This is a genomic window from Streptomyces sp. NPDC046909 (genome assembly GCF_040644695.1).
In the GTDB taxonomy this organism is placed as follows: Bacteria; Actinomycetota; Actinomycetes; order Streptomycetales; family Streptomycetaceae; genus Streptomyces.
Map to the genome: position 1 here is coordinate 56,254 of NZ_JBEYXC010000003.1, position 55,529 is coordinate 111,782.

Sequence of the window (55,529 nt, forward strand, 5' to 3'; positions counted from 1 at the left end):
GTGCCGCCCCTGTCGTCGCTGTCGCGGCCCCCGCGGCGGGCCGGCCGCTGCGTGCCGCTGTGGTGGCGGGGCCACGGACTCGCCGTCACCGACGCGGTGTTCGCGGCCCGGCGGGGCCTCCTGCGACGCAGCCTCGCCCTGGTCCCGCACGCCAAGGTCCAGAGCGTACGGCTCGCCCAGGGGCCCTGGCAGCGCCTGTGGCGGCTCGCGGACGTCCATGTGGACACGGGGGCCGACAAGACCGTCACGGCCCGTCTGCGGGACGCTGAGGAGGCCGCGGAGCTGTTGCGGGGCCAGGCGGAGAGGTCACGGACGGGGCGCAGGGACGCGCGGCCGGACCGGTGGATGGCCTGAGCCGGTGCGCGCGGGGTACGCGCCCCGCCCCGCCACAGAAGCCGTAGAAGCCGTAGAAGCCGTAGAAGCCGTGAAACACGAAACCGCGCGGCCCCCTCGGGAGTCCGCGCGGTTCTCGTCGCCGTATCGGTCAGGAAACCGCGCTCCGCAGCCCCTGCACATCGATCTGCTCGGTCTCGTCGTGCGCCGTCAGGTCGATGACCTGGCCGATGCCCCGGGCATGCTCGTCCACGGGCTTGAACTCCGACTCGGACTCGGCCTTGTGGAGGGCGAGCGCCTCCTGGCCGACCACGTCGGCCAGGTCCTCGTTCTGCACGGCCTCCAGCGCGGCGGACGCCTTCTGCGTGCCGAAGAAGTCGAAGCCGCCCTCGACGGCCGGGCGCCGCACGGGCGCGGCCGGTACGACGGCCACCGCGGTCGGCGCGACGAAGTGCCCGGAGGGCTGCTGCACGGGCTGGGCCGACTTGGCCGTCTTGGCCGACGTGGAGGTCTTGGCCGGCGTGGTGGTGACGGCGGCCGCGCGCGAATGCCCGTCGACCGCCACGGGCTGCCCCTGTGCCTCGTCCTCCTTCGCGGCCTCCGCCCCGGAGTCCCCGGGAGCGGACGTCACGACCTCCGCGGCGACCGGACCGGCCTGCGCGGGGATGTCCTTCGCGGGACGGTCGCCCTTCGGACCACCGTCACCGTCCGGGGAGCCGTCCCCCTTGGGCGAACCGTCGTCCTTCGAGGCCTCGCCCTTGGCCGACTCGCCCTTGGCCGGCTCGTCCTTGACCGACTCGCTCTTGGCCGCCTCGTCGTCGGGAGCCTCGTCCTTGGGAGCCGCCTGGCCGTTCCCATCGAACTTCGAGAGCGCCACCTTCGCCCGCAGGAACAGCTGGGAACCCTCGGGCGAGAAGATCGCGGGCGTCTCCGGCTTCTCGTCGTCCGCCTCGACGCCCTCCACCGACTCGACCGCCTCGGCCGATGCGACCGCCCCGGCCTCCTCGGCACCGTCCACCGCGTCGTCCTCGGCCGGTGCAGCCACAGCATCGGCCTCGTCGACTTCGGCGGCGGACGACGGCACCGGCGGCAGCGCCCGCGCCGGGGCCGTGGCCTCTATCTCCAGCAGCCGGCGGCCCTCCAGGGCGCTCGCCCGCTCGGTCTCCGCGGTCGCGTACCGCCGCAGCAGGGCCGCGTGTTCGTTGCGCAGCCCCGCCAGCTCCGTACGCTTCGCCCGCAGCCGCTGCTCCAGCTTGGCGCGCAGCTCGCGCGACTCCTCGAGGTCGGTCTCCAGTTCGGCGACGCGTTCCTCGTGGCGCCACTCGTCGCTCGCACGCGCGCGTACGAGGTCGGCGACCTGCTTGCCGGCCTGTGCGTCCCAACGGCGCATGACAGCCGCGCCGACGACCGCCGCGGCCGCGGCGCTCGCGGCGATGACGCGCAGCACGGCCGTCTGCGAGAACACCCAGGGGCCGAAGGCGCAGACGAGGGAGACACCTGCGATCGCCGAGGGGGGCAGCAGCCTGTGCAAGGGCGGGGAATGGCGGTGACGTCCACGTGGCATGGCCAGAAACTTACCGCGCGTAGCCCATTCGTGGTGCCCCGGCCCGTAAAAACACAGCCATCCCGCAGCCTTCACATGACATCAGGAATCAGACCCGCCACCGAATTCGACAAGAGCCACCCGATCCGCAAGATCATTTCTGGCCGGAGGGCCGCCTCGGAACCACCCCGGAACTACCCCGGAAGCCCTCTCAACGGTCGCTCAGCCGCCCGCTGATCCACTGGAGCGTCGCCGGAATCTCCCGCCGCCAGGTGTTGAAGTTGTGACCTCCGCTTTCGAGGATGATCGACGAGATGCGGGTCGTTTCCGTCGCCTTCACCCGGTCTATGAACTTCAGCGTGTTCTTGTAGTTCGACTCACCGACCTTGCTGCTGCTGACGAGCAGTGAAGTGTCGGGCGCGGGCATGTGCTTGAGGTACCAGAACAGGTCGGCTCGATCACGCAGCCCCTTGTCGCCCTGGAAGAGATCGCCGGTGGTGGGGTCGATGGGCGCGTTGTAGTACGGCGAGAGGCCCGCGGCCGCCGCGTACACCTCGGGATGGTGCATCGCGAGCTTCAGCGCGCAATAGCCGCCCGTGGAGTCGCCGATGATGCCCCAGCTGCCCGGCTTCCTGCCCACCCTGTAGTGCGCGAGTACGGCGTCGGGCAGGTCCTTGGCGAAGAACGACTCCGTCTGGGGTCCGTTCGGAATGTCGACGCACTCCGTGTCCCGCGGCGGCGCCACGGTCGGCCGCATCATCACCAGGATCATCGGCTGCATACGGCCGTCCTTGGCGAGGTCCAACGCCGTGCTCGGGTAGTGGAGTTTGTCGACCAGCGCCTGCGCGGTGCCCGGATATCCGGTGAGGACGACGGCCGCGGGAAACGTGCGCGTGCGGTACTGCGGCTGGAAGTACTCCGGCGGCAGATAGACGAACGCGGACGTGGCGATGTGTGTCGTACGGCCGACTATGTCGACCTTCTGGATCTGCCCGCCGTGCTGCGGACGCGCGGCGCTGCCCGCCTCCTTCACCCGCCGGATGTCCGTCACCTGGAGCGGGCCGCCCGAGCCGCCGTTGGCCGTGTGGTCGACGACCACCCCCTGCTCGTCCTCCTGCCCGAACAGGTCGGCCCAGCTGGCGTAGAACCCGAAGGCCTGGTTGGCGGCGAGTCCGATGGCCGCGAACAGCGCCAGCTGGGTCGCGAGCAGCAGCCCCACCCGTCCGCTGACGGCCCGCCAGGTGCGCCGTGACAGCCGTGGCCACAGCCACACCGTGCCGACGAACAGCAGCACCCCCGCCGCGACCGCCAGCACCAGCACGTTGTTGCTCGTGAGACCCATGGTTTGTTTCCTGCCTGCACTTTCTCCCCGTGCCGGACCGCCTCCCGCGGATCTTCGCGAGCGCTTGTCCGGCCCTTTCCCCGGCCTTTGAACCGGCTTTGAGGAAGTGAGTGAACCTCTCCCCCTGAGACACCGTCCTAGAGGGCGCAATGTCGCCGGACGCCCGATTCGGGCCCGGATCCAAGGTCTCTCGCAGAACTACGGGATGCGATGTCTGTCAGGACAGATGAGGAAATGTCGGGCGGGGTTCCGAACCGATCACACCGGCCCCGGCCCGCGCTGCTGCGTGGCCCGCGCCCCGAGGCCGTACCCGTCCTCGTCGCCAGAGCCTGTGCGGTCGTGGGCGTTCTGGACATCGCCGCGGGCGTCTTCCCGCGCTTCCGGCACAGCCGTATGCACACCATCGCCGAGGTGCTGCCCGGCGCGCTCGGCCCGTTCGCGGCGGCGCTCTCGCTGAGCGCGGGCGTCCTGCTGCTCCTGCTCGCGCACGGCCTCAGGCGCCGCAAGCGGCGGGCCTGGCGGGCCGCCGTGGTGCTGCTGCCGGTCGGCGCCGTCGCGCAGTTCACGTACCGGCACTCCCCCGTGGGCGTGCTCATCTCGCTCGCGCTGCTCGCGCCGCTGCTGATCCACCGCGACCAGTTCACCGCGCTGCCCGACCCGCGCAGCCGCTGGCGCGCGCTCGCCAACTTCGTCCTCATGGGCGCCGGTTCCCTCGCACTCGGCCTGGTCATCGTCAGCGTCCACCCGAAGACGCTGGTCGGCGACCCGAGCCTGGCCGACCGCATCACGCACGTCCTGTACGGCCTCTTCGGCTTCGAGGGCCCGGTCGACTACCAGGGCAACACCTCCTGGACGGTCGCCTTCTCCCTCGGCGCCCTGGGCCTGCTCACCGCGATCACCACGATCTACCTGGCCTTCCGCCCCGAACACCCCGCCGCGCGCCTCACCGAGGACGACGAGGCGCGCCTCAGGGCCCTCCTGGAGAAGCACGGCGGCCGCGACTCCCTCGGCCACTTCGCGCTCCGCCGCGACAAGGCCGTCGTCTTCTCCCCCAGCGGCAAGGCGGCCGTGACCTACCGCGTCGTCTCCGGCGTGATGCTCGCCAGCGGCGACCCCATCGGCGACGTCGAGGCCTGGCCCGGCGCCATCGAACGCTTCATGGACGAGGCCAGGTCCCACTCCTGGACACCCGCCGTCATGGGCTGCTCGGAGACCGGCGGCGAGGTCTGGACCCGCGAGACCGGCCTGGACGCCCTCGAACTGGGCGACGAGGCGGTGGTGGACGTCGCGGATTTCTCCCTCGCCGGGCGCGCGATGCGCAACGTGCGCCAGATGGTCAAGCGCATCGAGCGCGCCGGTTACGAGACCCGCGTACGGCGCGTCCGTGACCTCGGCGACGCCGAGCTGGAGCGCATCCGCCGGGCCGCCGACGACTGGCGCGGCACCGACACCGAACGCGGCTTCTCCATGGCGCTCGGCCGCATCGGCGACCTCGCCGACGGCGACTGCCTGATCGCCACCGCCCACAAGGCCGACGAGGTGCCCGGCGAGTACGGCGACCTGAAGGCGATCCTGCACTTCGTGCCCTGGGGCGCCGACGGCGTCTCCCTGGACCTGATGCGCCGCGACCGCTCCGCCGACCCCGGCATGAACGAACTCCTCATCGTCGCCGCCCTCCAGGCCGCCCCGAAGTTCGACATCACGCGCGTGTCGCTCAACTTCGCCATGTTCCGCGCCGCCCTCGCGCGCGGCGAGAAGATCGGCGCGGGCCCGGTGCTGCGCGCCTGGCGCGGACTGCTGGTCTTCCTCTCCCGCTGGTTCCAGATCGAGTCCCTGTACAAGTTCAACGCGAAGTTCCAGCCCCGCTGGGAACCCCGCTTCGTCGTCTACCGGGCCTCCGCCGACCTGCCCCGCATCGGCTTCGCCGCCATGCAGGCCGAGGGCTTCGTCAACCTCGCCCTCCCCCTGCCGCGCTTCCTGCGCCGCCGTGGACACGCCCCACGCGCGTGTGCCCACGCCGTCGCCGAAAGAGACGTCCGCGCGGCGTGACACGGGAACGGCGTGACACACGACCGGCGTGACGCGGGACCGGGCCGCCCCGAGACAGGCCCGGGCGGAAGCCCCACCCCCCAGCCCGGGGGTTTCCGCCCGGGCCGCGCCCGCCTCCCGCCCGCTCTCCGGGCCGGGCGGCCTGACGGCTCCCCCCGGGGCCTACGCTGAACGTATGAGCAAGCAGAGCGGACGCGGGCGCGTCGCCGGCCTTCCGGAATGGGACCGCTGCGCGGTCATGGGAGTCGTGAACGTCACCCCCGACTCCTTCTCCGACGGCGGCCGCTGGTTCGACACGACGGCCGCCGTCAAGCACGGCCTCGCCCTCGTCGAGGAGGGCGCCGACCTGGTCGACGTCGGCGGTGAGTCCACCCGCCCCGGCGCCACCCGCGTGGATGAGGCCGAGGAGCTCAGGCGGGTCATCCCCGTCGTCCGCGGCCTCGCCTCCGAGGGCGTCGCCGTCTCCGTCGACACCATGCGCGCCCGGGTCGCCGAGGCCTCCCTCGCCGCCGGCGCCGCCCTCGTCAACGACGTCAGCGGCGGCCTCGCCGACCCCGCGATGATCCCCGTCGTCGCCGCCTCCGGCGCCCCCTTCGTCGTCATGCACTGGCGCGGCTTCCTGGAGGGCGGCAACGTCAAGGGCGTCTACGCCGACGTCGTCGCCGAAGTCGTCGACGAACTGCACGCACGCGTGGACGCCGTCCTCGCCGGCGGCATCGCCCCCGACCGCGTCGTCGTCGACCCCGGCCTCGGCTTCTCCAAGGACGCCGAGCACGACCTCGTCCTCCTCGCCCACCTCGACCGCCTGCTCGCCCTCGGCCACCCCCTCCTCGTCGCCGCCTCCCGCAAGCGCTTCCTCGGCCGTGTGCTCGCGGGCCCGGAGGGCGCCCCGCCGCCCGCCCGCGAGCGCGACGCCGCGACGGCCGCCGTCTCCGCGCTCGCGGCGCACGCCGGCGCGTGGGCGGTGCGCGTGCACGAGGTGCGCGCGACGGCGGACGCGGTACGGGTCGCACGCGCCGTGGAAGGGGCGCGCACGGCGGACAACGGCGCAGAGGGAGCCCGGTGAGCGCCCCCCACACCGATGTCGAGCAGGTGGAAGCCGCCAACACCGCCTACTACGAGGCGATGGAGCGCGGCGACTTCGACGAACTCTCCTCGCTCTGGCTCACCCCCGCCGACCTGGGCGTCGACGAGGAGTTCCACGACCCGGCCGACACCGGCGTGATCTCCTGCGTGCACCCCGGCTGGCCCGCGCTCACCGGACGCGGCGAGGTCCTCAGGTCGTACGCGCTGATCATGGCGAACACCGACTACATCCAGTTCTTCCTCACCGACGTGCACGTCTCCGTCACCGGCGACACTGCCCTCGTCAGCTGCACCGAGAACATCCTCAGCGGCGGCCCCGCCCCCGAGGGCGGCGAGGAGCTCGGCCCGCTCGTCGGCCAGCTGGTGGTCGCCACCAACGTGTTCCACCGCACCCCGTCCGGCTGGAAACTCTGGTCCCACCACGCCTCCCCCGTTCTGGCCGAAAACGACGAGGACGAACCGGACGACACACCCTCCTGAGTGGGTAGGCGCCCCACCGGGACCAAGAAGTGGTTGGAATCACTGACCCCGGGGTAGGGGCGGCTACCGACCCGTGAGCCACCGGGTTCCCCACGGGAAACACCCGATGAAACCTCCTGGCCCCGGCCCGGACCCACGCCCCGTGGCCCGGCGCTGTCAGTGCCCGCGGGTAGATTCGATCGAGGCCGGTGTGCCGCCCGCACACGGTACAAGCCAGCCGTTACCGACGATTGCAGGAGTGATTCGCGTGGATCGTGTCGCGTTGCGCGGCCTCAAGGCCCGCGGGCACCACGGTGTGTTCCCCAAGGAGCGCGAGGAGGGTCAGACCTTCATCGTGGACCTCGTCCTGGGACTGGACACCCGGCCGGCCGCCGCCGACGACGACCTGTCGAAGACCGCGCACTACGGAATCGTGGCGGAGGAGGTCGTGGCCGTCGTCGAAGGCGAGCCCGTCAACCTCATCGAGACCCTCGCCGAGCGGATCGCCCAGGCCTGTCTGAAGCACGAAGGAGTCCAGGAGGTCGAGGTCTGCGTCCACAAACCGGACGCACCGATCACCGTCCCGTTCGACGACGTGACCGTCACGATCACCCGGAGCCGAGTATGACCGCGTCCTTCGCCACGGGTCCGAGCGACCCGACCGTACAGCCGGTGCCCGCCTCCGTCGTGCAGCAGGTCGACGCCGCGGACACCACCCTCCACAACCCGAAACGCGCCGTGATCGCCCTCGGCTCCAACCTCGGCAACCGCCTGGAGACCCTCCAGGGCGCCATCGACGCCCTGGAGGACACCCCGGGCGTCCGCGTGAAGGCCGTCTCCCCCGTGTACGAGACGGAGCCGTGGGGCGTCGAGCCCGGCAGCCAGCCCTCGTACTTCAACGCGGTCGTCGTCCTGAAGACGACCCTCCCCCCGTCCTCCCTCCTGGAGCGGGCGCACGCGGTCGAGGAGGCCTTCCACCGGGTCCGGGACGAGCGCTGGGGCGCGCGCACGCTCGACGTCGACATCGTGGCGTACGCCGACGTCGTCTCCGACGACCCGACGCTCACCCTTCCCCACCCGCGCGCCCACCAGCGCGCCTTCGTCCTCGCGCCCTGGCACGACGTGGAACCGCAGGCGCAGCTCCCCGGCCACGGCCCGGTGTCCGGCCTGCTGGCCGCCGTCACCCGAAACGGCGTCGAACCCCGCCCGGACCTGGAACTCCGGCTGCCCGAGTAGTCGTTAAGGTCAAGGCAACCACTGTCCGTGGGATCCGGGGGAGCTGAAGGGGCACCGTGAGAGAGCTGCGCATCAGGCTGCTGGCCGGCGTATTCGTCGTCGCCGGAGTCCTGTCCTGGGCGGGCGCCCGCCTGTGGGCCTCGATCGGGACCCTTCCCAGCGTCCCGCTGGCCGCACCCATCGTCCTGGCCCTGATCGCCGTGGTCCTGCTCTCCACGGCGCTCTCGATCCGCTCCCGCCTCAAGGCCCAGCGCGAGCGCCGCCCCGAGGCCAAGGGCGTCGACCCCCTCATGGCGGCCCGCGCGGTCGTCTTCGGCCAGGCCAGCGCCCTGGTCGCCGCCCTCGTCTCCGGCATGTACGGCGGCACCGGCGTCTTCCTCCTGGAGTCCCTCGACAACCCCGCCCGCCGCGACCAGGCCATCTACGCCGGCTTCTCCGTCCTCGGCGGCATCGCGGTCATAGCGGCCGCCATCTTCCTGGAGCGCGTCTGCAAACTCCCGGAGGACGACGACCGCAACACGGGGGCGGCTTCGGCGGCGTAAGGCCGAAGAGCGCGGGTCCAGCAGGCGTCAGCGGGCCATGATGAGGCTCATCGCCTCGTTGCGGGTCGCGGGGTCTCGAAGCTGCCCACGGACCGCCGACGTGATCGTCTTCGCCCCCGGCTTGCGCACCCCTCGCATCGACATGCACATGTGCTCGCACTCGACGACGACGATCACGCCCCGCGGCTCCAGGATCTCCATCAGGGAGTCCGCGATCTGCGTGGTGAGTCGTTCCTGCACCTGCGGCCGACGAGCGTAGACATCCACGAGCCGGGCCAGCTTCGACAGGCCCGTGATCTTGCCGTCGGCGGACGGGATGTACCCGACATGGGCGACTCCGACGAAGGGCACCAGATGATGTTCACAGCTGCTCAGGACTTCGATGTCCTTCACGAGCACCATCTCGTCGTGCCCCAGGTCGAACGTCGTCGTGAGGACGTCCTCAGGCTTCTGCCACAATCCGGCGAATATCTCCCGATACGCCCGAGCCACCCGCCCCGGCGTCTCCCTCAGCCCCTCCCGGTCAGGGTCCTCCCCCACCGCGATCAACAGCTCGCGTACCGCGTTCTCGGCGCGCTTCTCGTCGAACTCGCCGATCGAGCCCTCGCCGTCCAGCGTCACGGGGTCGGTCATGTGGGTGCCTCGTTCCTGGGTGTCCCTGCAACAACGGCTGAAAAACGCCGCGTCCCCCAGGCTAAAACCTGGGGGACGCGGCATCCATTCCGGGCCCGGTGAGGTCACCGGGCCCGGTGTGTCAGCTCTCCGGACGGTCCTCGGGGGCCGGCTCGGCCACCGGGGCCGTGTCCGTCGCCGTGGACTTGGCCGTCGTGATCGCCGGCGTCGCACCGTTGGCACCGTTCGTCAGTGCGAGCTCCTTGGGGGAGAGCACCGGCGGACGGGTGGAGGGGGTACGGCGGGAGGAGCCCGTCCAGGCGGGCCGCGGAGGCCGCTTGACGATCGTCGCGAAGATCTCGGCGATCTGCTCCTTGCCCAGCGTCTCCTTCTCCAGCAGCTGGAGGACGAGGTTGTCGAGGACGTCGCGGTTCTCGACCAGGATCTCCCAGGCCTCGTTGTGCGCGTTCTCGATGAGCTTCTTGACTTCCTCGTCCACCAGGGCGGCGACCTCTTCCGAGTAGTCGCGCTGGTGAGCCATCTCACGTCCGAGGAACGGCTCGGTGTTGTCGCCACCGAACTTGATGGCACCGAGGCGCTCGGTCATGCCGTACTGCGTGACCATCGCGCGGGCCGTCGCCGTGGCCTTCTCGATGTCGTTCGCGGCGCCCGTGGTCGGGTCGTGGAAGACCAGTTCCTCCGCCGCCCGGCCGCCCAGCATGTACGCCAGCTGGTCGAGCATCTCGTTGCGAGTGGTGGAGTACTTGTCCTCGTCCGGGAGCACCATCGTGTAGCCGAGCGCGCGGCCGCGGCTGAGGATCGTGATCTTGTGGACGGGGTCGGAGTTCGGGGAAGCCGCCGCGACCAGGGCGTGGCCGCCCTCGTGGTACGCGGTGATCTTCTTCTCCTTGTCCGACATGATCCGGGTCCGCTTCTGCGGGCCCGCCACGACGCGGTCGATGGCCTCGTCGAGCATGTGGTTGTCGATGAGCTTCTTGTCCGAGCGGGCGGTGAGCAGCGCGGCCTCGTTGAGGACGTTGCTCAGGTCCGCGCCGGTGAAGCCCGGCGTACGGCGGGCGACCGCCGACAGGTCGACGTCCGGGGCGACCGGCTTGCCCTTCTGGTGGACCTTGAGGATCTCCAGACGGCCCTGCATGTCCGGGCGGTCGACCGCGATCTGGCGGTCGAAGCGGCCGGGCCGCAGGAGGGCCGGGTCGAGGATGTCGGGCCGGTTCGTGGCGGCGATCAGGATGACGCCGCCCTTCACGTCGAAGCCGTCCATCTCGACGAGCAGCTGGTTCAGGGTCTGCTCGCGCTCGTCGTGACCGCCGCCGAGGCCGGCGCCGCGGTGGCGGCCGACCGCGTCGATCTCGTCGACGAAGACGATCGCCGGGGCGTTCGCCTTGGCCTGCTCGAACAGGTCACGGACTCGGGAGGCACCGACACCGACGAACATCTCGACGAAGTCGGAACCGGAGATCGAGTAGAACGGCACGCCCGCCTCGCCCGCGACAGCGCGCGCGAGCAGGGTCTTGCCCGTACCGGGAGGGCCGTACAGCAGTACGCCCTTGGGGATCTTGGCGCCGACGGCCTGGAACTTCGCCGGCTCCTGGAGGAACTCCTTGATCTCGTGGAGCTCCTCGACGGCCTCGTCCGACCCGGCGACGTCGGCGAACGTCGTCTTGGGGGTGTCCTTGGTGATGAGCTTCGCCTTGGACTTCCCGAAGTTCATGACCCGGGAGCCGCCGCCCTGCATCTGATTCATCAGGAACAGGAAGACGACGACGATGAGGACGAAGGGGAGGAGAGAGAGCAGGATCCCGACGAAAGCGTTCTGCTTCGTCGGCGAGACGGTGTAACCGTCGGGGATCTGCTTGTCCTGGAACTTCTGCTGGAGCGTGCCCGCGATGGTCACGCCCTGGTCGCCGATGTAGCTCGCCTGGATCTTCGAGCTGCCGTCGACCTTTTCGCCGTCCTTCAGCTCGACCTTGATGTTCTGCTCGTCGCCGGTGGTGAGCTTGGCCTGCTGGACCTTGTTGTCATTGATCGCCTGGACGACCTGGCCGGTGTCCACCGTCTTGTAGCCGCCGGACGAGCCGACGACCTGCATCAACACGACCACGGCAAGGACGGCCAGCACGATCCACATGACCGGCCCACGGAAGTATCGCTTCACGTCCATCCATACGGAGCGATGTCGCCCCGTCCCTCCTGCCATAGTGAGTTTGATAAGACAGTTCTTCTGACGGTACCCCAGCATTGTCGCCCGAAGCCGCACGGGACGGCTGACGAACCCGTCTGCATGCTCCAACGGCGCGGTGCCCGCCGGGGTTCCCGATCTTCTTACCGTGCTGGGCCCTTCGGGTCAGCACCGAGCCGTCCTGGGGGTTCAGCCGCCGTAGACGTGGGGCGCGAGCGTACCGACGAACGGGAGGTTGCGGTACTTCTCGGCGTAGTCGAGGCCGTAGCCGACGACGAACTCGTTCGGGATGTCGAAGCCGACCCACTCGACGTCGATGGCGACCTTGGCGGCGTCCGGCTTGCGCAGCAGGGTGCACACCTTGAGGGACTCCGGCTCGCGCGAGCCGAGGTTCGACAGCAGCCAGGACAGGGTCAGTCCGGAGTCGATGATGTCCTCGACGATCAGGACGTGCTTGCCCTTGATGTCGGTGTCGAGGTCCTTGAGGATCCGGACGACACCGGAGGACTGGGTGCCCGCGCCGTACGACGACACGGCCATCCAGTCCATGGTGACGGGGGTGGACAGCGCCCGCGCGAGGTCGGCCATGACCATCACCGCGCCCTTGAGGACGCCGACGATGAGCAGGTCCTTGCCCGCGTACTCCGCGTCGATCTTCGCGGCCAGCTCGACGAGCTTGGCGTCGATCTCTTCCTTGGTGATGAGCACCTCTTTGAGGTCGGTGCCCATGTCTTTCGCGTCCACCCGCATCACTTTCGGTCGTCCCACCGGCTGTCCGCCCCCTCAGGGGCGTAAGGATTCAGCCTCGCCGAATCTCAGCCTTGCCGAATCACCAGTCTGCCACCCTGCCGCTGGGCGAAGACCTTGCCGGGGAGATTGATGGCTCCCTGGCCGCGCCACCCGGTGATCAGCCGGTCGATCTCCTCGATGTGGCGGGCGAACAGCGAACCCGCGGGCGCCCCGGCCTCGATGGCGGCGCGGCGCAGGATGCGGCGGCGCACGGCGGGCGGCAGGGCGTAGAGCTTGGCGCACTCCAGGAGGCCGGCGGCGTCCCGTACGGCGGTCTCGGCCTGGCTGGCCCAGGCGTCGAGGGCGTCGGCGTCGTCGCGGGAGAGCTGGGCCGTCCGGGCGAGTGCCTCCACGACGCCCTTGCCGAGGGCCTTCTCCAGGGCGGGCAGGCCTTCGTGGCGCAGCCGGGAGCGGGTGTAGGCCGGGTCGGCGTTGTGCGGGTCGTCCCACACCGGGAGCGCCTGGACCATGCAGGCCTTGCGGGCGGTCTGCCGGTCGAGCTGGAGGAAGGGGCGGCGGTAACGGCGGGCGGCCCCCGGACCCCCGGAAACAGCGGCCATCCCGGACAGGGAGCGGATGCCGGAGCCGCGGGCGAGGCCGAGCAGGACGGTCTCGGCCTGGTCGTCCCGGGTGTGGCCGAGGAGGACGGCGGTGGCGCCGTGGCGCAGGGAGGCGGCGTCGAGGGCGGCGTAGCGGGCGTCGCGGGCGGCCGCTTCGGGGCCGCCTTCGCGGCCGACGGTGACGGCGACGGACTCGACGGGGTCGAGGCCCATCTCGCGCAGGCGCAGGGCGACTTCGTCGGCGCGCAGATCGGAGCCGGGCTGGAGACCGTGGTCGACGGTGACGCCGCCCGCGCGGATGCCGAGCTTGGGGGCCTCGAAGGCGAGGGCGGAGGCGAGCGCCATGGAGTCGGCGCCGCCGGAGCACGCCACGAGCACGAGCGGCGACGGCGGGCGCTCGTGCGGGGTCTGCGGATGCGGGGGCTGCTCGGAGGAGGTCTGGTGTTCGTTGAGGATGTCGTGGAGGACGCGGCGGACCGCCAGGCGTATCGCCGCGACCGCAGGATGGGGACCCATGTCCGGTTCCCTTCATGAAGTTTTCGGGGGGTGAGCCCGAAGTCCGGTCACTCAGAGTGTGTAGATGGTGACAGAACCGGGCCGTTCCCCGAGCATTGCACGCCTACCCAGGGCTCACGGTCCCTCGGACGGGTGATTGAAGGGGCGTTCGCCTGCCGTCGGCTGGATTTCTTTGACTATTCCGCCTTGCGGTGCACCCGCGCGACCCAGTCCGCCGGTTTGGCGATCTCGGTCTTCGTCGGGAGCGTGTTGGGGGAGGTCCAGACACGGTTGAAGCCGTCCATGCCGACCTCGTTGACGACGGCCCGCACAAAGCGCTCGCCGTCGCGGTACTGCCGGAGTTTGGCGTCCAGCCCCAGCAGCTTGCGCAGGGCGCTGTCCAGCCGGGAGGCGCCCTTGGCGCGCCGCTGCTGGAACTTCTCGCGGATCTCCTGGACGGTCGGTACGACCTCCGGACCGACCCCGTCCATCACGAAGTCGGCGTGGCCCTCCAGGAGGGACATCACGGCGGTGAGGCGCCCGAGGATCTCCCGCTGGGCGGGCGTCTGCACGATCTCGACGAGCGAGCGCCCCCCGTCGTCCTCCTCGCCCTCCGGGCGCCCCCCGGCAAGCGATTGCGCCGCCTCCCGGATGCGTTCCAGGACGGTCATGGGGTCGACCTCGGTCTCCCCCAAGAACGACTGGATTTCGCCCTCCAGGTGGTCCCGCAGCCAGGGCACCGCGGTGAACTGCGTGCGGTGCGTCTCCTCGTGCAGGGTCACCCACAGCCGGAAGTCGTGGGGCTGTACGTCGAGTTCGCGCTCGACGTGCACGATGTTCGGCGCGACCAGCAGCAGCCGGCCGCCGCCGTTCGCCCCCGCCGGGAGCTCACGGGTGGCCGGGGCGAAGGTCTCGTACTGGCCGAGGACGCGGGAGGCCAGGAAGGACAGCAGCATCCCCAGCTCGACACCGGTCACCTTGCCGCCGACCGCGCCGAGGACCGCGCCGCCGGGGGTGTTGCCGCGCCGCTCCTGCATCTTGTCCAGCAGCGGCTTGAGGATCTCCCGGAAGCCGGCGACGTTCGCCTTGACCCAGCCCGGCCGGTCGACCACCAGGAGGGGGGTGTTGTGGGTGTCCTCGGTACCCATCCGGGTGAACCCGCGGACGTGTTCCTCCGAGGCCTTGGCGTGCCGGCGCAGCTCGCTGACGACGGCCCGGGCCTCGTCGCGGCTCACCTCGGGGCCCGGCCTCATGAGCCGGGTCGCGGTCGCCACCGCGAGATTCCAGTCGACCATCTCGGCACCACCGATGCTCGTCATGCGTCAACCGTACGTGAGCGTTCCCTCTTCGGGCAGGCCGCGGAGGTACGACGATGGCGGCGCCCCCGTCACCGGCAGCCGCACGCCGCCAGTGCCGTCGCCGTCATGTCCAGGGCCGCCTGGGCCGCGTCCTTGCTCGTCGTGTTGGAGGCCAGGAAGGCGAAGGCCAGCAGTCGGCCGTCCTGGTCGACGACGGTACCCGCGAGGGTGTTCACGCCGGTCAGGGTGCCCGTCTTGGCGCGTACGACGCCGGCCGCGCCGTTCGTGTAACGGGTGGTCAGGGTTCCGGTGAAGCCGGCGATCGGGAGGCCGGTGAGGACGGGACGGAGTTCCGGGTGGTCCTGGTCGCCCGCCTTCACCAGCAGGGCCGTCAGGAGGTTCGCCGTCAGTCTGTCGGCGCGGTTCAGGCCGCTGCCGTCCTTGAAGGAGACGCCGGAGACGGGGAGTTGGAGCTTCTTGAGCTGGGCGCGGATCGCCTCGCCGCCGCCGTCGAAGTCGGCGCGCACCTTCGTCGCCACCGCGGTCTGGCGGGCCAGGGCCTCGGCGATGTCGTTGTCGCTGTTGGTCAGCATGCGCTCGACCAGGGCGGACAGCGGCGGGGACGACACCTCGGCGAGGGTCTTCGCGCGCGAGGTCGCCTTGGACGGGCCCGGGGACGTCGTCTTGATCCCCTCGGCCTGGAGGAACTCCGCGAACTTGCGCGCCGCGTCCAGGGCCGGGTCCGGCGCCCGGTCCGCCGTGCCGCTGACGGAGTCGTCCACGCGGCCCTCGTCGGCCATCAGGGCGCTGACCGGGGCGAGGTTGTCGTTCCCGGCACCGATCGGGTGCGCCTCGGAACCCGCGTACAGGGTCTTGTCGTAGGACAGGGTGACCTTCCGGACGCCGTCCTTCTTGAGGGCCTTCGCGGTGTCGGCGGCCAGGTCGCGGAGGCTGGCCGAGCCTCCCCCACTCTCGGCTTCGCTCGAGCGGGAGGTGCCCCCATCGTCCTTGCGGGCCGTCAGGGTGGGGTCGCCGCCGCCGACGAGGACGAGTTCGTTCGTGTCGGGTTCCAGGGACGTGCGCGTGGTGAGGCGGTGGTCGGCGCCCATCGCGGACAGGGCGGCGACCGCGGTGGCGATCTTCGTCGTCGAGGCGGGGGTCAGGGCGGTGTCGGCGCCGGTGCCGTAGAGCCGCTTGCCGGTGGCCACGTCGACGACGACGGCCGCGTGGCTGGTGCCGAGCGCCGCCCCCCTCAGGAGCGGGTCCAGGACCTCGGCGAAGGCCGGTCCGTTCGGCGCCGACTTCACGGTGGAACCGGCGCCGCCGAGGCCGACGAGGACGGACGCGGCGCTGGGCGCGGGCTCGGGCGCCGCTTCCGTCGTACTCGAATCGCGATCGTGATCTGCGCCACCCGTGTGCCCCTGGGCGGCGGCCCGGTCCCGCTCGGCCGTACGCTGGCCGGAGGAGTCCCATGGACCGGCGGCGGTCACCACGACGGCGGTCAGTGCGAGTCCGGCGGTGGCGGCCCCGGCCGTGTACTGCCAGGTCTTCACCTTCGTGACCTGCACCGACAGGGTTCGGCCGAGTCGCGTGGCCCGTGGTTTCGCGGCGGTCGCGGCCCGTGCCAGCCGGGGTCGTACGGCGTCCGCGACCCGCTTCACATGCGGTCTCGCGGCCTGCCAAGGCCTCAGTTCAGGCACGACCACCAGCCCCTTTCGCGATCACACACCTGCGTGAGGGACACTTAACCACCAGAACTATGTGCTGATCATGGAGGAGCCACCGGTGGAGTTCGACGTCACGATCGAGATCCCGAAGGGTTCGCGGAACAAGTACGAGGTGGACCACGAGACCGGTCGGATCCGCCTGGACCGTCGACTCTTCACCTCGACCGCCTACCCGACCGACTACGGATTCGTCGAGAACACCCTCGGCGAGGACGGCGACCCGCTGGACGCGCTGGTCATTCTTGACGAGCCGACCTTCCCGGGCTGCCTCATCAAGTGCCGTGCGATCGGCATGTTCCGGATGACGGACGAGGCCGGCGGCGACGACAAGCTGCTGTGCGTCCCGGCGACGGACCCGCGGGTCGAGCACCTGCGTGACATCCACCACGTCTCCGAGTTCGACCGCCTGGAGATCCAGCACTTCTTCGAGGTCTACAAGGACCTGGAGCCCGGCAAGTCCGTCGAGGGCGCCAACTGGGTCGGCCGCGTGGACGCCGAGGTCGAGATCGAGCGCTCGTACAAGCGTTTCAAGGAGTCGGGCGGCCACTGAGCTGTCTGACGACTTCTGTTTCCAGCGGGCCGCACGCACACGCGCGTGCGGCCCGTTGCGTGTGTGCGCGCATACTGGTGCGAACCGGAGGTGCGTACACGGGAGCTGTGAGTGACGGAAGCGGAGGACCGTAAGCCGCAATCGGACGAGGCCAGGAGCGTCTACGACCCCGAGATCACGTCCGAGTTCGCGATTCCGCAGGGGCTCGCCGTGCCCAGAGGGGGCGGCGTCGAGCCGGAGGCGACGTCCGAGTTCGCGGTGCCGGACGGTCTTGAGGTGCCGCAGGCGCCGGCCGCCGAGTCGGAGGGCTCGGCGTTCAGCACGCCACGTACCTACAGCTCCAAGCACGCCCCGCCCGCCTTCACCCCGGCGACCGGCATACCGGTCGTCAGCCTCACCAAGGACGTGCCCTGGCAGGACCGGATGCGCACGATGCTGCGCATGCCGGTGGCCGAGCGGCCCGCTCCCGAGGCGCCGGCGAAGGCCGAGGAGGAGGGCCCGGCCGTCCCGCGCGTGCTCGACCTGACGCTGCGTATCGGCGAACTGCTGCTCGCGGGCGGTGAGGGCGCGGAGGACGTCGAGGCGGCGATGTTCGCGGTCTGCCGGTCCTACGGCCTCGACCGCTGCGAGCCGAACGTCACCTTCACGCTGCTGTCGATCTCGTACCAGCCCTCGCTCGTCGACGATCCGGTGACGGCGTCGCGGACGGTACGGCGGCGCGGCACCGACTACACACGGCTCGCGGCCGTGTTCCAGCTGGTGGACGACCTCAGCGACCCGGAGACGGCGATCTCCCTGGAAGAGGCGTACCGGCGGCTCGCGGAGATCCGCCGCAACCGGCACCCGTATCCCACCTGGGTGCTCACCTCGGCGAGCGGGCTGCTCGCGGGGGCGGCCTCCGTGCTCGTCGGCGGTGACGCGCTCGTGTTCGTCGCGGCCGCGCTGGGCGCGATGCTCGGGGACCGGCTGGCGTGGCTGTGCGCGGGGCGGGGGCTGCCGGAGTTCTACCAGTTCACGGTCGCCGCGATGCCGCCCGCCGCGATAGGGGTCGCGCTGACGGTCGCCCACGTCGACGTGAAGGCGTCCGCGGTCATCACCGGTGGGCTGTTCGCGCTGCTGCCCGGGCGGGCGCTGGTGGCGGGCGTCCAGGACGGACTGACCGGCTTCTACATCACCGCGTCGGCCCGGCTCCTGGAGGTCATGTACTTCTTCGTCGGCATCGTGACGGGCGTCCTGCTGGTCCTGTACCTCGGCGTCCAGGTGGGCGCCGAGCTCAACCCCGAGGTCGCGGTGGTCATCCCCGAACGGCCGCTGTGGCAGATCGCGGCGTCGATGATGCTGTCGCTGACCTTCGCCGTGCTGCTCCAGCAGGAGCGCTCGACGGTGCTGGCGGTGACTCTCAACGGTGGCGTCGCGTGGTCCGTGTACGGCGCGATGCACTACGTCGGCGGGATCTCACCGGTCGCCTCTACGGCGGTGGCGGCGGGCCTCGTCGGACTGTTCGGGCAGATGCTGTCGCGGTACCGGTTCGCGTCGGCGCTGCCCTACACGACGGCGGCGATCGGTCCCCTGCTGCCGGGTTCCTCCACGTACTTCGGGCTGCTGGCGATCGCCCAGAACGATGTGGACAAGGGGCTGGTGTCCCTGGCCACGGCCGCCTCTCTGGCCATGGCCATCGCCATCGGGGTGAACCTCGGGTCGGAGATCTCCCGGCTGTTCCTGCGGGTTCCGGGAGCCGCGTCCGCAGCGGGGCGCAGGGCGGCGAAGCGGACGCGAGGCTTCTAGTAGCCCTGGCCCTGGTTGTTGTACGGGTATTGCTGCTGCTGGTTCTGCTGGCCGTAGGCCTGGGGCTGGGCCTGGGGGGCGTAGTACTGGTCGTATCCGTACTGCTGCCGGCCCTGGCCGTTCTGGTGGTTGCCGTACTGCTGCTCGTCCTCCGACGGGATGCGGCGGAGCTGGGTCGTCGCGTCGTCCATCGGCGGGGGCTGGTAGGCCTGGGGCTGGGGGGCCGCCGGGGTCTCGGGCTGCTCCTTCTTCTTCTTGGAGCGCTCGCGGAGGTACTCGATGATGATCGGGACGACCGAGACGAAGACGATGAGGACGAGGATCGCCTCGACGTTCTCGTGGATGACGTCGATCTGGCCGAGCCAGTAGCCGGCGAGGGTGACGCCGGTGCCCCAGGCGACGCCGCCGATGACGTTGTACGTCAGGAACGTGCGGTACTTCATACGGCCGGCGCCCGCCACGATGGGGGCGAAGGTGCGGACGATCGGCACGAAGCGGGCCAGGACGATCGCCTTGGGGCCGTACTTCTCCATGAACTCATGGGCCTTGTCCAGGTTCTCCTGCTTGAAGAGCCTGGAATTGGGGCGGTTGAAGAGCTTCGGGCCGAAGAACTTGCCGATCATGTAGCCGACCTGGTCGCCGAGGACGGCGGCCAGCACGATCAGGAAGCAGACCAGCCACAGCGGCTGGCTGATGAACTCCCCCTGGGCCACGAAGAGACCCGCCGTGAACAGCAGGGAGTCGCCGGGCAGGAACGCGAACAGACCCGACTCCGCGAAGACGATCAGCAGGATGCCGGGGAGGCTGAACGTCTCGATCAGATAGTTCGGGCTGAGCCACTCGGGGGCGAGCGCGAGCGTGGTCACGGGTCTGTGGCTCCTGAAGTGGGGGACGGGCGAGGGCTGGCTGCCCCAAAGTATCAACGCAGCCGCCGGGGCCCAGGTTCCATGAGCCTGCCAGGATGCGCTGTGCGCTCCCGGGGAGAATCCTGTGAGCCATGGGTATCGAAGATTTCGGCGGCGGCCAGGGGCCCCAGCCGGACGTCCTGGTGGTGACCACGAACGACGTACCCGGCTTCCGGGTGGAGCAGGTGCTGGGCGAGGTGTTCGGACTGACGGTCCGCTCCCGGCATCTCGGGAGCCAGATCGGCGCGGGCCTCAAGTCGATGATCGGCGGTGAGCTCAAGGGGCTCACCAAGACCCTCGTGCAGACCCGCAACCAGGCCATGGAGCGGCTCGTGGAGCAGGCACGCGCGCGTGGGGCGAACGCCGTGCTGATGTTCCGCTTCGACGTCACCGAGGCGGCGGACGTCGGCACCGAGGTGTGCGCCTACGGGACGGCCGTGGTCCTGGCCCGGGAGTAGCCCCGGGCCAGGGAGGCTACGCGGCGTGGCGGGCCGCGTTCGCCGTGATCGCGTCCTTCAGGTGCTCGGCCAGACCGGGATGCATGGAGTCGTAGAACGCTTTGAAGCGTTCGTCGGCGACGTACATCCCGGCGAGGTTCTGGTGCATGTCGTACGAGCACGCGTAGAACCACCTGTCGATGTGCAGGCGGTGTTCCTCGGCCAGGTCCATCGCCGCCTCGCCGGTCGGCGGGTCGCCGGCGGCCACCACCGCGGCGTACCGCTCGCTCCAGTCGTCGACCTCCGCCTGCATCCGTTTCCAGTCGTCCTTGGTGTAGCGGGCGGCGCGGCGCTGGGACTCGGCGTACGCCTCCGTGCCACCCCAGCGCTGTTCGGCCTCCTCGGCGTACTGTTCGGGGTCCTTGTCGCCGAAGACCTCGAAGCGTTCCTCGGGGGTGAGGTTGATGCCCATCGTGCGTGCCTCCATGGCGTGTTCCACGGCCGCCGCCATCTTCTGGAGCTTCTCGATCCGGGCGGTCAGCAGTTCGTGCTGGCGGCGCAAATGGGTGCGCGGGTCCGTCCGGGGATCGTCGAGCAGGGCGGCGACCTCGTCGAGCGGGAAGCCGAGCTCTCGGTAGAACAGGATCTGCTGGAGCCGGTCGAGGTCGGTGTCGCTGTAACGCCGGTGGCCCGCGCGGCTGCGCTCGCTCGGGGCGAGCAGGCCGATGTCGTCGTAGTGGTGCAGCGTGCGCACCGTCACTCCGGCGAAACCGGCGACCTGTCCCACGGAGTAGCTCACTTCGTCCGCTCCCTTCTCGGTACGTCGTCCACGGTGGGTCCTCACGCGACGTGAGGTGCAAGTCCGTGACCCGGGGGCGCGGGGACCCTCCGGATGTCGCGTCCGTTTTGTCCGCTTATCGTGAGCCCGTGGCCCAGGACACCGTGCAGCAGCCGACGGCAGCCCCGGCTCGCGCGCTGCTGCCCTTGATCCTCCCGGCTCTCGTGGTGGGCGTGGGCGCGAGTCTGCTGTTTCTCGGGGTGAGCGAGGCGGCCGAGGCGCTTCAGGACGTGCTGTGGCAGAACCTGCCGGACGCCCTGGGGGTGGGCCGGTACTCCGCCCTGTGGATGATCGTCATGCTCACCGCGACAGGCGTGGCCGTCGGTCTCGTGGTGTGGAAGGCACCCGGGCATGCCGGGCCCGACCCCGCCACCACCGGCCTGGACGCGCCCGTCCTGCCGCCCGCCGTGCTGCCGGGGCTGCTGCTGGCGACCGCGCTGATGCTCGCGGGCGGGCCCAGCCTCGGCCCCGAGAACCCGATCATCGCCGTGAACGTCGGGCTCGCCTTCTGGCTCGGCCGCCGGCTGCTCCCCCGGATGCCGGGCGGGCTGTGGGCGGCGCTGGCGGAGGCGGCGACGATCGGCGCGCTGTTCGGGACGCCCGTGGCGGCGGCCCTGGTGATCTCCGAGGCGCTGGCCGGGCGGCAGCTCAAGGGGGCGCTGTGGGACAACGTCTTCGGACCGCTCGTCGCGGCCGCCACGGGCGCGCTGACGACCACCCTGGTGGCCCATCCCTCCTTCGACCTGCACCTGCCCGCGTTCGGGCGGCCCGGCTGGGGCGATCTGCTGGCGGCCCTGGCCGTCGCGTCCGTCGCCGCGCTGCTCGGCATGTGTGCCGTGCGCGCCTTCCCGTACGTCCACGGCGGCTTCGCCCGGCTGCGGCACCCGATGCTCGCGCTGCCCGCCGGCGGGCTCGTCCTCGGTCTCCTCGGGGTCCTGGGCGGTCATCTCACGCTCTTCAAGGGGCTGGAGGAGGTCGGGGAGATCGCGGCCGACCCCGAGGGCTGGTCGGCCGGGGAGTTCGCCACGATGACGGTGGTGAAGCTGGCCGCGCTGCTCGTCGCCGCGTCCTGCGGGTTCCGGGGCGGGCGGATCTTCCCGGCCGTGTTCGTCGGCGCCGCCCTCGGGCTGTGCGCCCACGCCCTGGTGCCGGGTGTCCATCCCGCGGTCGGTATCTCCGCGGGTGTGCTGGGCATGCTCCTCGCCATCACCCGGCAGGGCTGGGTGAGCCTGTTCACGGCCGCCGTACTGGTCGGCTCCCCGGCGATCCTCTCCTTGCTGTGCATCGCCTCGCTGCCCGCCTGGCTGCTGGTGACCGGCCGCCCCCAGATGCAACTGCGCGAGGACGGAACCCCGGTCCGCTGATCCCTCTTCAGGAACTTTCAGGAACTTCAGGAACGTCCAGGAACCTTCCGGAACTTTGGAGAAAGCCCATGCCGCTCCACAAAGGCCCCGAGAAGCCCGACGAGCGCCCGCTGTCCGTCAACCCCTTCTACGGCGAGGCGAATCCGGTCGCCGGCATGACCGAGGCCCCGCCCAAGCACCGGCTCCCGGACACCCCGCTGCCGCCCTCGACGGCGTACCAGCTCGTCCACGACGAGCTGATGCTGGACGGCAACTCGCGGCTCAACCTCGCCACCTTCGTCACCACCTGGATGGAGCCGCAGGCCGGGATCCTGATGGGTGAGTGCCGGGACAAGAACATGATCGACAAGGACGAGTACCCGCGCACCGCCGAACTGGAGCGGCGCTGTGTGGCGATGCTCGCCGATCTGTGGAACGCGCCCGATCCGGCAGCCGCCGTGGGCTGTTCGACGACCGGATCGAGTGAGGCGTGCATGCTCGCCGGGATGGCGCTCAAACGGCGCTGGAGCAAGCGGAGTCAGACCCCCGGCGCCCGCCCCAATCTCGTCATGGGCGTCAACGTCCAGGTCTGCTGGGACAAGTTCTGCAACTTCTGGGAGGTGGAACCCCGGCTGATCCCCATGGAGGGCGACCGCTTCCACCTCGACCCGCAGGCCGCCGCCGCGCTGTGCGACGAGAACACCATCGGGGTCGTCGGCATCCTCGGCTCCACCTTCGACGGCTCCTACGAACCCATCGCCGAGCTCTGCGCCGCCCTCGACGAACTCCAGGAACGCACCGGCCTCGACATCCCGGTCCACGTCGACGGCGCCTCCGGCGGCATGGTCGCGCCCTTCCTCGACCCGGACCTCGCCTGGGACTTCCGGCTGCCGAGGGTCGCCTCCATCAACACCTCCGGCCACAAGTACGGGCTCGTCTACCCCGGCGTCGGCTGGGCGCTGTGGCGCGACCACGAGGCCCTGCCCGAGGAACTCGTCTTCCGCGTCAACTACTTGGGCGGCGACATGCCCACCTTCGCCCTCAACTTCTCCCGTCCCGGCGCTCAGGTCGTCGCGCAGTACTACACGTTCCTCAGGCTGGGCCGCGAGGGCTATCGGGCCGTCCAGCAGTCCACCCGGGACGTCGCCGGACACCTCGCCCAACGCGTCGAGGCCCTCGGCGACTTCCGGCTCCTGACCCGGGGCGACCAGCTGCCGGTGTTCGCCTTCACGACCGGCCACGACGTGACGGCGTACGACGTCTTCGACGTGTCCCGGCGGCTGCGGGAGAGCGGCTGGCTGGTACCGGCGTACACCTTCCCGCCCAACCGGGAGGACCTCTCGGTACTGCGGGTGGTGTGCCGCAACGGCTTCTCGGCCGACCTCGCCGAGCTGTTCGTGGAGGACCTGCGGCGGCTGCTGCCGGAGCTGCGCCGCCAGCCGCATCCGCTGACGCGGGACAAGGAGGCGGCGACGGGGTTCCACCACTAGGCCATCACTGGGCCGTGTTCGAGAACTAGGCCGTGTCCCCGGGGTGCCGTTCCCCCGTCGCGTACGGGTTCTCCTCACCCGTCGCCAGCACCCCGACGAACGGCTCCCCCTCCCCCGCGAACGTGTACGCCCCGCCCTCGATGCGGGCGATCAGACCCTGGGTCCATTCCGCCTCGGCGTCGGCTGTGTGGATCCAGAGGTTCATGATCTCGCCGATGTGGCCGAGCGGTTCGGGGCCTTCCTCGGGCAGGTAGTTCTCGGTGACGGCGGAGCGCCACTCCTCGATGCGCCGGGTGCGCTCCTTGAGGAGGGCGACCGCCTCGGCGCGCGGCAGGTCGACCATGCAGCCGATGGCCGCCGACTTGACGTCCATCTTCTGGTCGTAGGAGGTCAGCGCCTCGCGCACCAGGCCGAGGTACTCCTCGGTGCCGGCCTCGGTGATCTCGTACTCCGTGCGCGGCGGACCGCCCGCGGTGGACGGGGCGGTCTCGTGCGCGTGCAGCAGTCCCTGCTTCGCCATCTGCTTCAGGGCGTGGTAGATCGAGCCGGGTTTGGCGTTGGACCACTCGTGCGCGCCCCAGTACTCCAGGTCGTTGCGCACCTGGTAGCCATGGGCCCGCCCGTGCTGGCGCACCGCGGCGAGCACGAGGAGGCGGATCGCTGACATGGGGCCAGCGTAGGACCCTTGACGTCAGCCCCAGCGGGTCGGGGGAAGCAGGGGTGCGTTCCCGCGTCGTCCGGTGCGTGCGATCGGCGTGCCGGACGCAGGCCCTCGTAGCGGAGCTACGTGGGTCTTCGGCTGGTGCGGCGAGCGTTCGTGCCGGGCGGCGTGGGGATGTGCCCCTGCTTCCCCCGACCCGCTTAGCTCGTGCCCTGCTCCTTCGCTACCAGTTCGAAGGCGGTGGCGCCGTCCAGGGACTCGCGGATGATGTCGGCGTGGCCGGCGTGCCGGGCCGTCTCGCGGATCAGGTGCAGGGCCAGCCAGCGCATGGACACCGCCTCGTCCGGCGGGAACCAGGGGTCGTTCGGGAGCGGGAAGGTGTCATCGAGGCTGGGGACCGAGCGGATGAACGCCTCCGTCTCGGCGGCGACCTCCTCCCAGTAGGCGAGCTGCTGCGCGACGCTCTCGCCCTCGGCCAGCGCGAAACACTCGTGCCAGTTCGACTCGTCCCGCTTCACCGCCGGCGCCTCGCCCTTGGCCCGGGCGACCCAGCCCTGCTCGGTCTCGGCGACATGCTTGACCAGGCCCGCCAGGGACAGCTCACTCGCGCTGGGCCTGCCGGACGCCTGCTCGTCGGTCAGCCCCAGCACAGAGCGCCGGATACCGCCGCGCTGCTCCGCCAGGAAGGACAGAAGCGCGCCGCGCTCGTCGCCGTACGCCTCGGCTCGCACGTGAGTGACCATGACCGGCCGCCTTTCGTCGGGATCGGGGCCCTCAGGGCCTCCTGACACAGACGAAGTTACGGGGGCTTGCGGTCAGGTTCTGTCCGCAAGGGGCCTCTTGGTAAGGATCCGTCGAGAGCTTCTTCGCTCCCGCCGCCGGGGCCGTTCGGGCCGGGGAGGATCGCCACGGGAACGGCCGTGATCAGCGGAGGGCGCGGTGGGCAAGGGGTCCAGGAAGAGACGGAACCGGCAGAAGAAGAAGGCGCGCAGCCTTCCGCCGCCGGAACAGGACGTGTCCCGGACCACGAAGTCGCCCCTGAAGGAAGCGGCCTTCGCGGTCTTCTCCGTCGCGGTCCTCGGGGTGATGCCGTTCTTCTTCGGCGGATACATGCTCGCGGGCGCCCTCGGGCTCGTGGGACACCCTGGCGACTTCACCGCCACGAGGTGCGCGATGGTCAGCTCCGGCAAGAGTCGGCAAGTCGAGTGCGACGGCAACCTCGCCGTCGCGTACCAGCCCACGCGGCCCGCCCACCTCGGCACCGAGCTGCCGCTGGGCAGGACGACGCCCGTCCGCGTGCTCGGCGCGGGCCCGCTGGAGACGCTCGGTCCGGCCGCGGTCTCCGGCTGGTCGACCGTCACCGTGGGCGGCCTCACCGTCCTCATCGCCGGCGGGCTCCTGGCGTTCCGCAAGCGGCTGAGGCAGCCGGTCCACCACACCGTGATCCGCGTGCTCGGCGTACCGGCCGGCCTGACGCTGGCCGGGCTCGTCGTGTACGTCGTCGTCGAGCTCGCCGGCTGACCCGGAGCGGCCGAGAACGAGCCGGGAACGACGAAGTCGGCGGCCCGCCCCTCGCAGGGCCCGGCCGCCGACCAGGTACTCGTCTCAGTGAGCGCCCGTCAGAACGGGAACCCGCTCCGGCCGTGCTGCACCGAGATCCACTTCAGCGTGGTGAAGGCGTCCAGCATGGTCTCGCCGTTGAGGCGGCCGACGCCGGAGCTCTTCTCGCCGCCGAAGGGGACGATGGGCTCGTCGTGGACGGTGCCGTCGTTGACGTGGAACATGCCGGTGTCGATGCGCTTGGCGAAGTTGACGCCGCGCTCGATGTTCGCGGTGTGGACGGCGCCGCTGAGGCCGTACGGGGTGTCGTTGACGACGCGGACCGCCTCCTCCTCGCCGTCGACCGGGATGAGGAAGGCGACCGGGCCGAAGACCTCCTGGTGGAGGAGCGGGGAGTCGGCCGCGATGTCGGTCAGGACGGACGGGGAGACCAGGTTGTCGTTCGTCTCACCACGCACCAGGGCCGTCGCGCCCTCGCTGACCGCCTGCTCGACGACCGCCGAAAGGGCGTCCGCCTGGGAGGAGTTGATGACCGGGCCGATGACCGTCTGGGGGTCGCGCGGGTCGCCCACCTTGAGGCTCTTGACCTTCGCGACGAACTTCTCGGTGAACTCCTCGGCTATCGAGCTGTCCACCAGCACACGGTTCGCCGCCATGCAGACCTGGCCCTGATGGACGTACCGGCTGAAGACCGCGGCGTCGACGGCGTAGTCGATGTCGGCGTCGTCGAGGACCACGATGGCGCTGTTGCCGCCGAGTTCGAGCACCGAGCGCTTGAAGTGCGAGGCGGTGACGGTGGCGACGTGGCGGCCGACCTTGTCGGAGCCGGTGAAGGAGATGACCTTCGGGATGGGGTGCTCGATGAAGGCGTCGCCTATCTCCGCGATGTCGGTGACGACGACGTTGAGGAGGCCCTTGGGCAGGCCCGCGTCCTCGAAGATCTTCGCGACCAGGGTGCCGCCGGTGATCGGGGTGTTCTGGTGGGGCTTGAGGACCACGCCGTTGCCGAGCGCCAGGGCCGGGGCCACCGACTTCAGCGAGAGGAGGAACGGGAAGTTGAAGGGGCTGATCACGCCCACCACGCCTACCGGCACCCGGTAGACGCGGTTCTCCTTGCCGTCGATCGGCGACGGGATGATCCGGCCCTCGGGGCGCAGCGACAGGTGGATCGCCTCGCGCAGGAACTCCTTGGCGAGGTGCAGTTCGAAGCCGGCCTTGACGAGGGTGCCGCCGAGCTCGGCGATGATCACCTCGGTGATCTCCTGCTGGCGCTCCTCGATGAGCCGCAGCGCCTTCTCGAAGACCGCGCGACGGGCGTACGGGTTGGTGTCGGCCCACTCCTTCTGGGCGCGGGCGGCCGACTGGTACGCCTCGTCGACCTCGTCGACCGTGGCTATGGTGATCGACGCCAGCTTCTCGCCGTCGTACGGGTTGAAGTCGATGATGTCCCAGGAGCCGGTGCCCGGGCGCCACTCACCGTCGATGTACTGCTGGGCCAGATCAGTGAAGTACGACGACATGTGATCCCCAAATCAATCGCTAGCAGACGCACGCGACGCGCGATCGACGTCACGGTCTGATCACGCGTCATCGTACTTGTGTCGTACGCGAGTTGGGGACGCAGAGCGATGTTCTGGGGAAAACCCTAGGAGAGTTGGAGGAGACCTCGTAGAAGGTCCCGGCTCTCGTCCGGTCCTGGGCTGTCCTGTTGGAGTTCCTTGAGCGCCTTCTCGTACTGGGCCACGTCCTCGCGCTTGTCCAGGTACAGGGCGCTGGTGAGCTGTTCCAGGTACACCACGTCGGAGAGGTCGGCGTCCGGGAAGCTGAGGAGGGTGAAGGCGCCGGACTCGCCGGAGTGGCCGCCGAAGCCGAACGGCATGACCTGGAGCCGCACATTGGGGCGCTGGGAGATCTCGATCAGATGCTGGAGCTGGTCGCGCATGACCTCGCGGTCGCCGTACGGCCGGCGCAGGGCCGCCTCGTCGAGGACGATGTGGAGTTCGGGTCCGCCCTCGTCGGTGAGGTGCTTCTGGCGTTCGAGACGCAGGGCCACGCGCCGGTCGATGTCGGCCTCGCTCGCGCCCTTCATGCCGCGTTTGACGACCGCGCGGGCGTACGCCTCGGTCTGGAGCAGGCCGTGCACGAACTGCACCTCGTAGACACGGATGAGGGTGGCCGCGCCCTCCAGGCCCACATAGGTGGGGAACCAGCTCGGCAGGACGTCGGAGTAACTGTGCCACCAGCCCGCCACGTTGGCCTCGCGGGCGAGGGAGAGGAGCGAGGCCCGCTCCTGCTCGTCCGTGATGCCGTACAGCGTCAGGAGGTCCTCGACGTCCCTGGTCTTGAAGCTCACCCGGCCCAACTCCATCCGGCTGATCTTCGACTCGGAGGCGCGGATGGAGTAGCCCGCGGCCTCGCGAGTGATTCCGCGCGCTTCGCGCAGTCGCCTGAGTTGCGAGCCGAGCAGCATCCGCCGCACCACCGATCCGGGCTCTCCCGCGCTCACGTTCGCCAGCCTCCCCAGCCGTCTTCAGGAGCCGAAGTCTGCCACTAAAACACTTCGAGCTGTACTCGTCCGATTACAGAGATGGAAAGAAGCCAAAGATTCCACACAGGACGAGGAGAGGAGAAGGCAAGAGAGGTAAGGAAGTTGGCGGAAAAAATGCCCAACAAGCGGTACGGGAGCGTCCAATTCGGTCACGTGCACGTGCATCTGCACCTTGCATCTGCACTCCTCATCCGAAACCATGGTCCCGCGCAACCGCTGCATCGCAACGACCGCGAACCTCCGGGAGTGCCTCGCATGGGGACGAATGGATCGACCATGCTCGAGCCGTTACGGCAGGGCCTTCCGCCACTGGATCCCTCGGCCGTGTCCAACGCCGCCTCTTGTGCCCTGCCCGCCCGCTACGAAGCGGTGCGCGAGGCACGGCAGTTCACCCGCAGGACACTGGACCAGTGGGACATCGGCGACCGCTTCGACGACGTCTGTCTCGTCGTCTCCGAACTGGTCACCAACGCGCTGCGGCACGGACTGCCCTCGGGCAACGGCCGGACCCCCGAACAGATTCCGCCAGTGCGGCTGCATCTGATGCGCTGGACCGAGCGGCTGGTGTGCGCGGTGCGCGATCCCAGCCACGACAGTCCGGTGGCGCGCGATTCGGACGACTTCTCGGCCGAATCCGGCCGGGGTCTGTTCCTGGTCGACTCGTTCGCCGACAGCTGGGGCTGGCATCCGCTCGCCGGCACGCTCAACGGCAAGGTCGTCTGGGCGTTGTTCCGGCTCCAGTTGCAGCAGTCCGCCGAGTGAGGCACCGCGGCGCTTTTTCGCGCCGCGGTTCTACGCGCGTCACCGGCCGTGACATGCCGATCGCCCTGCGTCCACCCTGGAGTCGGAGGGTCCTCAGCCCATCACGAGGTGGTCGAACTCACCGTCCTTGACGCCGAGGAGCATCGCCTCTATCTCGGCGCGGGTGTAGACGAGCGCCGGGCCGTCGGGGAAGCGCGAGTTGCGCATGGCCACGCCGCCGTCGGGGAGCCGGGCGAACTCGACGCAGGAGCCCTGCGAGTTGCTGTGCCGGCTCTTCTGCCAGGCCACCCCGTTCAGCTCCGTGGCAGCCATGCCGTTGTACACGTCGTGGTCCACAGGTCGCTCCCCGGTGGTGCGGTGGCCTTGGGGGCCATTGATGCAGTGGTCAACTGATCCGGATCATAGCTGTGTTCACGTGCAGATGCATGAGCAGATGCACGTGCACGCGGGGTGTTCCCGTGGTTACAGATGTGACGTACGGGGAGCTACATACGTTCCAGCGCGTGCCCCAGCGCCCGCATCACCTGTGTCCGCCAACCGCCGCCCATGATCGTCCGGGCCATCATCTGCGCGGGGTCGTCGGGGTCGAATCCCTCGTGTACTAGGAAGAGACGCGTTCCACGCCCTTCGTGTTCCAATCGCCAGGTGATCGTCCAGTCCGCCGAGTTGGCGGGATCCGCGTCGGTCCACCGGACGCTCAGCATCCGTTCCGGCTCGAAGGCGAGAACCCGCACGTCGACGGTGCCGGAGAAGTTCGAGTTGGGCCGCGGGACGGAGGTCAGCGTGTACCGGTGACCGACCTCAAGACGGAACGCCTCGGTACCTTGCATCTGCCACTGCACGAGCAGCTCGGGCTCGGTGAGGGCGCGCCAGACCTTGGCGGGCGGGTGCGGGAAGAACTGGTCGACGCGGACGACGGTGAGGTCGTCGTCGGCCGGGAAGTCGGGGTCGCTCATGTCGGCCCATCGTCGGGCATACGGTCCAGCAGCTCCCCCAGCCCCTTCAGCCGGTCGCGCCAGAACCGCTCGTACGGGTGGAGCCAGTCCTGCACCTCGGCGAGCGGCGCCGCCTCCAGTCGGTAGATGCGCTGCCGCCCGGAGCGCTGCTCGGAGACGAGGCCGGCGTCGCGCAGCACCTTGAGGTGCTCGGAGAGGCTCGGGCGGGCCATGTCGAAGTGGGCGGCGAGGGCCTGCACGGGCTGGGGGCCGCCGTCGCGCAGGAGCCGCAGCACCTCGCGGCGGGTGGCGTTGGCCAGCGCGCCGAACACCCGGTCCGCCTCGGCCTCTTCACGGGCTCCGGCCGCGGTCGTCATACCGGCCCTCCTAGTGGTGCGCCTCCGTCAGCAGCATCAGACCGTTGCCGTCGGGGTCCGTGAAGGAGGCCATGCGGCCCCAGGGGAGCTCGTCCGGCCCCTGCACCGAAAGACCGGCCTCGGCGAGGCGCGCGCAGTCGGCGTCGACATCGGTCGTCACCAACATGATCCCCCGAGCCGAACCGGGCTCGAAGCCACCCATCCCCGGGCCGGAGAGAGTGAAGACGGTCTGCGCGCCCTCGGGGGCGACCTGGAGCCAGCGCCCCTGGGGCATGTCCCGGTCGGCGATGACCGTCATGCCGAGGACATCGGCGTAGAAGCGCAGGGCGCGGTCCTGGTCGGCGACGGGGAGGGTGACGAAGGAGGCGTGTGTGAGGGTCATGCGCACCACCATAGGTAGGAGTTTCCCTACGCGTCAAACGTAGGGAAACTCCTACCTATAGCCACTCACCTGGCGCTGGAGTACGGCAGCAGCGCCATCTCCCGCGCGTTCTTGATGGCCCGCGCCAGCTGCCGCTGCTGCTGGGCCGTGACCCGGGTGACCCGGCGGCTGCGGATCTTCCCGCGGTCGGAGATGAACTTCCGCAGCAGGTCGGTGTCCTTGTAGTCGACGTAGGTGATCCCGGCCTGGTCCAGCGGGTTGGGACGGTTCTTGGCGGGCTTGCGCTCGGGCTTGCGGGGCATGCGGGTCAGACCTCCAGGAGGGTGTCGAAGGCGGGCGGCAGCCGCTTCCAGGCGTCGCGGCCCGCGGCGTACTCGGTGTCGGTGAGCAGACAGGACTCCAGCAGGCGTGCCAGGCCGTCGCGGTCGAGCGCGGGGGACGTGAACACCAGGTGCTGGCAGCAGTCGCCGTGCTCGGGGTGCCAGTCCATGGCCGCGGCGGCCCGGCGCACCGGCGGGACCATCTCCCAGGCCGCGTCCGGGAGCGAGGCGAGCCACGGGCCCGCGCTCTCCACGCACAGCGCGCCGCCGGCCGCGTCCCAGTGCAGCAGCACGTCCGGCTTGTCGGCCAGCCAGAACCGGCCCCGACTGCGGGCCGCCGCACAGGTGATGTCCTCCAGCGCCTCGTACAGCCGCTCCGGATGGAAGGGGCGGCGACGGTGCCATACGAGGGTGGAGACGCCGTGGGCATCGGCCTCGGCGGGGAGGAGCGCGCAGGCGGGGTGCTGGGCGGCGGCCGCGGCTTCCACGTCGAAGCCGGCGAGGGCGGCCTGGGCGAGGGGGGAGAGAGGCGGGAGGGATGAGTCCGAGACTGGCGATCGGGGCGAGCCCAGGGGATTCGAGTGCGCCGATGCACCGGAACCCGAACCACCACCGCCCACCAGGTCACCGATGGGCACCTGCCGGGCCGTCGGATGCAGTTGCGCCAGCAGCTCCCGGTCCTCCTCGTCGGCCGCCTCCGAGTCGGCGACGGCGAGGACGGGGGCGTACTCCAGCTGGCGGGCGAAGGTGTCGGCGACCGTGCGCTGGTCGGTGGCGGCCGCGGCGAGGCCGCGTTCGGCGAGGTCGTCGCCGTTGCCGAGGTAGGGCAGGACCAGGACCGGGTCGACGGCGGTGATGACGCCGGTGACGGTGAGGCCGCCGGCGGTCACCACCTCGGCCATGGCCTTGGGTTCGACGGAGTCCCAGAGCTCGACGACCGCGAGGCGGGTGAGGCCGTCGTCGGCCAGGCGGCGCAGCTCCGGCACCAGGTCCTCGCGCAGCGCGCAGCACGCGCAGTCGTTGACCAGGGGCGCCTCCCCCGCCGTAAGGATTCCGGAGGCGTCGCGCACGGTCCGTACGACCGTGCCCGCCGCGGCCGTCGCCAGGTCGTGGTGGAGGACGACGCTGCCGGGGACGTCGGCGAGCAGCCGCGTGACGGCCGCCTTGCGGGCGTCGGCGTGCAGCCCGCCGACGATCACGACGGAGAGGCCCGGGGGCGGTGTCACAGGACCCGGGGGCGGTGTCACGGGGTCAGCCCTGCTTTCCGTACCGGCGCTCGAAGCGCTCCACGCGGCCGGCGGTGTCCAGCACGCGCGCGGTGCCGGTGTAGAAGGGGTGGCTGACGTTCGAGATCTCGACGTCGACGACCGGGTAGGTGTGGCCGTCCTCCCACTCGATCGTCTTCTCGCTCGTCATGGTCGAGCGGGTCAGGAAGGCGTAGTCGGCCGCGCGGTCCCGGAAGACGACCGGGCCGTAGGACGGGTGGATTCCGTTGCGCATGGCGGGGGTCAGCGCTCCTCTCGGAAGTCGACGTGACGGCCGGCGACCGGGTCGTACTTGCGGAGCGTCATACGGTCCGGGTCGTTGCGGCGGTTCTTGCGGGTGACGTAGGTGAAGCCGGTCCCGGCGGTGGACCGGAGTTTGATGACCGGGCGGAGTTCGTTGCGAGCCATGGCGTGTATCTTACTGAAAATGAATTCCATTTACACAACTGCTTCGAGAGAGGTGCGTCACCCATGTCCGCCCACTGCATGCTGACCGGCGCCCGGCCCGGTTTCGGCAACCGCATCTCGCACTCCCACCGGCGCACGTCACGCCGCTTCGACCCGAACATCCAGAGCAAGCGGTACTGGCTCCCGAGCGAGGGCCGGTACGTGCGGCTGCGGCTGAGCACGAAGGGGATCAAGACCGTCGACTCGATCGGCGTCGAGGCGGCCGTGGCGCGGATCCGCGCGCGGGGAGGGAAGGTCTGATGGCGAAGAAGAGCAAGATCGCCAAGAACGAGAAGCGGCAGGAGGTCGTCGCCCGGTACGCCGAGCGGCGGGCCGAGCTGAAGGAGATCATCCGGCGGCCGTCGTCGACGGACGCGGAACGCCGGGAGGCCCAGCGGGAGTTGGGCAGGCAGCCGCGCGACGCGAGCGCCACGCGCGTGCGCAACCGCGACCAGGTCGACGGGCGGCCGCGCGGGTACTTCCGTGCCTTCGGCCTGTCGCGGGTGAGTCTGCGTGAGCAGGCGCACGCCGGGTACCTGCCGGGGGTCCGTAAGTCGTCCTGGTAGCTTGCGGTCGTTCCGTCGACCGCGACAGCTAGGGAGCCTCCAGTGACCACGGCGATCTTCTCGCGCACCACGTCCCGCCGGCGGATGCGGATCGCCGCGGCGGCCGTGTCCCTGGCGGGCGTGCTAGCGCTGACCGCGTGCAGTGGGGACGGCGGCTCCGACTCCGACGGCACCCCGTCGCCGAGTGGCGGTACGTCGTCGAGCGGCGGTACGTCGTCGACGGCGACCGCGGACACGGGTGGCGGGACCGGCGGCTCGGCCTCCTCGCCGGCCGCCGCCGGCGAACTGGAGGGCAGCTGGCTGGCCACGACCGACGGCAAGGCCGTGGTGCTGATGGTCAACGGCACGGAGGCCGGGCTGTTCACCACCGGCGGCACCGTGTGCAGCGGGACCGCGGGCGAGGAGGCCGGCATGGAGATGATCCGCTTCACCTGCCCGGACGGCAGCAAGGACCGCAAGACCGGGATGGTCGACTCCGTCGACAAGAAGACCCTCAAGGTGACCTGGGAGGGCGGTCTCGGCCAGGAGACCTACCAGAAGGCGGAGGGCGGCGAACTGCCTTCGGGACTGCCGACGGCGAGCGCGGGCTGATCCTCGTACCTTTCGCAGCAGGTCTCAACGGGCCGCGGAGTCCTCGGACTTCCGCGGCCCGTCCGGCTTTTCCCGGCCCCGGCCCCGGCCGCTTCCGTCCAGCGCCATCGGGGATACGGCGGTGTCGAGGGCGTCGGTCAGTTCGACGAGGGCGTCCAGGAGAAGCCGGGTGCCGTTGTGTACGACGGTGTCCTCGGCGTCGGTCCACGCGTCGAGGGCGGCGCGTACGGGGGCCGGGTCCGGGAGCCGGCGTTCCCTGACCGCCCTCGCGCCCTGTTCCGTGGCGGTGCGCAGGGCGGCGGCGACCCGGGCGGCGGACGGGACGGGGGGCGCGTCGCGGTTCGGTAGGTGGGCCTCCATGAGCATCGCCACGCGGCCCATCTGGGCGAGGGCCTCCTCGGCGTCATCGGCGGCGGCCCGGGAGAGGCCGCGGTGGCGTACGGGTTCGTCCTGGGCGCGGGCGACGGCCGTGTGCCAGACGGCTCTCGCGGCGCGGGCGGCGAGGAGGGCGTCGCGGACGTCGGCGGTTTTGGTGGGGGTGGGGGCGGGGTCGGCGGGTGCGGCGCCGGTGGTTCCGGTGTCGGCGGCTGCGTTTCCGGCGGGCTCGGGGCTGGCAGGTTCGGCATCGACGGGGCCGGCACCCACAGGTCCGGCACCGACAGGTCCAGCTCCGGCGGGTCCGGCGCCAGCGGGTCCAGCACCGGCGAGTCCGGCACCAGCGGGCCCAGCACCGGCGGGTCCGGCACCGACAGACCCGGCACCGGCTGGTTCCGCGTAGTGCTGGACGACCGCGGCGGCGTAACTCCCCTGTGCGGCCAGCCAGTCGGCGAGGCGGGTGCGTAGGCGCGGGGTCTCCCAGGCGGGGTAGACGGCGTACGCGAGCATCGCCAGGAGGCCGCCGAGGAGGGTGAGCAGGACGCGTTCGGGGACGGTCTGGGTCCACTGCTCGCCGCCCATGCCCAGCAGGAACACGACGTACGCGGCGACGCAGGCCTGGGCGGCGAACTGGCCGGTACGCATGAGGAGGTACATCAGGCCGGCGCTGGTGACGGCGAGCGTCGCGGAGAGGCGGGTGCCGGGGTCGGCGGCCTGCACGACCGCCGTCGCGACGGCGACGCCGAGCAGAGTGCCTCCGAAACGGGCCACCGCGCGCGTGTACGTCTGGGAGAAGTCGGGGCGCATCACCATGACCGAGGTGAGCGGGGCCCAGTAGCCGTGACCGAGGGGGAGGGCGGTACCGAGGAGGTAGCCGGTTGCGGCGACGGCGGTGACTCGGGTGGCGTGGCGGGTGATCGGGGAGTTCTTGCGGCGGAGTTCCTGGCGGATGGCTTCGAGGGCTACGGGGATGAGGCCGAGGAGGGTGGGGCGGTGGAGGTGGGCGGGGGTGCGGGGGTGAGTGGAGGGGCGGGGGGCGGTGGGAGTGCGAGGGTCGGTAGGAGTGCCCGGGTCGGTTGGAGTGCTGGGGCCGGTAGGAGTGCCGGAACCGGTGGAAGTCCCAGGGCCAGTGGGAGTCCCAGGGCCAGTGGGAGTCCCAGGGCCAGTAGGAGTGCCGGGGTCCGTAGGGAGCCTCTTCCTCGAATGCCGGGCGGGGTGGGAGTCCGTGCCGCCGGCCGTTTCCACCACGTCCTGAAGCAGCCTCCCCAGCCTCGTCGCCGCCCGGTACCCCGCCCCCGTCAGGATCGCCCCCGTGTCCGGCGTCCGGAACGCGGCGACCGCGCCCGCCGGGAGGTCCACCGGCTCGCCCCTCCGTACCGCTCGGGCCGTCGCGTCGAGGATGGTCGCGGTGGCCGACAGGAGTTCGCGGACGCGGTCCCGTGCGCGGCCCTCCTCCGGGACGCCCATCGCCGGGTCGGCCAGGGACGCGAGTACGGGGCGGATGCGTTCCGCGAGGCCCCGGGTGCCGTGGAGTTCGGAGGGGCGGGTGCGGGCCTGACGTGGGGTGACGGCCGCCGCGTTGCGGGCCTCCATCAGCGGGAGGGGGTCGAAGGGGGCCACCGGGTCGTGGCGGAGGCGGCGGGCGTAGTCGGCCTCGGCCGCGAGGGCGTCGGCGAGCGCGTCACGGTGGGGACCCCAACGCCGTACCGGAAACACCACGATCAGCGCCGCCTGGACGACACCGCCCGCCACCATCATCGCCGCGTGGCCCGCGGCCTCCGCGACGGAGGTCGGCAGGGTCACCGTCACCAGCATCATCGCCACGTTCGAGGAGGCGATCAGGCCGGTGGTCGGGCCCGCCGCCCAGCTCATGCCCGCCGCGAACGTCCACAGGACCAGCAGGAGCAGGAAGAGGGGCAGGTGGCCGATGGTGAGGTAGCCGACGAAGGTCGAGACCGCGAGGCTCGTGCCGGAGGCCAGCGCCAGTTCCGGGCGGGGGCGCCAGCTGCGCTGGAACGTGGCGATCGCGGCCTGGAGGGCGCCGAAGGCCGCGCCCGCCGCCGCGCCGGGGCCGAAGGCCCAGAGGCTCACGCCGACGATGATCGCCAGGCCTGCGGCGCCCCGCACCGCGATGAGCGGTTCGAGGCGCTTGCGCTCGACGGCGAGTCCCGCGCGCCCGGTCTCCTTCAGCGCGCGGAACCAACTCATTCCGCCAGGGTAGGGGATAAAGCGGACATCAAGCCGACCAGGGGTCCGGTGGGGGTGGGCAACCGATCGCCAGGTTCGTGCGTGATGATCCATGCACGCGATCTCGCAGCACCTGAAGCACCTCGGCACCTGAGCATTCAAGGACCCCATATGCGCGCCCTCCCCCTCGCCGCCACCGCCCTCGTCGCGGCCCTGACGCTGACCGCCTGCTCCGACTCCGACGGCGGGGACGGCGGCGGGAACGGCGATGGCGACACCGGCGCCAAGAAGGCCGGCTCCGCCTGTGTGCTCGACGAGATGGGCGTGCAGGTCGGACCCGCCAACGCCGCTCCGGCCGCCGGAGACACCGGCAACGTGCCGATCACGATCACCAACAAGAGCGGCGCGAAGTGCACGCTGGACGGCCTGCCGGCCGTAGACCTCTCCACGGGGCCCGACTCGGCCACCGTCGAGCCCGACGAGGCGGTCGTGAAGACGAAGACGACCCTCGCGAAGGGCGGCGTCACGTCCTTCACCCTCACCTACGTCCGCGCCGAGGCGGGTGACGGTCTCGCCGTGAAGACCGCGCGGTTCTTCCTGCCGGGTTCCACCAAGGCGTACGACTTCAAGTGGTCGTACGGCGAGGTCGCGCTGAAGAAGGACGGGCAGACGCCGGACGCCTCGGTCAGCGGCTTCCAGCAGTCCTTCGACTGACCGAGAACCAACCGACAACTGTCCGACGGCTGTCCGACGGCTGTCCGACGCGCTACCCGACTGCTATCCGAGCCGCCGACGGGACTTGACCTGCGCCTGGTCCGCCGCCTCCGCGCCCTCGATCCAGCCCGCCTCGTCGCTGACGCCGCGCAGCCGGGTCGTGGTGGTCTGCGGGAACATGCGGTCGAGGTGGTCGGTGACCGCGACCTCCCTGGTGGCGAGGACGGGCAGCAGTTCGTCGCCGACCTGGGTCTCGGCCGCGGCGCGCAGCCGGACTCCGACGCGGTGGGCGTAGGCGGCGAGGAAGGATTGCCGGAAGGTCTTGGTCCGCTTACGGCCGCCCGCGCGCTGGGCGGCCTCCGCCTTGGTCATCGCGGTCGTGGCCTGGACGAGGAGTGAGGTGTAGAGGAGTTCGACGGCCACGAGGTCGGGCTCGAAGCCGACCACCGTGGAGAAGGCGAACGGCTCGTTCCACACCGCCCGGCAGTGGTTCGCCGTCGCGACCGCGTCCAGAAGCACCGCCTTGGCCTGCTCGTACGGTGGCTCGACCCCGATCCGGCAGGCACCGGGGCTGTCGTGCGTGGGCGCCTGCGCGTCGAGCAGCGCCTCGTCGACACTGTGCCGCGCCATCAGCTCCTGCGCCTTGGCACTGAGCGCCTCCGCCTCCTCCGGATAGCCGGTCGCCTCCGCCTTGGCGAGCAGCGCGCGGATCCGGGTGAGCATGCGGGACTCGGGGTGCGAGGTACGCGCGGCCGGCTCATCAAGGGGCTCCAGCGCCGGAAGCCGAAGAAGCAGCCGATACAGCTCCAGCACCGCGGTGGCACGGGAGAACCGGTCCTGCGACGGGACATCACCCGGCAGCTCTTCGACCTGCGCCCGCCAACGGGGCCCACGCGCCCGGTCATCAGACACCTGCGCCCGGATCAACTCCGCCACAAGCCGCACATGTACGTCGTCCAGCTCCCGCCGCACCATCCGTACGACATCGGCGGGCTGCCACCCACGCCGCCAGACCGCCGCCACGAACTCCCGCCCCCGACGAGCGAGTTCGACATCGGCCCCCTTGTCGGCGGCGAGGAGGGAGGCCGCGGTGTCGAGGGCGGAGTCGGCGTCGGCGTAGAGGGCGGCTTCGAAGGCACGATCGACGGTGTCGCTGGTCACGGGGCGATCGTCTCATTCCCGGCCACGGCGACGCCTCGCGAGCAATCTCCCCCGGCCGCGACCGGCCCCGCCCCACTTCACTCCCGACTCACGCGCGACCTCAATCCGGCCTCGCCCCGCCTCACTCCTGGCCCCAGTCGTCTCGCCGTGCCTCCTCGCCCCGCCTCACCGCAAACCTCAGCCCGCGCCGCCCCACTTCACCTCCGACCTCAGCCCGCGCCGCCCCACCTCACCTCCGACCCCCGCCCGCCCCACCCCCGCCCCGTCTCACTCCCCGAAAATCGGTCGCCACCCCGGAGGCCGGCTTCGAGCATGGCGCGCATGGTGGACTTGTCTCTCTACGCGGCCTTCCTCGTGGCCGCTTTCGCGCTCTGTGTGACTCCCGGTCCCGACATGATGTTCATCGTGGCGATGGGCGGCCGGGGCGGGCCCACGGCCGGGGTGATGGCGGCGTTCGGGGTGGCCTGCGCGATGTTCGTGCACACCGTGGCCGCGGCGCTCGGGCTGTCGGCGTTGTTTCTGGCGCTGCCGACGCTGTATCACGTGCTGCGCTGGGCGGGGGCGGCCTATCTGCTGTATCTCGCGGTGAAGGCGTTCCGGGACCGTTCGGTGCCGGGTGAGGGGGCCGGGGCGGGGGCGGGGATGCGGCGGGCCTTCTGGCAGGGCGCCGTGACCAATCTGCTCAACCCCAAGGTGATCCTCTTCAACGTCGCCTTCCTGCCCCAGTTCGTGGCACCCGAACGCGGCCATGTGTGGGAGCAGTTCATGGTCCTCGGACTCACGATCACGGTCATGGGCTTCGCGGTGGACGGGTCGATCGGGCTGCTCTCCGGGAAGCTGTCGGCACTGCTGAGGCGCAGTGCGCGGGTGGCGCGGGGGCTGAACATCTTCAGTGGGACGGTGTTCACGGGGTTGGCGGTGCGATTGGTGGCGTCCGCGCCGAAGTAGGTTGACTGTCAACCCGGGGTTGACGCCACCCTCGCGTCAACCTACGGTTGACACATGACGACGAACCCCAACATCACGTCATCCGTACGCCTCGACGACCTCATCGCCGCCATCAAGAAGGTCCACGACCAGCCCCTCGACCAGCTGGAGGACGCGGTCATCGCCGCCGACCACCTCGGTGAAGTGGCCGACCATCTGATCGGCCACTTCGTGGACCAGGCCCGGCGCTCGGGTGCCTCCTGGACCGACATCGGCAAGAGCATGGGGGTCACCCGGCAGGCCGCGCAGAAGAGGTTCGTCCCGAAGGAGGGCACGGACCTCGGCGCGAGCCAGGACTTCAGCCGCTACACGCCGCGTGCCCGCAACGTGGTGATGGCCTCCCACAACGAGGCCGTCGCGGCCCGCAACGCCGAGGGCCGCCCCGAACACCTGGTCCTCGGCCTGCTCGCCGAACCGGAGGGACTGGCCGCGAAGGCGATCGTGGCGCAGGGCGTCCTCCTGGACGCCGTACGCCAGGCCGCGACCGACACGCTGCCGCCGGCCGCCGAGGACGCCCCCGAACTCGTCCCCTACGGCTCCGACGCCAAGAAGGTCCTGGAACTCACCTTCCGCGAGGCCCTCCGCCTCGGCCACAACTACGTCGGCACCGAACACATCCTGCTGGCCCTGCTGGAGTTCGAGAACGGGGGCGGGGTGCTGTCCGGCCTCGGTATCTCCAAGCCGCTCGCGGAGGAGTACCTCACCGAGGTGCTCGCCAAGATCCAGGTGAAGCCCGCCGACCAGGACTGACGCGGCCGGGTTCAGCGGTCGCCGCCGGAGGCCATTGTCAGACCCTCCTGCGACACTCGCCATCATGACCGACCGCTGGGCTCTCGCTCCGGCCGAGGACGGTGGCGTGGAGCTCGCCCCCCTCGGTCCGGACGGGCTGCCCGCGGGCCCGGTGCGGCGGGAGGCGGACCTCGCGGCGGCCGTGCGGGGGCGGCCCGAGGTCGCGCGGTGGGTGTGGCGGTCCACGGCCGACGTGTATCCGCGACTGCTCGCCGCGGGGGTGCGGGTCGAGCGGTGCTACGACGTCGAGGACGCCGAGACACTGCTGCTGGGCCATGCCGGGAGATACGGCGAGCCCCGTTCGGCCGCCGCCGCCCTGGCCCGGCTGCGCGGCGGCCCCGTACCGCCCGATCCGCCGCTGCGGTCGGCCGAACCCGGCCTCCAGTCCTCCCTGTTCGAGCCGCAGGCCGCCCAGCTGCCGCTCGCCGACCTGGTCGAGGTGTACGCCGACCAGCAGCGCCGCCAGGACGCCACCGCGCACCCCGACCGGATGCGGCTGCTGATCACGGCCGAGTCGGCCGGGATGCTGGTGGCCGCCGAGATGAACCGCGCGGGGCTGCCGTGGAGCGCCGACGTCCACCGCCGGATACTGCACGAGATGCTCGGCGAGAGGTACGCCGGCGGCGGTGAGCCGCGGCGCCTCGCCGAACTCGCGGACGAGGTGTCCGCCGCCTTCGGGCGCCGGGTCCGGCCCGATCTGCCGGCCGATGTCATCAAGGCGTTCGCGCAGGCCGGCATCAAGGTGAGCTCCACCCGCCGCTGGGAGATCGAGTCCGTCGACCACCCGGCGGTGAAACCGCTGATCGAGTACAAGAAGCTGTACCGGATCTGGGTCGCCCACGGCTGGTCCTGGCTCCAGGACTGGGTGCGGGAAGGGCGGTTCCGCCCGGAGTTCCTCTGCCACGGCACCGTCACCGGCCGCTGGGTCACCAACGGCGGGGGCGCGCTCCAGATCCCCAAGGTCATCCGCCGTGCCGTCGTCGCCGACCCCGGCTGGCGGCTCGTCGTGGCCGACGCCGACCAGATGGAACCACGGGTGCTCGCGGCCATCTCCCGCGACCCAGGCCTGATGGAGGTCGCCGGACGGGAGACCGACCTCTACCAGTCCGTCTCCGACCGCGCCTTCTCCGGCGACCGCGACCAGGCCAAGATCGCCGTACTCGGCGCGGTCTACGGCCAGACCTCCGGCGACGGCCTCAAGAACCTCGCCGCGCTCAGACGCCGCTTCCCCAAGGCGGTGGCGTACGTCGACGAGGCGGCCCGCGCGGGCGAGGAGGGGCGGCTCGTACGGACCTGGCTGGGGCGGACCTGTCCCCCGGCGGCGGGTTCGGGCGACGCCGCCGAGGAGGCCGGCATCCCGCAGGAGGAGACCGCCGAGTCCCGCACCAATTCCCGTACCGAGGACGGCTGGGTGCCGGGCTACGCCTCCCGCGACGCCCGCGCCCGCGGCCGTTTCGCCCGCAACTTCGTCGTCCAGGGCAGCGCCGCCGACTGGACCCTGCTGCTGCTCGCCGCGCTGCGGCAGACCTGCGCGGACATGGCCGCCGAGCTGGTCTTCTTCCAGCACGACGAGGTGATCGTGCACTGTCCCGAGGAGGAGGCGGAGCGGGTCGTGGCGGCGATCCGGGCCGCGTCGGAGCTGGCTGGACGGCTGACGTTCGGGGAGACGCCAGTCCGGTTCCCGTTCACCACGGCGGTGGTGGAGTGCTATGCCGACGCGAAGTGAGAGAAGTGCCGGGGCTAGGCGGAGCGGGCGAAGTGCCGGGGCGACGCGGGATGGAGGAGGTGCCGGGGTGACACGAGGCCGGGCATGCGCTGGGGCGAGGCCATGCGATCAGTCGGCCAGCAGCTCGCGCAGCTCCGCCAGGACCTCCTTCTCCACCGTGCCGTCCGTGCCGTCCAGCGCGGCGAGAGCCCTGCGCCACTCCTCCCGCGCCTCCTCCGTCCGCCCCCGTTCGCTCAGCAGCAGGCCGTACTGGTGGCGGGCGAGACCGCCCGCGTAACGGTCGGCGCGGGCGTCGGCGCGGCGCAGCAGTTCGGCGCACTCCCGGTCGGCGTCGTCGATACGGCCGAGCAGACGCAGGGCGCGTACCAGACCGATCCGGGTCTGGGACTCGCCGTGCCAGTCCTCGTGGCCGCCGAGGATGCGCAGACTCTCCTCGAAGTGCGGTACGGCGGCGGCCGGTTCGCCGAGGGTGAGGTGGGCGTATCCGATGTTGCAGTGCGCGGAGTGCTGCACGATGACGCTGCCGATCTCCTCGCCGAGGGCGAGCGAGCGACGGTGCTGCTCGATGGCGGCGCGCGGGTCGGAGTGCTCGTACAGGTTGCCGAGGTGGCTGTAGGTGACGGCCTCGTTGAGCCGGTCGCCCAACTGCTGTGCGAGCGGCAGGCTCTGCCGCAGCGCCTCCCCGCTCTCCTCCAGGCGGCCGAGACTCCGGAGCAGCAGTCCCCGGCGGTTGAGACAGCGGTGGATCCAGGACAGCACATCGAGCCGCCGCCAGATCGTCAGGGACTGGTCGGTGAGCGCGAGGGCCTCGTTCGGCCGGCCGGTGAGGAAGTGCAGTCCGGCCAGATCACCCAGCGCGTACGCCTCCGCCCTGTCGTCCTTCAGCCGCAGCGCCGCGTCGAGCGCGGCCCGCACCAGCATGTCCATCTCGGAGACACGCCCCCGACGTTGGAGGTAGGGGACGAGGAACCGGACGAGCGTCGAGGCATGCGCGGGCCGGTCGTCGGCATACCGCTCGACCAGCGCCACGACATTCTCCAACTCCAGGTCGCACCAGGCGTAGGCCGCTTCGGCGCTCGCGAACGGAGTCGTCGCCTCGACATGCGCCGCGTGGGCGGGCAGTTGGGCGTCGGTCGGACGACGGCGGTCGTCCTGGTCCAGGCCGGGCTCGACGATGGCGATGAAGGCGCGTTCGGCGACGGCGGCGTACCAGTGGAGGGCGGTTCCGACGGGGTCGAGGGGCCGGTCGGACTCGTCCCCCACTTCCCGCACTTCCCGCACTTCCCGCGCAGCCTCATCGCGTAGCTTCCCCGCCAGTTCCCGGGCGAAGTCACGGACCAGGTCGTGCGGGGCGTAACGGCCGTACGCCGTCTCCTCCAGGAGAGCCACGTCGACGAGACGGTCGAGCGCGGCCTCGGCCCGGTGTTCCTCGGTGCCGGTCAGCCGGGCCAGGAGGGGCGCGCCGTAGGCGGGAAGGTCGACGGCGCCGATGTGATGCAGGGCTCGGGCGGCATCCCGGTCGGCCGCACGGTCGGAGGCGGCGAGGGCGTCATGGGCGACGGCCAGGGAGCGGCGGACACTGAGGTCGTCGTACTCCAGGTGCCGCAACCTCCCCTCGGTAGCGGCCAGTTGGCTTGCCAGCACGTCGGGCGTGAGCGCACTGCGCGCGGCGAGCCGAGCGGCGACGACCCGGAGGGCGAGGGGAAGGCCGCCGGTGAGGGCGATGAGGGGGTGGTCGGCGTCGAGGCCTGCGGGGGTGCCGTGCGGGATGGGGGCCTGCTGAGGCACGGGGGTGTCATGCCGTACGGGGTCGTCGGGGCGCTCAGAGTTGCCGCGCCCCGTTCGCCCGGAAGCCGCCCGCAGCAGCGCCGCGCTCTCCTCGGCCGACAGCGGGGCGAGCGGGAAGCGGCCGGCGCCGTCGAGGGCGGTCAGCGGGGAGCGGCTGGTGACGATGACCGCGCAGCCGGTGCCGCCGGGCAGCAGCTGCCGTATCTGCGCGGCGTTCGCGGCGTCGTCCAGGACCATGAGCGTGCGGGTCGGGGCGAGCATCGAGCGCAGCAACGCGGCCGCCGCGTCCGGGTGTTCGGGAACGGAACGGGGATCGGCGCCCAGATCGCGGAGGAGCGCGGTGAGCGCCTGGGACGAGGTGAGGGGGGTCATGCCAGGAGTGGCCCCGTGCAAATTGACGTACAACTGGCCGTCGGGGAAGCGTTCCCGCAGACCGTGCGCCACGTGCAGGGCGAGGGCACTCTTCCCGACACCGGCCATGCCGCTGACGACGGCGACCGGGGTGGGGGTGCTGGTCAGGGCGTGACGGATGTCGTCGAGGACGGCGGCACGGCCGGTGAAGTGGGCGGGTGGAGGGGGGAGTTGGGCGGGCCGGGGAAACTGCGCACCGGGCTCGGCGGCCTCGGTCGGTACGGGTACGCCCGACGCGGGCGCGGCCGGTACAGGTACCTCCCCCACCGAGGGAACTCCACCGGCGTCCCCGCCGGTCCCACCAGCTCCCCTGGCGGCCGACCCCCCAGCTCCCCCGGCCGATCCTCCAGCTGGTCCCCCGCCCTCCCCCCGCAACACCTCGACATGCGCCTCCCGCACCCCCGCCCCCGGCTCCACACCCAGCTCCTCCACGAGCCGGGCCCGGAGATCCCGATGGACGGCCAGGGCCTCCGCCCGCCGCCCCGTCCGATGGAGGGCGAGCATCAGCTGGCGGTGGAAGGCCTCCCGCAGCGGATGTTCGGCGGCGAGGGCGGTCAACTCCGGTACGAGGGCGTCCAGTCGGCGTCCACCGACGGCGAGCTCGGCGTCGTACCGCCATTCCAGGAGCTGTAGCCGGGCCTCCCGCAGCCGCTGTGCGAAGGCGTATCCGCCCAGTTCGGCCGGGAGTCCGCTGAGCGGCGAGCCGCGCCACAGCGTGAGCGCGGCGGTGCACGCGCGTACCGTCCGCTCCCAGTCGCGCCCGGCGTACGCGGCGCGCGCCTCGGCGGCATGGGCGTCGAAGACATGGACGTCGAGTTCGCCCGGCTCGACGCGGAGCAGATAGCCGGGCGGTACGGCCCGCAGCCGCTCGGGGTCGTCGAGGAGCCGTCGCAGCCGGGTGACGTGGTTGTGCAGCGAGGCCTGTGCGGAGACGGGCGGCGCCCCGGCCCAGAGGGCGTCCTTCAGCGACTCGACCGAGACGGTACGGCCCGCTTCGAGGAGCAGTGCGGCCAGCAGCGCCCGCACCTTGGGGCTGCCGATGACGGAGGGGACGCCGGCGTCGTACAGGACGGGCGGTCCGAGCAGTCCGAACCGCAGCTCGTACCGCTTCACTCCGCCCCACTGCCTTCCCACGTGCCACGACTCTCGGATCACGGCGCGGCCGTCACCCGAAGAACCATCGGCCCCATGTTAGCGATCTGTTGGTGACGCCTGTTGTGATCAATCCATCGGATCCGGCCGGACGGCGCGCGCGTACGACGCGTCGCTCGGGGGAGTGTCGCCGTCGAGCCGGATCCGGGGACGCGAGAAGGCCCTGGTCGCGGAGGTGAACGACCGGGGCCCTCCGCCCATGCCCGGCCCTCCGTCCCCGCCCTCGCCCTCGCCCTCGCCGCAGCCAGCCCTCCTCAGATGACCGGCGGCCGCCCCAGCCGAGTGAGCCGCCACACCGTACGCCAGCGCATGGGCCGCCGTTCCCCGGCAGGCTCCCGCACCCCTTCCGCGAACCCGGCGAACCAGGCACGCAGCCCCGCCCCCGACCGATTGCGTACGAGGGTGAGCAGCACCCACACCCCGAGATGGACCGGGATGAGCGGCAGCGGCAGCCGGCGGCGGGTCAGCCAGACGCGGTTGCGGGCGTTCACGCGGTAGTAGACGGCGTGCCGGGCGGGCGAGGTCTTCGGGTGCTGGAGCAGCAGTTCGGGCGCGTAGCGGATCCGCCAGCCCGCGTCGGCGGCCCGCCACGCGAGGTCGGTCTCCTCGTGCGCGAAGAAGAACCGGGCCGGCCAGTCGCCGATCTCGTCGAGCATCGCCATCCGGAAGCCGTGCGCGCCGCCGAGGAACCCGGTGACATACCCGCCCCGCAGCGGATCGGAGGCGCCGACCCGGGGAACGTGCCGCCGCTGGGTCTCGCCGTTCTCGTCCGCGATCCGGAACCCGACGATCCCGAGCCGGTCCTCGGCGGCGAACAACTCCCCCACCCGCCGCAGCACATCGGCGTCCACCAGCAGCCCGTCGTCGTCGAGCTCGACGACGACATCGACGTCCCCGAACTCCCGCAGCCGCGCGAGCCCGGCGTTGCGCCCACCGGGACACCCGAGGTTCTCGTCCAGTTCCACGACGGTGACCTCACCGGGCAGCGACAGCCGCTCGGTGAACTCCGGCAGCCGGCAGCCGTTCCCGACGATCACGATCCGCGTGGGCGGCACGTCCTGCTTGGCCACGGACCGGAGCAGCGCGTCGACTTCGTCGGGCCGGTTCCCCATGGTCACGACGGCCACGGCGACGCGCGGCGCGCCCTCCCCCATGCCCTCACCTCATCCCTGCTGGCAAGTACCGCCGCGATGCTAGTCGTTCACGGTAAGGACTTCTCAAGTACGCCCGACACTCACGCGGTTCGCCGACTCCCCTCCCCGTCCCTCGCCGTGTTCTCCCTCCGGCGCACGAACTTCAGCCCCGACCAGTCCTCCCCCAGCGCCGCCACCTTCACATCGACGACACCGAGGGGAAGAAAGGTGTCCCGCAGATCGCCCTCCGCGATGTCACTGACCTGCCCGGCGTCCTTCCGCGGCCAGGCGATCCACAGCATGGCGTCATCGGCGAGATGATCCACGAGCGCGACCGCCTCAGCCACCAGCAGGCGCCACTCCCGTCCCCCACCGCGACGGAACCACGTATCGCACTGCCGACAGAGCACTCAGGCCGCTGACGACACGTTCAGCACCTCCTGGACCACCGACACGAAGGTCGACTTCGCCCGCTCGATGTCGTCCGGCGCCTCATGGCGACGCAAGCAGTCGACGAGACGCCGAGCCGCAGTGGCGGCCTCGGGCGGGCCTTCCAGGACCACGGCGGCCAGCGCCCGCTGCAGAAGCGCCTCGTCGTCGGGGCTGCCCCTTCCCGTGCGCTCGGTCAGGACTCTCACTTCCGCCACGCCGAGGAACTCCACGTAGATCTGCCGCCGTTGGGCGAGCGCGCGCTGCACCGCCTCGGACTGGATCGTGAGCCGGACGGACTCAAGCAGCGCGTCAGCCTGCCGGTCACCCGCGTGACGCGCCGCGTCGGCCTGCCTGAGCCCGGAACTACGCCCGTACCAACCCGTGACGATGCTGCCTGCGATCGCCGATCCCGCCGCGATCAGCGCGACTCCCCATTCGCTCATACCGCTATCCTCCCGATCCTCAGGGGCAGCAATCAACGAGCGGTACGATCAGATCATGTCGCCGGATGACCCTCAGGAAACCCCATCTACCTGCGGAAACAGCGCATCTCACCCGCTGCCCAACGCTAGAATGGACCATTACGGGCGACGGGCGACGGGCGACGGGCGACGGGCGACGGGCGACGGGCGACGGGCGACGGGCGACGGGCGACGGGCGACGGGCGACGGGCGACGGGCGACGGGCTGTGCTGCTGGCCGCTCGGTCCGCGGTGGCCCTGTATCGCCTGCTCGATGTGGCCCCGGTCTTCTCCGGTGATGACCGGATCACTCGCCTTTTCACGCTGATCCCAGGCTCCGACTTCGGGGTCGACGTCCTGGCCGCCATCGACGCGATCGGCGGTCGCACGCTGCCGTGGCGGGAAGCCTGCGACCGCTCGTTCGACCTGGTGGTCACCGCAAGCCCCAAGGGTGACCTGAGCCTGCTGCGAGGCCGACACGTACTCCTGCCGCACGGCGCGGGCTACAACAAATCCATCCCGGGCGAGGGTTCGGCCGATTCGGCGTCCGGCCTCGACCCCTTGTACCTGCTGAGACAGTCTGGCGACACCCCGCCGATAGCACTGCAAGCCTTGGCCCACCCCGATCAGCTCGCCCGCCTGTCTGCCAGAGCACCACACGCCGGCCGATGGGCGAAGGTGATCGGCGATCCCACGCTGGACCGTGTCCTCGCCTCACTCCCTCTCCGGGACCGCTATCGCACCGCCCTCGGCACCGGCCACCGCAAACTCCTCGTCCTCACCTCGACCTGGGGAGAGGAATCCCTCCTCCGACGGCACCCCGACCTCCCCGCCCGACTCGCCACTCAACTCCCGTACGACGGCTACCAGTTGGCACTCATCGTCCATCCCAACGAGCGGAGCCTGCTGGGCAGCTACGAGTTGAGCGAGCGGCTCGCACCCGCGCTCGGCGCGGGGATGCTTCTCGCGGGCGCGCACGAGGAGTGGGCTTCCGTGCTGATCGCCGCCGACGCCCTGGTCACCGACCACGGATCCACCGCTCTCTACTACGCCGCCGCGCAGGACCGCCCCATCGTCGGCGTCGGGCGGGGCGGGTCGGAACTGATTCCAGGCAGCCCGATGGACGTACTCCTGCGCCAGATACCGCAGTTGGGTCACACCGCCGCCGACGCCGACGCTCTGACGGAAGCGCTGGCGGCATACCGGCCGGGCACCGGTCGCACCGCCGCCCAGGCATCGTTCGCCTACCAGGGCGCAGCCCTGAGCCGACTCCGCACCGCGCTGTACGCCCTCCTCGGGCTGACCCCTCCGCCCTTCGACGCCCCCGCCCGGCTCCTGCCTCCGCCCGCCCCGGCCACCCTCGCACCCGCGTCATTCGACGTCGACGCCGAGATCACCCCCGAAGGGATCCGTATCGCGCGCCGCCCCTTCGGCAGCGGAGAACCCGGACACCATCTGGCCGCGGAACACGGCGCCGTGAGCGAGGCGGTCACCCGCTCCGCGGGCGTGCTCTACCGGCGCCCCCTCCCGCCCTCGCCCTCCCCCGCTCTGCCCGACCTGCTGTGGTCGTCGGGCGACTGGACCCGGCACACCCTGTCCGAGTACCCGGGCTGCCGCACGGCTGCGATAGTGCGGCCGTCGGGCCCGTGCCTGCTCGCTGTCCGGGGCCATACACAGCCGTACGCCGTCCAGGTCGAGCCACACCGCGAAGGTGGCCGGATCGCACATCTCGACCCGGCCACCGCTGTGTCGGCCGTGCACGCCTGGCTGCTCGCACACCGAGCGAGGCCCGCCACGCCGACCAGGCTGACCTGCCTGATCGGCGAACGGTCCTTCGCCGTACTGCTCCGCCCCGCGACGGACGAGGAAACCGCGCAGGCGATCTGAGCCCGCTCAGGCTCAGGCCAGTCCGTTGCGCCGCCGGATGTCGTGGGCGGCCGCACGGTGTTCCGCGGCTCGAGCGCCCAGCCCCGCCGCCTCTTCCAACCGGCCCAAGGCGTCATGGACTCGCGCCTGATCGAAATCGGAACGGCGCTCGCGCGCCCCCTCCAGCGACTGCTCATACAGCTCTCGTGCCTCGTCCGTGCGCCCGAGGCGGGCCAGAACATCGGCGAGGGCGAACCCCGTACGCCGCATCATCCGCTCGCGTCGCAGCGTCACCGCCTCCGCGTGCGCTTCCTCCAGAAGCGAGCGCGCCGCATCCAACTCCCCCAGTTTCAGCCGGGCTTCCCCCATGCGGTAGGTCTGCAGCATGGCACCGTAGGGATTGCGGATCGCGAGGTGTACGTCGCGGGACCGGGCGAAGTCCGCCACGGCGGCGGCCCATTCGCCTCGCGCGCCGTTCAGCATGCCCCGGAACTCCAGCACCGAGGCCCGCAGTTTGCGATCTCGTACGTCGTCACCCAGCAGCGCGACAGCGGCCTCAGCGGAGGCGAGTTCGCGGGCCGCGTCGCCGAGTTCCCCCGATTCCCAGAGTGGACGGGCCAGTTGGCAGCGGGTTCGCACCAGCCACGCGGCGTTCCGCCCGTGTCGGACGGCCGCGGCCACCGCGAGCCGGAAGACCTGCACGGCATCGGACCGATGGGGATGATCCAGCCCATACGTCCACGCGGGCTCGGACAGCGCCACGACCTCCGCGTCCAGCCCGAGGTCGTATGCCGCACGGGCGCAGGCGACCAACGCGTGCCGTTCCTCGTGGAGCCAGCGGGCGGCGCGTACGGCCCGCGCGGCCCGGTCTCCGTCATCCGTGGCCTCCTCCGGATCGGCCAGAGCGACGTCCGGCGCGCCGGGTACCGGGGCGAGAGTGTCCGCGACGACGAGCCGCCGACCGGCGGCGAACCGGTCCGCGCGCTGAGCCTGACGGACGTACCACCGCAGCACCCGCGTCCGCGCCGCGGACACCTCGCCTTCCTCGGCGTCGCTGCGGGACCGGCGCAGAGCGTGCGCGCGCAGTGGCCCCGGCAGCCGCAGTCGGCCGTCTCCTGGGCTCAGGTCCAGCAGCCCCGCCCGGTCGAGCTCTTCGAGGGCGGCTTCGCAGGACTCCTGCCCCGACCCCAGCAGCGCGGTGGCGGAGTCCACGGTGAACGTCGTCCCGGGATGATGCGCCAGCAGCCGGTAGAGCAGCGCCGCCGGGACGGACAGGCGACCGTAGGCGGTGTCCCAGACCCGCTCGACGCCGGACACTCCCTTGTCGGTCAACTCGCCTTGCAGCTCCGGGATCAGCCGGGACAGCGGCCGCAGCCGATGGGCACGTACCCACCGCCCCGCCACATGCAGTGCCGCCGGCAGACCGTCGCACAGCCGCACCAACGCCCGTACGGCTTCCGGATCTTCGGCCAGCCTTTGGTCCCTGACGATCAGTCCGAGCAGTTCCGCCGCAGCCCGTTCCGCCAGCGGAGGCAGCGGAAAGTCGATGGCGGTACCGTCCTCCAGGTCGTGGAGCGGACCGTGGCTCGCGACGATCACCAGGCTCCCGCCCGAGGCCGGAAGGAGCGGGACGACCTCAGAGGCGTATCTCGCGTTGTCCACGATGAGGACCAGCCTGGCCTGAGCGGTCCTGTTCCAGTACTGCCTGCACCGCGCCTTGAACTGTGCCTCCAGCAGAGCCGGTTCCACATCGAGGGAACCCAGCAGTTGCGCCAGCACGTCACCGGGGTCCAGTGCGCCGTCCAGCCGGAAGTCGTCGAGGTCCACCGACAGCACCCCGTCGGGGAACCGGTCGAGCGAGGTCCTGGCGATGAGCCGGGCCAGTTCCGTCTTCCCCAGCCCCGCCGGCCCTCTCAGAGACAGCACCAACGGCCGGGAACGACGGCCTCGCCATTCGTCCACCGCACGCATCGCACGCTGTCTCTCGTCGTCACGATTGACGAAGTGCACGGGTTCCGGCGGAAGTTCAATCCTCATGCGACCTCTCTCAGGCACCGTCCAACAGCCCACTCTAGAGCGGCCGTTCATGACATCCGAGACCGTGGGTCACTCGCCGTGGTAGAGGCGGGTCAGGCCGGTCAGCTGGATGGCGGGGTCGTTCTCGGCGAGTTGGTGCAATTCGTCGGTGAAGCCCGCGCCGCTGAAGAAGTGCAGCCGGGTGGCCTCGGTAGCGGTGCCGCGTGTGGTGAGCAGGGTGCGGATGTGCCGGAGGCGTTCCAGGTGGCCGACTCCCATGACGTCGTTCCATTTCGCCTCACCGATACCGAGCAGTGTTTCCGCGCCCGTCGTCGGTCTCGCCATGGACGGCGACATCGACTTCGTGGCTGGTCCTGGCGGCCGGATCATTGACCGTGCCGCCGGCCACCCTCATGGCCTGCCCGCCGTGCGTCTCGGGCACCGCATGCCGACGGGCCCACTCCCGGCAGATCTGGCGGCGCCTGAGTCATTCCGATGGGAGTTCTTAGCGATCACAGAGGATCTGTACCCCCGCAAGGCAATCCACCACCTGCCTCCGGCCAAGCCGCGCAGTCTCAGAATCACCCACCCAATAACAAGAGTTTTGTTAATGCCGCTCCATGGCCATCACACCCGACCCCGCCCCCGGCGAAGGCCCCGTCCGCCCGGTCTCCGTCTCCCTTCACGAAGGCACCATCGCCGCCCTCAAGGCACGCACCGGCAAACGCGGCATGTCCGCCTACGTCGAGGCCCTCATCCAGCGCCAGCTGGAGCGCGACCGGCTGCGTGAACTCATCGAGGACGCCGAAGCCGACCACGGCCCGGTCGACCCAGCAGCCGTCGAGGCCAAGCGAGCCCTCCTGCGCGGTGACACGGCCGGCTCAGTGGACGCCGCGTGAGCGGCACCCTTGTCCTGGACTGCGAGGGCCTGTCCAAACTCGTACGCCGCACACCCGAACTCACGGAATGGCTCGCCGCCGCCGAGGCCGAGGACATCCGCGTCATCATCAGCTCCGTCACTCTCGTCGAAGCCCGCGACCCAAAGACCAACCAGGCCCGCTTCGACTACGCGGTCTCCCGCGTGAACATCATCCCGCCCACCGAAGCCACCGCCCGCCACGCCGGCCGACTCCTCGCCGCAGCCGGCCTGCACGGCCACAAATGCGCCCTCGACGCCATCGTCGCCGCCACCGCGCTCAGCTCACCGGCCCCGGTGACCATCCTCACTTCGGACCCCGAAGATCTCCTGATGCTGTGCGGTTCCAGCGTCCGCGTGCTCAAAGTCTGAACCTCGCGACGCGCTCCGCATGGGTCGGATCGTGCACCCCGTACTTGACGCAGTGTCAGCCGATGCCCACGCCTTTGCTGACCTGCCGAGTGGGGCGCACCTGAAAGTGGGCCGGAACGCCGCCTTCGTGGCCGTACGGCAAGACGTACCTCACGCATCACGTGATGTGCCGTCGACCTTGCCCCATCTGCTCGGCCATGTCCGCGAACACCTGGCACCCCGAGACCAGCGTGGTGAACTCTTCCTGTGTCCGCCGATCCGCGAACGGGTTCAGTGCGAAGCGCAGCGTGGGCACCCGATTGCGGGTGCTGACAGTCACGCCTCCGACGGCGAGGAAGTCGTCGCCGGGCTGCCAGGCGGCCCTGAATGCCTGCGGCCAGCGGCGAAGATCCGGCCACGTCGTGGGCCATCGCGATCACGTGTGGGCTGTCGAACGGTGCTGACGTGTGCGTACGGCCCTCGTGCCGGCCGAAATGCTCACGGCCGCCCGCTGACCGCGCTCGCGGAGACCTCGGCTCAGGGTGCGGCTCACCAGCTCAGACGCCCACTGACATGCCACCGAGCAACTCCCCCACGCGGCAGAACCTCCGACCTACGCATTACGGCTGCGTAGGCCAACATCCCCAATCCAGCCCGGACGAGACAGCATGAATGACAGAAAACCCCAGGTCAGAGGCCTGACCTGGGGTTTTGAACGGAGCCGCCTTCGGGATTCGAACCCGAGACCTACGCATTACGAGGTCGTGAGAGTTCGTGACAGCCTGTGCCACGTCATGGCGTCAGATCCCGTCTTCGCAGATCAGAGCACATGTCGCGGTCCCGCTGTTCGCACCCCGTGCTGCACCGTCCACAGGCGTCCGCGCTCCCCTTGCGCTCCCCGCCCCATGTCACAACGCCAAACCGGACCACGGAACTCATGGGCAACACCATGCTGGCACAGCTTGTCGAGATCGCACATACGAGAGGCGGCCGTCACTCACGAACTCCTCGCCCACACGGCTCACGCCGACAGACACAGCGGCACACGCAGCAACAACAGCAGCCCTCGGAACGGACGCCGCCCTTCTGCGCCTCAGTCGTCACAGTCGCCGGTCTCTCCCCGCCCGCGCGCTCCGGCGCATCGATGTGGAGCAGCTTGAGCAGGTCTGTGGTGACCACCCGATAGGCGTTCCCCAGGCGGAGGACCGCGCACGGATACTGGCCGCGCCTGGCGAGGTCGTACCCCGTCGTCCTACTGAGTGACAGCGCGCGGTTCGCGGTCTCCAAGTTCACAGCTACCGGAAGTGCGAGCAACTCCTCGCGCGTCAGCCCCTGCGGTGTATCGGTCCCTTTGACGGTCACCGGTGATCTTTACCCCGCGCGGCCGTCGGCATCCCGGCCCTGGGCGCATGGCGCCACGACCACGGTCACCAGTCACTCGCCGCGGTAGAGGCGGGTCAGGTCGATCAGCTGGATGGTGGGGTCGTTCTTGGCGAGGTGGTGCAGCTCGTCGGTGAAGCCCGCTCCGCTGAAGCAATGCAGCCGGGTTGCCTCGGTCGCGGTGCCACGTGTGGTGAGCAGGGTGCGGATGTGCCGGAGGCGTTCCATGTGCCCGACCCCCATGACGTCGTTCCACTTCGCCTCGCCGATGCCGAGCAGCGCTTCGCGACCGTTGTCGGTCTCGCCGTAGACGGCGACATCGACTTCGTGACTGGTCCTGGCGGCCGGATCGTTGACCGTACCGCTGGCGACACTCGTGACCTGCCCGCCATGGGTGTCGGGCGCCGCGTGCCAACGGGCCCACTCCCGGCAGATCTGCTCGAAGTGCGGTCCGACGACCTTGCTGCGGAAGGTGGACTGGGCACGCTGCCATACGGCGGGTGCCCGCCCGGGGCGTTCCAGGTCGCCCCAGGCCGGGCGCATGACCGCATGGTAGAAGGTGACGAGCGGCTCGGCGATGCGGTAGGCGGAGCGGTTGCGGCGGAAGGCGTCCGCCTCGTGGGTGATCATGCCGACGTCCTGGAGGACGCTCAGCGGATGGGCGAGGTCGGTGGATTTACGGCCGAGGTAGTCGGCGATGCCGCCACGAGCGGCGTTGCCCGCGGCGATGGCCGCCAGTACGGAGTGGTATAGCGCGGTGTCGTGGAGTTCGGGCTCTTCGGCGAGCAGGTACCGGGCCTCGCGGAAGAGCGGGCGTGCCGGGTTGAGCACGGCACGGGTCACCCAGGCGTCGAAGTCGTCCGGCCCGCCCGGAGTGTCCCCTTGGGTGAACTCACGGCGGTAGGCAGGTGTGCCGCCGACGACGGCGTTGGTCAGCAGAGCGGTACGTGGGTCGGTGATCTGCCAGAAGTCCGCCGCGAGGCGGAAGTCCAGGGTGGGGACGACCAGTTCGAGGCCGGCCCGGCCGCGCAGCGGGGCGTTCCCGGACAACAGCCTGCCCATGAAGGACAGCGCGGAGCCGCACAGCAGCAGGCGTACCGGGGTGTTCGTGTGCTGAGCGGTGGGGTCGAGAGCGCGCTGGATGATCGAGGGGAGGGACGGAGATGCCTTGGCGAGGAAGGGGAACTCGTCGATGACCGCCACGGTGGGCTCGCCGCCGTCGGCGATGCGCATGAGTTCGGTGACAGCCTCGTCCCAGTGCACGAAGCGGAACGGCGTGGGCTGGCCCCGATACCGGGCCAGCGCCTCACCGAACTGGCGCAGGGCATCAGCCTCGGTGGTCTCGGTGGCGGTGAACATGAAGCCGCCGCTGGCCCGGGTCACTGCGTCGAGCAGGAAGGTCTTCCCCTGACGGCGGCGGCCGGAGACCACACCGAGCGTGGCCCGACGGCCGGACGAAGCGGCGAACCGGGTCAGCTCGGCCCACTCGAAGTGCCGGTCGAACATCTCAGCAGGCTTGTCCACGGACCCTCTCTTGGATAGGTGCATTTATTATATCTGAGCTTATTGGACGCGCATCCTTGGTCGGCGCAAAGCTGTTCCCGGTGGCGCGCGCCACCGGGAACAGCCTCCGTCTGACACCTGTGCGTCAC

General features: G+C 70.8%; 57 protein-coding genes and 1 pseudogene (2 of these 58 only partly in view). 24 read left to right on the plus strand and 34 right to left on the minus strand.

The window, feature by feature from the left end; genetic code table 11:
* Nucleotides 1-354, plus strand: the final stretch of a protein-coding gene (locus ABZ928_RS08895) for a PH domain-containing protein (RefSeq protein ID WP_361517594.1). It extends 981 nt beyond the left edge of the window; 354 of the gene's 1,335 nt are visible here — the last part of the coding sequence; the start codon falls outside the window, past its left edge; it ends in the stop codon at nt 352-354.
* A gap of 130 nt (nt 355-484) precedes the next feature.
* Here the strand turns inward: ABZ928_RS08895 and ABZ928_RS08900 are convergent, their stop codons facing one another.
* Both ABZ928_RS08900 and ABZ928_RS08905 read right to left on the minus strand, forming a co-directional pair.
* Nucleotides 485-1,897, minus strand: a complete 1,413-nt coding sequence (locus ABZ928_RS08900) for a hypothetical protein (RefSeq protein ID WP_361516267.1) — start codon at nt 1,895-1,897, stop codon at nt 485-487.
* A 190-nt stretch (nt 1,898-2,087) separates the two neighbouring features.
* Nucleotides 2,088-3,218 (minus strand): alpha/beta hydrolase-fold protein, encoded by a 1,131-nt coding sequence (locus tag ABZ928_RS08905; RefSeq protein WP_361516269.1) that lies wholly within the window; start codon nt 3,216-3,218, stop codon nt 2,088-2,090.
* 234 nt (nt 3,219-3,452) lie between these two features.
* Between ABZ928_RS08905 and ABZ928_RS08910 the strand changes: the two genes are divergently transcribed.
* From ABZ928_RS08910 to ABZ928_RS08935, 6 genes are all read left to right on the plus strand, one after another.
* Complete coding sequence (locus ABZ928_RS08910; RefSeq protein WP_361516271.1) at nt 3,453-5,267, plus strand: phosphatidylglycerol lysyltransferase domain-containing protein; 1,815 nt, start codon at nt 3,453-3,455, stop codon at nt 5,265-5,267.
* 175 nt (nt 5,268-5,442) lie between these two features.
* The gene (folP, locus tag ABZ928_RS08915) at nt 5,443-6,333 is read left to right on the plus strand and encodes a dihydropteroate synthase (protein ID WP_361516273.1); all 891 of its coding nucleotides are present in this window, start codon (nt 5,443-5,445) and stop codon (nt 6,331-6,333) included.
* Nucleotides 6,330-6,833, plus strand: a complete 504-nt coding sequence (locus tag ABZ928_RS08920) for a nuclear transport factor 2 family protein (RefSeq protein WP_361516275.1) — start codon at nt 6,330-6,332, stop codon at nt 6,831-6,833. Before folP ends, ABZ928_RS08920 begins: the two co-directional genes overlap by 4 nt.
* 247 nt (nt 6,834-7,080) lie before the next feature.
* Nucleotides 7,081-7,440: a dihydroneopterin aldolase gene (gene folB / locus ABZ928_RS08925; RefSeq protein WP_361516277.1), complete on the plus strand. Its 360-nt coding sequence runs from the start codon at nt 7,081-7,083 to the stop codon at nt 7,438-7,440.
* A complete protein-coding gene (folK, locus tag ABZ928_RS08930) occupies nt 7,437-8,048 on the plus strand; it encodes a 2-amino-4-hydroxy-6-hydroxymethyldihydropteridine diphosphokinase (protein WP_361516278.1) in 612 nt (203 codons plus the stop codon). Before folB ends, folK begins: the two co-directional genes overlap by 4 nt.
* 56 nt (nt 8,049-8,104) lie before the next feature.
* A complete protein-coding gene (locus ABZ928_RS08935) occupies nt 8,105-8,590 on the plus strand; it encodes a DUF3180 domain-containing protein (protein WP_361516280.1) in 486 nt (161 codons plus the stop codon).
* 27 nt (nt 8,591-8,617) lie between these two features.
* Here the strand turns inward: ABZ928_RS08935 and folE are convergent, their stop codons facing one another.
* From folE to dacB, 6 genes are all read right to left on the minus strand, one after another.
* Nucleotides 8,618-9,223, minus strand: a complete 606-nt coding sequence (folE, locus tag ABZ928_RS08940) for a GTP cyclohydrolase I FolE (protein WP_361516282.1) — start codon at nt 9,221-9,223, stop codon at nt 8,618-8,620.
* A gap of 121 nt (nt 9,224-9,344) precedes the next feature.
* On the minus strand, nt 9,345-11,384 hold the full coding sequence (gene ftsH / locus ABZ928_RS08945; RefSeq protein WP_361516284.1) for an ATP-dependent zinc metalloprotease FtsH: 2,040 nt from the start codon (nt 11,382-11,384) through the stop codon (nt 9,345-9,347).
* A 207-nt stretch (nt 11,385-11,591) separates the two neighbouring features.
* Nucleotides 11,592-12,152: a hypoxanthine phosphoribosyltransferase gene (gene hpt, locus ABZ928_RS08950; protein WP_030043337.1), complete on the minus strand. Its 561-nt coding sequence runs from the start codon at nt 12,150-12,152 to the stop codon at nt 11,592-11,594.
* Nucleotides 12,153-12,217: 65 nt separating this feature from the next.
* Nucleotides 12,218-13,267, minus strand: a complete 1,050-nt coding sequence (gene tilS / locus ABZ928_RS08955) for a tRNA lysidine(34) synthetase TilS (RefSeq protein ID WP_361516286.1) — start codon at nt 13,265-13,267, stop codon at nt 12,218-12,220.
* Between the two features lie 176 nt (nt 13,268-13,443).
* Nucleotides 13,444-14,565 (minus strand): zinc-dependent metalloprotease, encoded by a 1,122-nt coding sequence (locus ABZ928_RS08960; RefSeq protein WP_361516288.1) that lies wholly within the window; start codon nt 14,563-14,565, stop codon nt 13,444-13,446.
* Nucleotides 14,566-14,633: 68 nt separating this feature from the next.
* Entirely contained in the window at nt 14,634-16,250 is a 1,617-nt protein-coding gene (gene dacB / locus ABZ928_RS08965; RefSeq protein ID WP_361516290.1) for a D-alanyl-D-alanine carboxypeptidase/D-alanyl-D-alanine-endopeptidase, read from the minus strand.
* A 79-nt stretch (nt 16,251-16,329) separates the two neighbouring features.
* On the opposite strand from dacB, the gene ABZ928_RS08970 reads away from it, so the two are divergent.
* On the plus strand, nt 16,330-16,821 hold the full coding sequence (locus ABZ928_RS08970; protein ID WP_194078292.1) for an inorganic diphosphatase: 492 nt from the start codon (nt 16,330-16,332) through the stop codon (nt 16,819-16,821).
* Nucleotides 16,822-16,932: 111 nt separating this feature from the next.
* A complete protein-coding gene (locus tag ABZ928_RS08975) occupies nt 16,933-18,606 on the plus strand; it encodes a threonine/serine exporter family protein (RefSeq protein ID WP_361516292.1) in 1,674 nt (557 codons plus the stop codon).
* Here ABZ928_RS08975 and ABZ928_RS08980 read toward each other — a convergent pair.
* A complete protein-coding gene (locus ABZ928_RS08980; protein ID WP_361516294.1) occupies nt 18,603-19,472 on the minus strand; it encodes a VTT domain-containing protein in 870 nt (289 codons plus the stop codon). The genes ABZ928_RS08975 and ABZ928_RS08980 overlap by 4 nt on opposite strands.
* 131 nt (nt 19,473-19,603) lie before the next feature.
* Here ABZ928_RS08980 and ABZ928_RS08985 point away from each other — a divergent pair, with 131 nt between their 5' ends.
* Nucleotides 19,604-19,969 (plus strand): YbjQ family protein, encoded by a 366-nt coding sequence (locus ABZ928_RS08985; protein ID WP_361516296.1) that lies wholly within the window; start codon nt 19,604-19,606, stop codon nt 19,967-19,969.
* A gap of 16 nt (nt 19,970-19,985) precedes the next feature.
* Here the strand turns inward: ABZ928_RS08985 and ABZ928_RS08990 are convergent, their stop codons facing one another.
* Nucleotides 19,986-20,747, minus strand: a complete 762-nt coding sequence (locus ABZ928_RS08990; protein ID WP_361516298.1) for a MerR family transcriptional regulator — start codon at nt 20,745-20,747, stop codon at nt 19,986-19,988.
* Nucleotides 20,748-20,875: 128 nt separating this feature from the next.
* On the opposite strand from ABZ928_RS08990, the gene ABZ928_RS08995 reads away from it, so the two are divergent.
* Together ABZ928_RS08995 and ABZ928_RS09000 are read left to right on the plus strand one after the other, a co-directional pair.
* Nucleotides 20,876-22,150, plus strand: coding sequence for an ion channel protein (locus ABZ928_RS08995; protein ID WP_361516300.1), 1,275 nt, complete (start codon nt 20,876-20,878; stop codon nt 22,148-22,150).
* A 68-nt stretch (nt 22,151-22,218) separates the two neighbouring features.
* Entirely contained in the window at nt 22,219-23,619 is a 1,401-nt protein-coding gene (locus ABZ928_RS09000) for a glutamate decarboxylase (RefSeq protein ID WP_361516302.1), read from the plus strand.
* 25 nt (nt 23,620-23,644) lie between these two features.
* On the opposite strand, the gene ABZ928_RS09005 is transcribed toward ABZ928_RS09000, so the two are convergent.
* Nucleotides 23,645-24,286: a PadR family transcriptional regulator gene (locus ABZ928_RS09005; RefSeq protein ID WP_361516304.1), complete on the minus strand. Its 642-nt coding sequence runs from the start codon at nt 24,284-24,286 to the stop codon at nt 23,645-23,647.
* 194 nt (nt 24,287-24,480) lie between these two features.
* Entirely contained in the window at nt 24,481-25,023 is a 543-nt protein-coding gene (locus ABZ928_RS09010; RefSeq protein ID WP_361516306.1) for a DinB family protein, read from the minus strand.
* A 271-nt stretch (nt 25,024-25,294) separates the two neighbouring features.
* Here ABZ928_RS09010 and ABZ928_RS09015 point away from each other — a divergent pair, with 271 nt between their 5' ends.
* Nucleotides 25,295-25,801 (plus strand): hypothetical protein, encoded by a 507-nt coding sequence (locus tag ABZ928_RS09015; RefSeq protein WP_361516308.1) that lies wholly within the window; start codon nt 25,295-25,297, stop codon nt 25,799-25,801.
* Nucleotides 25,802-25,899: 98 nt separating this feature from the next.
* On the opposite strand, the gene ABZ928_RS09020 is transcribed toward ABZ928_RS09015, so the two are convergent.
* Nucleotides 25,900-27,360: an aldehyde dehydrogenase family protein gene (locus ABZ928_RS09020; RefSeq protein ID WP_361516310.1), complete on the minus strand. Its 1,461-nt coding sequence runs from the start codon at nt 27,358-27,360 to the stop codon at nt 25,900-25,902.
* 125 nt (nt 27,361-27,485) lie between these two features.
* Nucleotides 27,486-28,310: a helix-turn-helix transcriptional regulator gene (locus tag ABZ928_RS09025; RefSeq protein ID WP_361517596.1), complete on the minus strand. Its 825-nt coding sequence runs from the start codon at nt 28,308-28,310 to the stop codon at nt 27,486-27,488.
* Between the two features lie 354 nt (nt 28,311-28,664).
* Between ABZ928_RS09025 and ABZ928_RS09030 the strand changes: the two genes are divergently transcribed.
* Complete coding sequence (locus tag ABZ928_RS09030; protein WP_361516312.1) at nt 28,665-29,150, plus strand: ATP-binding protein; 486 nt, start codon at nt 28,665-28,667, stop codon at nt 29,148-29,150.
* A gap of 93 nt (nt 29,151-29,243) precedes the next feature.
* Here ABZ928_RS09030 and ABZ928_RS09035 read toward each other — a convergent pair whose 3' ends face one another.
* From ABZ928_RS09035 to rpmG, 8 genes are all read right to left on the minus strand, one after another.
* Nucleotides 29,244-29,486: a DUF397 domain-containing protein gene (locus ABZ928_RS09035; protein ID WP_361516314.1), complete on the minus strand. Its 243-nt coding sequence runs from the start codon at nt 29,484-29,486 to the stop codon at nt 29,244-29,246.
* A 149-nt stretch (nt 29,487-29,635) separates the two neighbouring features.
* The gene (locus tag ABZ928_RS09040; RefSeq protein ID WP_361516315.1) at nt 29,636-30,106 is read right to left on the minus strand and encodes an SRPBCC domain-containing protein; all 471 of its coding nucleotides are present in this window, start codon (nt 30,104-30,106) and stop codon (nt 29,636-29,638) included.
* Entirely contained in the window at nt 30,103-30,462 is a 360-nt protein-coding gene (locus ABZ928_RS09045) for a metalloregulator ArsR/SmtB family transcription factor (protein WP_361516317.1), read from the minus strand. The genes ABZ928_RS09040 and ABZ928_RS09045 overlap by 4 nt, the downstream gene beginning before the upstream one ends.
* Before the next feature lie 10 nt (nt 30,463-30,472).
* On the minus strand, nt 30,473-30,844 hold the full coding sequence (locus tag ABZ928_RS09050) for a VOC family protein (protein ID WP_361516319.1): 372 nt from the start codon (nt 30,842-30,844) through the stop codon (nt 30,473-30,475).
* A 65-nt stretch (nt 30,845-30,909) separates the two neighbouring features.
* Complete coding sequence (gene rpsR, locus ABZ928_RS09055) at nt 30,910-31,146, minus strand: 30S ribosomal protein S18 (protein ID WP_361516320.1); 237 nt, start codon at nt 31,144-31,146, stop codon at nt 30,910-30,912.
* Nucleotides 31,147-31,151: 5 nt separating this feature from the next.
* Nucleotides 31,152-32,411, minus strand: a complete 1,260-nt coding sequence (locus tag ABZ928_RS09060) for a GTP-binding protein (RefSeq protein WP_361516323.1) — start codon at nt 32,409-32,411, stop codon at nt 31,152-31,154.
* Between the two features lie 4 nt (nt 32,412-32,415).
* Nucleotides 32,416-32,664, minus strand: coding sequence for a type B 50S ribosomal protein L31 (locus ABZ928_RS09065; RefSeq protein WP_361516325.1), 249 nt, complete (start codon nt 32,662-32,664; stop codon nt 32,416-32,418).
* Between the two features lie 8 nt (nt 32,665-32,672).
* Nucleotides 32,673-32,837, minus strand: a complete 165-nt coding sequence (gene rpmG / locus ABZ928_RS09070) for a 50S ribosomal protein L33 (RefSeq protein ID WP_015658813.1) — start codon at nt 32,835-32,837, stop codon at nt 32,673-32,675.
* A 63-nt stretch (nt 32,838-32,900) separates the two neighbouring features.
* On the opposite strand from rpmG, the gene rpmB reads away from it, so the two are divergent.
* Genes rpmB through ABZ928_RS09085 form a run of 3 tightly spaced genes read left to right on the plus strand, consistent with a single transcriptional unit; the run spans nt 32,901 to nt 34,033 of the window.
* Nucleotides 32,901-33,137: a 50S ribosomal protein L28 gene (gene rpmB / locus ABZ928_RS09075; RefSeq protein ID WP_361516327.1), complete on the plus strand. Its 237-nt coding sequence runs from the start codon at nt 32,901-32,903 to the stop codon at nt 33,135-33,137.
* Nucleotides 33,137-33,442 carry a 30S ribosomal protein S14 gene (gene rpsN / locus ABZ928_RS09080; RefSeq protein ID WP_361516329.1) on the plus strand — a complete coding sequence of 102 codons (306 nt, stop codon included), beginning with the start codon at nt 33,137-33,139 and terminating at the stop codon, nt 33,440-33,442. The genes rpmB and rpsN overlap by 1 nt, the downstream gene beginning before the upstream one ends.
* 42 nt (nt 33,443-33,484) lie before the next feature.
* On the plus strand, nt 33,485-34,033 hold the full coding sequence (locus tag ABZ928_RS09085; RefSeq protein ID WP_361516331.1) for a hypothetical protein: 549 nt from the start codon (nt 33,485-33,487) through the stop codon (nt 34,031-34,033).
* A 24-nt stretch (nt 34,034-34,057) separates the two neighbouring features.
* Here the strand turns inward: ABZ928_RS09085 and ABZ928_RS09090 are convergent, their stop codons facing one another.
* Nucleotides 34,058-36,616: an FUSC family protein gene (locus ABZ928_RS09090; protein ID WP_361516333.1), complete on the minus strand. Its 2,559-nt coding sequence runs from the start codon at nt 36,614-36,616 to the stop codon at nt 34,058-34,060.
* A gap of 150 nt (nt 36,617-36,766) precedes the next feature.
* Here ABZ928_RS09090 and ABZ928_RS09095 point away from each other — a divergent pair, with 150 nt between their 5' ends.
* Nucleotides 36,767-37,309: a DUF4232 domain-containing protein gene (locus ABZ928_RS09095; RefSeq protein WP_361516335.1), complete on the plus strand. Its 543-nt coding sequence runs from the start codon at nt 36,767-36,769 to the stop codon at nt 37,307-37,309.
* 63 nt (nt 37,310-37,372) lie between these two features.
* Here ABZ928_RS09095 and ABZ928_RS09100 read toward each other — a convergent pair whose 3' ends face one another.
* Nucleotides 37,373-38,470 carry a DUF2786 domain-containing protein gene (locus ABZ928_RS09100; RefSeq protein ID WP_361516337.1) on the minus strand — a complete coding sequence of 366 codons (1,098 nt, stop codon included), beginning with the start codon at nt 38,468-38,470 and terminating at the stop codon, nt 37,373-37,375.
* Nucleotides 38,471-38,791: 321 nt separating this feature from the next.
* Here ABZ928_RS09100 and ABZ928_RS09105 point away from each other — a divergent pair, with 321 nt between their 5' ends.
* The 3 genes from ABZ928_RS09105 to ABZ928_RS09115 all read left to right on the plus strand — a co-directional run bounded on the left by ABZ928_RS09105 (nt 38,792) and on the right by ABZ928_RS09115 (nt 41,972).
* Entirely contained in the window at nt 38,792-39,418 is a 627-nt protein-coding gene (locus ABZ928_RS09105) for a LysE family translocator (protein ID WP_361516339.1), read from the plus strand.
* Between the two features lie 54 nt (nt 39,419-39,472).
* A complete protein-coding gene (locus ABZ928_RS09110; protein WP_361516340.1) occupies nt 39,473-40,207 on the plus strand; it encodes a Clp protease N-terminal domain-containing protein in 735 nt (244 codons plus the stop codon).
* Nucleotides 40,208-40,271: 64 nt separating this feature from the next.
* Nucleotides 40,272-41,972, plus strand: a complete 1,701-nt coding sequence (locus ABZ928_RS09115) for a bifunctional 3'-5' exonuclease/DNA polymerase (protein WP_361516342.1) — start codon at nt 40,272-40,274, stop codon at nt 41,970-41,972.
* 108 nt (nt 41,973-42,080) lie between these two features.
* On the opposite strand, the gene ABZ928_RS09120 is transcribed toward ABZ928_RS09115, so the two are convergent.
* The 4 genes from ABZ928_RS09120 to ABZ928_RS09135 all read right to left on the minus strand — a co-directional run bounded on the left by ABZ928_RS09120 (nt 42,081) and on the right by ABZ928_RS09135 (nt 47,331).
* Complete coding sequence (locus ABZ928_RS09120; RefSeq protein ID WP_361516344.1) at nt 42,081-45,305, minus strand: BTAD domain-containing putative transcriptional regulator; 3,225 nt, start codon at nt 45,303-45,305, stop codon at nt 42,081-42,083.
* Nucleotides 45,306-45,577: 272 nt separating this feature from the next.
* On the minus strand, nt 45,578-46,477 hold the full coding sequence (locus tag ABZ928_RS09125; RefSeq protein ID WP_361516346.1) for a glycosyltransferase: 900 nt from the start codon (nt 46,475-46,477) through the stop codon (nt 45,578-45,580).
* An 80-nt stretch (nt 46,478-46,557) separates the two neighbouring features.
* Nucleotides 46,558-46,803 (minus strand): hypothetical protein, encoded by a 246-nt coding sequence (locus ABZ928_RS09130; RefSeq protein ID WP_361516347.1) that lies wholly within the window; start codon nt 46,801-46,803, stop codon nt 46,558-46,560.
* Between the two features lie 63 nt (nt 46,804-46,866).
* Nucleotides 46,867-47,331 (minus strand): hypothetical protein, encoded by a 465-nt coding sequence (locus ABZ928_RS09135; protein WP_361516349.1) that lies wholly within the window; start codon nt 47,329-47,331, stop codon nt 46,867-46,869.
* Nucleotides 47,332-47,576: 245 nt separating this feature from the next.
* Here ABZ928_RS09135 and ABZ928_RS09140 point away from each other — a divergent pair, with 245 nt between their 5' ends.
* Entirely contained in the window at nt 47,577-49,235 is a 1,659-nt protein-coding gene (locus ABZ928_RS09140; RefSeq protein WP_361516351.1) for a translation initiation factor 2, read from the plus strand.
* Between the two features lie 12 nt (nt 49,236-49,247).
* Here ABZ928_RS09140 and ABZ928_RS09145 read toward each other — a convergent pair whose 3' ends face one another.
* Complete coding sequence (locus ABZ928_RS09145) at nt 49,248-51,140, minus strand: tetratricopeptide repeat protein (protein WP_361516352.1); 1,893 nt, start codon at nt 51,138-51,140, stop codon at nt 49,248-49,250.
* 180 nt (nt 51,141-51,320) lie between these two features.
* A complete protein-coding gene (locus ABZ928_RS09150; protein WP_361516353.1) occupies nt 51,321-51,575 on the minus strand; it encodes a hypothetical protein in 255 nt (84 codons plus the stop codon).
* Between the two features lie 275 nt (nt 51,576-51,850).
* On the opposite strand from ABZ928_RS09150, the gene ABZ928_RS09155 reads away from it, so the two are divergent.
* Nucleotides 51,851-52,129, plus strand: a complete 279-nt coding sequence (locus ABZ928_RS09155; protein WP_361516355.1) for a hypothetical protein — start codon at nt 51,851-51,853, stop codon at nt 52,127-52,129.
* A complete protein-coding gene (locus tag ABZ928_RS09160; protein WP_361516357.1) occupies nt 52,126-52,518 on the plus strand; it encodes a PIN domain-containing protein in 393 nt (130 codons plus the stop codon). Before ABZ928_RS09155 ends, ABZ928_RS09160 begins: the two co-directional genes overlap by 4 nt.
* Nucleotides 52,519-52,675: 157 nt before the next feature.
* Here ABZ928_RS09160 and ABZ928_RS09165 read toward each other — a convergent pair whose 3' ends face one another.
* The 4 genes and pseudogenes from ABZ928_RS09165 to ABZ928_RS09180 all read right to left on the minus strand — a co-directional run.
* Nucleotides 52,676-52,837, minus strand: coding sequence for a hypothetical protein (locus ABZ928_RS09165; protein WP_361516358.1), 162 nt, complete (start codon nt 52,835-52,837; stop codon nt 52,676-52,678).
* A 797-nt stretch (nt 52,838-53,634) separates the two neighbouring features.
* Nucleotides 53,635-53,826: pseudogene (locus tag ABZ928_RS09170) on the minus strand (integrase); the annotation flags it as partial.
* Between the two features lie 105 nt (nt 53,827-53,931).
* Nucleotides 53,932-55,383: an ATP-binding protein gene (locus ABZ928_RS09175; RefSeq protein WP_361517598.1), complete on the minus strand. Its 1,452-nt coding sequence runs from the start codon at nt 55,381-55,383 to the stop codon at nt 53,932-53,934.
* Between the two features lie 142 nt (nt 55,384-55,525).
* Nucleotides 55,526-55,529 carry the end of a hypothetical protein gene (locus tag ABZ928_RS09180; protein ID WP_361516360.1) on the minus strand. It continues 1,022 nt past the right edge of the window, so the window shows 4 of its 1,026 coding nt (coding positions 1,023-1,026); its start codon lies off the right edge, out of view — the gene reads right to left on this strand; the stop codon is at nt 55,526-55,528.

Excerpts from the sequence above, each read along its gene's own strand:
- tilS (WP_361516286.1), bottom strand. The coding sequence starts at position 13,267 with ATGGGTCCCCATCCTGCGGTCGCGGCGATACGCCTGGCGGTCCGCCGC.
- ABZ928_RS09025 (WP_361517596.1), bottom strand. The coding sequence starts at position 28,310 with ATGCTGCTCGGCTCGCAACTCAGGCGACTGCGCGAAGCGCGCGGAATC.
- hpt (WP_030043337.1), bottom strand. The coding sequence starts at position 12,152 with ATGCGGGTGGACGCGAAAGACATGGGCACCGACCTCAAAGAGGTGCTC.
- ftsH (WP_361516284.1), bottom strand. The coding sequence starts at position 11,384 with ATGGACGTGAAGCGATACTTCCGTGGGCCGGTCATGTGGATCGTGCTG.
- ABZ928_RS09065 (WP_361516325.1), bottom strand. The coding sequence starts at position 32,664 with ATGCGCAACGGAATCCACCCGTCCTACGGCCCGGTCGTCTTCCGGGAC.
- ABZ928_RS09010 (WP_361516306.1), bottom strand. The coding sequence starts at position 25,023 with ATGGTCACTCACGTGCGAGCCGAGGCGTACGGCGACGAGCGCGGCGCG.
- folK (WP_361516278.1), top strand. The coding sequence starts at position 7,437 with ATGACCGCGTCCTTCGCCACGGGTCCGAGCGACCCGACCGTACAGCCG.
- ABZ928_RS09125 (WP_361516346.1), bottom strand. The coding sequence starts at position 46,477 with ATGGGGGAGGGCGCGCCGCGCGTCGCCGTGGCCGTCGTGACCATGGGG.
- ABZ928_RS09155 (WP_361516355.1), top strand. The coding sequence starts at position 51,851 with ATGGCCATCACACCCGACCCCGCCCCCGGCGAAGGCCCCGTCCGCCCG.
- ABZ928_RS09020 (WP_361516310.1), bottom strand. The coding sequence starts at position 27,360 with ATGTCGTCGTACTTCACTGATCTGGCCCAGCAGTACATCGACGGTGAG.
- folE (WP_361516282.1), bottom strand. The coding sequence starts at position 9,223 with ATGACCGACCCCGTGACGCTGGACGGCGAGGGCTCGATCGGCGAGTTC.
- folP (WP_361516273.1), top strand. The coding sequence starts at position 5,443 with ATGAGCAAGCAGAGCGGACGCGGGCGCGTCGCCGGCCTTCCGGAATGG.
- rpsN (WP_361516329.1), top strand. The coding sequence starts at position 33,137 with ATGGCGAAGAAGAGCAAGATCGCCAAGAACGAGAAGCGGCAGGAGGTC.
- ABZ928_RS08910 (WP_361516271.1), top strand. The coding sequence starts at position 3,453 with ATGTCGGGCGGGGTTCCGAACCGATCACACCGGCCCCGGCCCGCGCTG.
- ABZ928_RS08905 (WP_361516269.1), bottom strand. The coding sequence starts at position 3,218 with ATGGGTCTCACGAGCAACAACGTGCTGGTGCTGGCGGTCGCGGCGGGG.
- ABZ928_RS09105 (WP_361516339.1), top strand. The coding sequence starts at position 38,792 with ATGGTGGACTTGTCTCTCTACGCGGCCTTCCTCGTGGCCGCTTTCGCG.
- ABZ928_RS09135 (WP_361516349.1), bottom strand. The coding sequence starts at position 47,331 with ATGAGCGAATGGGGAGTCGCGCTGATCGCGGCGGGATCGGCGATCGCA.
- ABZ928_RS09050 (WP_361516319.1), bottom strand. The coding sequence starts at position 30,844 with ATGACCCTCACACACGCCTCCTTCGTCACCCTCCCCGTCGCCGACCAG.
- rpsR (WP_361516320.1), bottom strand. The coding sequence starts at position 31,146 with ATGCCCCGCAAGCCCGAGCGCAAGCCCGCCAAGAACCGTCCCAACCCG.
- ABZ928_RS08900 (WP_361516267.1), bottom strand. The coding sequence starts at position 1,897 with ATGCCACGTGGACGTCACCGCCATTCCCCGCCCTTGCACAGGCTGCTG.
- ABZ928_RS09150 (WP_361516353.1), bottom strand. The coding sequence starts at position 51,575 with ATGGCGAGACCGACGACGGGCGCGGAAACACTGCTCGGTATCGGTGAG.
- ABZ928_RS08960 (WP_361516288.1), bottom strand. The coding sequence starts at position 14,565 with ATGACGAGCATCGGTGGTGCCGAGATGGTCGACTGGAATCTCGCGGTG.
- ABZ928_RS09005 (WP_361516304.1), bottom strand. The coding sequence starts at position 24,286 with ATGTCAGCGATCCGCCTCCTCGTGCTCGCCGCGGTGCGCCAGCACGGG.
- ABZ928_RS09115 (WP_361516342.1), top strand. The coding sequence starts at position 40,272 with ATGACCGACCGCTGGGCTCTCGCTCCGGCCGAGGACGGTGGCGTGGAG.
- ABZ928_RS09110 (WP_361516340.1), top strand. The coding sequence starts at position 39,473 with ATGACGACGAACCCCAACATCACGTCATCCGTACGCCTCGACGACCTC.
- ABZ928_RS09095 (WP_361516335.1), top strand. The coding sequence starts at position 36,767 with ATGCGCGCCCTCCCCCTCGCCGCCACCGCCCTCGTCGCGGCCCTGACG.
- ABZ928_RS09000 (WP_361516302.1), top strand. The coding sequence starts at position 22,219 with ATGCCGCTCCACAAAGGCCCCGAGAAGCCCGACGAGCGCCCGCTGTCC.
- ABZ928_RS09040 (WP_361516315.1), bottom strand. The coding sequence starts at position 30,106 with ATGAGCGACCCCGACTTCCCGGCCGACGACGACCTCACCGTCGTCCGC.
- ABZ928_RS09045 (WP_361516317.1), bottom strand. The coding sequence starts at position 30,462 with ATGACGACCGCGGCCGGAGCCCGTGAAGAGGCCGAGGCGGACCGGGTG.
- ABZ928_RS09175 (WP_361517598.1), bottom strand. The coding sequence starts at position 55,383 with ATGTTCGACCGGCACTTCGAGTGGGCCGAGCTGACCCGGTTCGCCGCT.
- rpmB (WP_361516327.1), top strand. The coding sequence starts at position 32,901 with ATGTCCGCCCACTGCATGCTGACCGGCGCCCGGCCCGGTTTCGGCAAC.
- ABZ928_RS09090 (WP_361516333.1), bottom strand. The coding sequence starts at position 36,616 with ATGAGTTGGTTCCGCGCGCTGAAGGAGACCGGGCGCGCGGGACTCGCC.
- ABZ928_RS09030 (WP_361516312.1), top strand. The coding sequence starts at position 28,665 with ATGCTCGAGCCGTTACGGCAGGGCCTTCCGCCACTGGATCCCTCGGCC.
- ABZ928_RS08985 (WP_361516296.1), top strand. The coding sequence starts at position 19,604 with ATGGGTATCGAAGATTTCGGCGGCGGCCAGGGGCCCCAGCCGGACGTC.
- rpmG (WP_015658813.1), bottom strand. The coding sequence starts at position 32,837 with ATGGCTCGCAACGAACTCCGCCCGGTCATCAAACTCCGGTCCACCGCC.